Below are 57,671 nucleotides of genomic sequence, written 5' to 3' on the forward strand. Positions count from 1 at the left end.
CAAATTTTTTGGAGCCAAGCCGGAAGTGATGCAGGCCGCGATGGAAGAAAACAAGAGAATTGGTTTGAGATCTGCCATGCACCATGCCCAAATGGATGTGGCCAGGTGGAATGTCTTGCATTCTGCCAGGGCTGGACTGACGACCATGGAGCATTGGTATGGTTTACCGGAAGCCCTATTCGAAGACCGGACCATTCAGGATTATCGATTGGATTACAACTATCAGAATGAGCAGCATCGGTTTGCGGAAGCGGGAAAACTCTGGAAGCAGGCTGCGGCGCCTTATTCAGATCATTGGAACAAAGTGATGCAGGAATTGCTGGACCTGGATTTCACCATTGATCCCACCTTCAACATCTATGAAGCCAATCGGGATTTGATGCGGGCAAGAAGGGCCGAATGGCATGAAGAATATACCTTGCCTTCTTTGTGGAGGTTTTATAAGCCTTCCCGAGAATCCCATGGCTCCTATTGGTTTGATTGGACGACAGAGGAAGAAATCCAGTGGAAAGAAAATTACCGCCTTTGGATGACCTTTGTGAACGAATACAAGAACCGTGGTGGAAGGGTGACGGCAGGATCTGATTCAGGTTTTATTTATCAGTTGTATGGATTTGCCTTTATTCGGGAATTGGAATTGCTGCGTGAAGCGGGTTTTCATCCCTTGGAAGTCATCAGGGCAGCCACCCTTCATGCTTCGGAGGCCTTGGGAATGGACAATGAAATCGGCTCAGTGGAAGTTGGTAAATTGGCGGATTTTGTAATCCTTGAAGAAAATCCGCTTCAAAATATCAAAGTGCTTTATGGCACCGGCGCGATTAGAATCGGGCCGGACAATGAACCGATCAGAGTTGGCGGAGTGAAATATACCGTCAAAGACGGAATTGTATATGATGCCAAACAAATGCTGGAAGATGCCCGCAAGATCGTACAGGAACACAAGGCCCGGGAAAACAGTCGGATCACGCAACCTGGATTGGATTGGTAGGATCTTGATTGGTAAAAGGGATTTTTTCTGAAATTCTCAATTAATTTAAAATGCCTCTTATTGTGTGTTGGTGATGAACCCCCTTAATGAAGTCAATATTTATTGAAAGCGCTCTTAATTATCAAGTAATCCCCACTTTTCAGCCAAAATATGCCCGAAATTCAAGTGAATAATACCAAGTTGTTTTATGTCAAGGAAGGGAATGGGGAGGAGACCGTTTTCTTTTCCCATGGATTACTTTGGAGTCATAAGATGTTTAGAGAACAAATAGACTTCCTTAAAATTAAATATACCGTGATCGCCTATGACCATCGTGGTCAAGGCAAAAGTCAAGTGTCCGAAGGGAATTATGATATGGATCTGCTGACTTTGGACGCACTGGCCTTGATCGATGCGCTGGTAGGCAAGCCCGTTCATTTCGTGGGTTTGTCCATGGGGGGATTTGTGGGGATGAGATTGGCGGCGAGGTATCCGGGAAGAATCAAAAGTTTAATCTTAATGGAAACTTCCGAACAGCCAGAACCAAAAGAAAATCTCCTGAAGTACAAGCTCCTCAATGCTATCGTTCGGTGGTTTGGGGTGATTCCACCCGTTGCCAAATCGGTGATGAAGATTATGTTTGCCAAAAGCTGGCTTGAAAATCCGGAAAACAAAGAATCGTTTGATTATTGGATGCAGGAACTCAAATCCAATCATAAATCCATTGCCAAGTCGGTGGAAGCAGTCATCTACCGAAAGGGTGTGGAAGAAGAAATCAAGAAAATAATCTGCCCGACGCTGATCATCGTAGGTGATGAAGATGTGGCCACCACACCCGAAAAAGCAAGATTCATCCAAAAATCCATTCCCAACTCCAAAATGCACCTGCTTCATGGTGCAGGACACAGCAGCAGCATCGAAAAACCTGATGAAATCAATCGGCTTCTCAGTGACTGGTTGGCGGTCCACTAAGCCCTGTCAATTAATAATTTACAAATAAATCCAATTTTTTTTGGATGCAGGGAAACCTTTCCTTACATTTACATGTATATACAATTAATACAAAAACAATAGATACACGTGAAGTTAGAAGAAGCCATAAAGCAAAAAGAATTCAAAGACCCTTTCAACAAGGCCGTGGTCAATTTGCTTTATAGCCAAAGCTATATTGTATCCAACCAAAGCTGTTTGTTCAAGCCTTTGGGGATATCACCGGAGCAATACAATGTTTTGCGAATATTGAAAGGCCAAAAAGGCCAACCGATAACGGTTTCTTCGATTCAAGAACGGATGTTGAACAGAATGTCCAATGCGTCTCGATTGGTAGAAAAATTGAAACAAAAAGAACTTGTCATCAGAGAGGAATGTCCCACGGATAGAAGGCAAGTGGATATTTTGATCACCGAGAAAGGCTTGAAAATTTTGACAGAATTGGAAGAGGCCGTTTATGCCTTCAATAGGAAAATAATCAATCTGTCAGAGGAAGAAGTGGATCAACTCAATTTTCTTTTGGATAAAATGAGAGGCTGAGTTTTTTTAAGCCTATTGATGTATAGACAAAGAATGTAGAGACATAATAAAAAAAATAAAATATAAACAAAAACCAATAAAATCATGAGCACATCAACAGCAAGTACCACAACCAAATGGGCAATTGACCCAACACATTCTGAGGTTTCATTCAAAGTGAAGCACTTGGTTATCTCTACGGTAACTGGAAATTTCAAAAGTTTTGAAGGTTCGATAGAAACTGAATCTGAAGATTTCGACCAAGCAAAAGTTGCTTTCACCGCGGACATCGACAGTATCGATACCAATCAGAAAGATAGAGATGCACATTTGAAATCAGGAGATTTCTTTGATGCAGAGAAATTCCCTAAATTGATTTTTTCAAATGGTGTTTTGGAAAACAAGAATGGCGAATTCACATTGAACGGTCATCTCACCATCAAAGACATCACCAAGCCAATTGAATTGTCGGTGGAATTCGGTGGAATCGCCGGAGATCCTTACGGAAACACCAAAGCTGGATTTGAACTTGAAGGCAAAATTAGCAGAAAAGAATTTGGACTGACCTGGTCAGCAATCACCGAAGCGGGAAGTGTAGTAGTAGGCGATCAAATCAGGATCATTGCCAGCATCCAATTGGTGAAAAATTAAGCAAGAAAAATTGGCTTGTCCAAGCCATGGAAATAAATGCCCAGGCTTGGACAAGCCCTTTTGAAAAACCAATAGCATACGCAGCCATTAAAAAAACAGCATCATGAAACCACGCATCACAGGGATCCATCACATCACCGCTATCGCCGGCAGTCCACAAAGAAACATCGATTTCTATACCGGGATTCTTGGGCTCAGGCTGGTGAAAAAAACGATCAACTTTGACGCTCCAGGCGTTTACCATTTTTATTTTGGGGATGAGTTGGGAGCACCTGGAACCGTTTTCACCACTTTCCCTTTTGAAGGGGCTAAAAAAGGAGTGAAGGGAACAGGGGAGATGACGTATACGGCATTTTCAATTCCAAAAAACGCACTCCCTTTTTGGGTTGCGCGACTGGAAAACTATAAAATCCCGATTTCTTCAATCCTCAAACGTTTCGATGAAACGTACATCAGGTTTGAGGATCACGATGGAATGGGGATTGAGTTGGTGGCGACGGATGATGATAACCGCCTTGGATGGTCTTATGGGAACATTTCACTTGAAAATTCCATCAAGGGTTTTTTTGGAGCAACGTTGAATCTTAAGGCAAAAGAAGCCACAGAAAGATTAATGACACAATTTATGGATTACCATTTCATTCAGTCCGAAGGGAATAGATTCCGATATGGAACCCAGGGAAAGCCCGGGGATATCGTTGATATTGTGGTGGATGAAAAGGGAAAGCCAGGAGTCCAAAGTGCAGGAACAGTGCACCATATTGCTTTCAGGACAGCCAATGAAGCCTCTCAATTGGAGGTGCAGAAGATTCTGATGGAAAATGGCTATCATGTAACCGAGGTAAAAGACAGGAATTATTTCAAATCGATTTATTTCCGCGAGCCAGGTGGAGTGTTGTTTGAAATCGCGACAGATGAACCCGGTTTTGCCATCGATGAGGATGTGGATCATTTGGGAGAATTGATCAAATTGCCCGATTGGGCTGAGCCAAACCGTGAAAAACTCGTGGCAAGATTGGCAAAGGTAAAATTGAATATTGAAGACTATGGCTGAAATAAAACAGGCTGGGAAAAAGATTGAGGATGCGAATAAGGTTGCAATCCTGATCCACGGCAGAGGAGCAAGTGCAGAAAGCATTCTTTCCCTAAAAGATTATCTACACCTGGAGGATTATGCATTGTTTGCACCGCAGGCAGTTGGAGGCTCATGGTATCCTTACAGTTTTATGGCGCAGGAAAAAAATAACGAGCCAGCCTTTTCCCAGGCTATGAAAACCATAGATGATTTGGTGAAATCGCTTTACAAAAGAGGTTTCAAAAGCGAGCAAATTTACTTCATCGGTTTCTCGCAGGGAGCTTGCCTTTCCTTGGAGTATGCAACCCAAAACGCCGAAAAATACGGTGGGGTAATCGCCTTTACGGGAGGTTTGATCGGAGAACAATTCAATCCCTCCAAATATGCAGGGGACTTTAAAGGCACACCGGTCTTCATAGGATCAAGCAAGCAGGACATGCATGTCCCCTTGACAAGGATCCAGGAATCTTCCCTATTGATAGAGAAAATGGGCGCAAAAGTCAAAACCCTGATCTTTGCAGATTCAGAACACACCATCCGGGAGGAAGAGATTGAATGGGTGAATGCCAATATTTTAAATTGAAATTGAGTAATACATTTCATAAAAAAAGAGAAGCCTATTTTTTGGGCTTCTCTTTTTTCTTTTAAAGTGAATAGATAATCACTTCCTAATCGCTGTAAATCATGACCGGATGCTGGCAAACCTTACATCCTAAACCTATAAAAGGCATCACTCCAGCGGAGCTCATTTTGCAGTTGCCTCAGATTGGTACTTCCATCAATGATGATGTCTTCAATACCCGCTATTTTGGCAAAATCAGACAGGTGTTCCGAACTAAGATTCTGACTGAAGCAGGTGTGGTGTGCACCTCCGGCATAAATCCACGCCGCACAGCCCGTTTTCATATCGGGGAGTGGTTTCCACATCACCCTTGCCACAGGAAGGTTTGGCAAATCAAATGGCGCTTCGACTGCCTCTACCTCGTTTACCACCAATCTAAACCGATTGCCCATATCCACGAGTGAAGCATTCAATCCTTGTCCTCCCGGTGCATTGAAGACAAGTCTGACGGGATCTTCTTTTCCACCGATGCCGAGGGGATGGACTTCGCACCTTGGTTTTCCGGCAGCCAGCACTGGATCCACTTCCAACATGTGGGCACCCAAAACCAGACTGTTATCAGGGTCAAAATGGTAGGTATAATCTTCCATAAAAGCATTTCCACCCTTCAATCCCGCTCCCATTACCTTCATTGATCTTACCAAAGCAGCGGTTTTCCAATCACCTTCTCCAGCATAGCCATACCCTTCGGCCATTAATCGTTGTGTTGCGATTCCGGGAAGTTGTTTCATTCCGTGGAGGTCTTCAAAGGTGTTTGAAAACCCTTTGTATCCTCCATTGGCCAAAAATGCCTTCATGCCCAGTTCGATTTTAGCGGCATCCAACAAGGATTGTCTTCTGGAGCCATTTTTCACTAGATTTTCGGCAATCGTATAGGCATCTTCGTATTCTTGGACAAGTTTGTCTACCTCTAGGTCGGAAATGGAATTGATCACTGCGACAAGGTCTCCGACGGCATGGGTATTTACCGAAAATCCGAATTTCAGTTCCGCCTCGACTTTGTCTCCGTCGGTCACGGCAACATTTCTCATATTGTCCCCAAACCTCACAAATTTGGCCCCTTGCCAATCGTGCCAGGCATTGGCGGCTCTTGCCCAGGTGTCAATTTCCTTTACGGCTTCCGGATCTTGCCAATGTCCCACCACTACTTTGCGGCCAAGGTTCATGCGGCTTGTCAAATAACCGAATTCACGGTCTCCATGGGCACTCTGGTTGAGGTTCATGAAATCCATATCGATCGAATTCCACGGAATATCCCTGTTGAACTGCGTATGGAAATGCAACATCGGTCTTTGCAAAACCTTCAGCCCATTGATCCACATTTTAGCAGGGGAAAAAGTATGCATCCAGGCAATGACCCCGATGCAGTTTTGATCGTTGTTTGCCTGTTGACAGATCGAATAAATCTCCTCAGAGGTTTTCACCACGGGCTTGAACACCACGGTGATGGATAATTCCGCTTGATCGTTAAGTCCGGCTACAATGGACTCCGAGTGTGCGGCAACTTGGAGTAAGGTTTCTTCTCCGTATAAATGCTGACTTCCCGTCAGGAACCAGATTTGCTTGTTTTTAAGGTTATTTATCATCTAAGTTAGGTTTGTTGTGCGCCATTCATTTGTTATCAAAAATGAATTGATGCATCAAGATTGAAGCAAGAGCATGCATTGAATGGAAAATGAGACACCGAAAACTTGGGTTTTCTCATTCAAGCGAATTATTGATTTCTCTGAATTTAATTTGTTGTATCGTTTCCTTAAAAAGGTGAATCCATGGTCGATATTGAAGCCCAAATTGACACCTTGTAAAAGGGTTGCTTTTCTTCGATAAGACTTGGAAACACATTTTTCTTTGGATGCTCAATATACCAATTCAAAATTAAGCGTATTAATTACACCTAAAAAAAAGAAAAAAAATATTTCCCTGACCTTATTCGCTGGAGGAGGGGATTTCGATCCTTGGGATAAAATTTTGTACGTTCTGAAACTCCTCCTCATATTTATCCTTGTCCAGTCGATAAAAGAAGGCTCCTTTTTTTGAATTGGTTTTGTCTTTTTCGTCTTCTTTTATAAGTAAATTGGTCGAAAGCACCTTTCTGGTAAAGTTTCTTTTGTCGATTTTGGTATCGTAAAGGCTTTCATACATGGCCTGTAAATGTGGCAGGGTGAATTTATCAGGCAACAATTCAAAAAGAATGGGATGCATGGCTGCTTTGTATCTGAGTCGTGTCTTGGCCATTTCCACCATTTCTTCATGATCAAAGATCATCTTTGGAAGGTTTTGTATGGTAAACCATTTTGCATGGAAACTGTCATTGAGCTGCTGCATGTATTTCTGGATATCTATGAGCGCAACGTATGCAACCGCAATGGTTCTTTCCACAGGATCCCGATCAGGTTTGCTGAAAACCTGCATTTGTTCCATGTAGACATCATGAAGCCCTGTCAGCTGGTTGAGAATCCTGATGGCGGCTTCGTCCAAGGATTCGTCGGGCGCCAGAAATCCGCCCATAAGACTCCATTTTTCCTTCTCGGGAGCAAATCCCCTTTGGATGAGCAGCAACTTGTAATCTGTTCCGTCAAAACCGAATATGATACAATCTACTGCTACTAAAATCCGGGTCTGATTGGAATATTTCATTGTGCTGGGAAGGATTGGTTGTTTCGAGCAGTTTTTTTTGAAAATTAAATATAGTGCTCCTAAAGTAGAAAATAAGCAGCTTTAAATAATTTTATGAAAGCTTAAACTCAATTTGGTTGATTTTTCCAGTTTTTTTTCAGGGAGAGTACAGAAAATCAATCTGCTTAGATAATTCATTGGAATGTCCGAAAAGTCTATATTTTCCAAAGTAAAATTCTTTTTTCATTCCCAAATATTACGGATTTTGTTTAAAAACAAAATAGGTTGGATTTTAAGATTAAAACTTTTTTTATCAAATAATCTAAGGGAATAAAAGGAATCAGTATGTGTGACGGGACCATTTTTTTAGCAAAAAACAGGTTTGTGGAATCCATCAAGATTTAAGACTTTAACCCAAAAAAACTTTTTGGACTGTTTAGATCATTTAAGATGGATTCCTGGGATTAATAAAATTAGGAATTGAGGTAGACCCCATTTATTTAAATGCCAAAACATATTAGTGTGTAAAATACATTTAAAATTGTTTTCTTGATTTTATTTATTTAATATTCGAATGAAAATTTATTGCCAATTATACATTAGGTTTCCCAATGGGTTTGAAACTGTTTGAAAATCAGCTTATTCGGAGAATAAGACGTAGCGCCGATTTAGTCAATTCAAAAACAGGTAAGAGAGACTGATTATTAAGCAATTTTTGGTCAGTATGGAAGTGGTAATGCATCACTCGGGTCTAAGCCTTGTTCTTAAGAGAAGAGTTTTATGTTTCCTCAAAATATTGAAATTCAAAAAAATGTTTTCTGATAGACATTTCAAATTCTCATCAATGGATAACTCTTGATCAAGGAGCAATTTACTTCCAATGAATCACAGAAAATCACTGACCGTGATTCCGATATTTCCCGATTTAAAACCCAAGAAATAGAAGTAAAATTTGTCAGTATCGATGGACTTGAAACAGAGAGAATCCACTATGTCAGGCTCCTAAAAGCTGATTGAAAACTGCAAAAAAAATTAACCTATTAATATAAACCTATGAAAACAAAAAGCTTAAAAGGGACGATGCTACTGGCTGCGATGCTGGTTTCCTTCATTTCCCTGGCCCAAAACCGCTTGATCATCAATGCTGATCAAGGTGATGTCAGGATCAACAAACACATCTATGGGCACTTTGCGGAGCACCTTGGAAGAAGTATATATGGAGGTATTTGGGTAGGACCGGATTCTGATGTTCCGAACGAAGACGGGTATAGAAAGGATGTAATGCAAGCTTTGATCAACCTGGAGATTCCAAATTTGAGATGGCCTGGTGGTTGTTTTGCGGATGAATACCACTGGACAGATGGAATCGGAGATCCTGCCGAGAGACCCAAAATGGTCAATACACATTGGGGTGGCGTCATAGAGGACAACTCTTTTGGAACGCACGAGTTCATGAACTTTGCCAAGAAAATCGGTACAGAGCCCTATATTACAGGAAATGTTGGAAGTGGTTCTGTGGTGGAAATGTCCAAATGGATCGAATACATCAATTTTGATGGCGTGAGCCCGATGGCCGAATTGAGAAAAAGAAATGGTCAAGCCGAACCATGGGGCATCAAGTATTGGGGTGTTGGCAACGAAAGTTGGGGTTGTGGAGGAAATATGACGCCTGAATACTATGCCAACGAATACAGAAGGTATGCGACTTATGCCAGAGATTATGGCGGCAACACACTTTATAAAATCGCCGGGGGTGCAAACAACTGGGATTACAATTGGACAGAAGTCTTGATGAAAAATATCCCCTTGGAAATGATGGACGGTATTTCATTGCATTATTATACCGTCGCGGGCACTTGGGAAAATAAAGGGAAAGCCACAGAATTCAACAAGGAAGAATTCCTAGAAACGCTTCGAAAGGCCGCTTTAATCGATGAGTTGATCAAGCGTCATGGAACCATTATGGACAAATATGATCCTGAGAAAAGAATCGGGATGATCATTGACGAATGGGGAACGTGGTTCCAAGTGGAGCCCGGAACAAATCCCGGATTCCTGTATCAGCAAAACACCATGCGCGATGCCCACGTAGCAGCTATTTCATTGAATATTTTTAATAAAAATGCGGATCGTGTGCATATGGCGAACCTTGCCCAGACAGTCAATGTCTTGCAAGCTGTGATATTGACGAACGATACGGACATGATTCTGACACCAACTTATCATGTTTTTGATCTGTACAAGCCTCACAAAGATGCTACTTTGCTTTCACACGATTTGAAATCCGAGGAAGTGGGTTTTGGGAAGGAAAAAATGGAAGCATTGAATGTTTCAACATCTAGATCTGCGGATGGAACCGTCAATATCAGTATCGCCAATATCAATCCTGACAAAAAAATCGATTTGGATGTTGTGCTGAGAGGGATTGACGCAAAAACAGTAACGGCTGAATACATCACCGCTCCGGCCATCAACTCCCACAATACTTTTGAAAATAAAGAAGTGGTAAAAAAAGCAGCTTTTAAGGATTTCAAACTGAACAAGGACAATTTAAAAATCTCTGTACCCGCAAATGCGATTTTGATGGTAAGGGTTAAATAATTTGATATGAATGATAAATATGTAATTGGCCTTGATTATGGTTCTGACTCTGTCAGGGCTGTTTTGGTGAATACTTCGGATGGAAACTGTCTGGCCAGTCATGTGTATTGGTATCCTAGATGGAAAGAGGGGAAATATTGCGATCCAATTTCAAACCGATTTAGGCAGCATCCTTTGGACCATCTTGAAGGATTGGAACAAACCATCAAAGGGGTTTTGTCAGCGTCGGGAGTTTCTAAAGATCAAGTAAGGGCAATATGCGTGGATACCACAGGTTCTTCTCCAATGCCTGTCGATGAAAAAGGGCAATCTTTGGCTTTGAAACCGGAATTTGCCGATAATCCGAATGCCATGATGGTGATTTGGAAAGACCATACTGCCATCAAAGAAGCGGATGAAATCAATGAGGCAGCAAGAACTTGGGGAGGTGAGGATTTCACCAAATATGAAGGAGGGATATATTCTTCAGAATGGTTTTGGGCAAAAATCCTGCACGTCATCAGAGAAGATGAAGCGGTCAAAAACGCCGCTTTTTCCTGGATGGAGCATTGTGATTTTATCACGGCCCAGTTGATCGGTTGTGAAGACCCCTTGAGTTTCAAAAGAAGCAGATGTGCTGCAGGTCACAAGGCCCTTTGGCACGCGTCATGGGGAGGTTTGCCGCCAAAAGAGTTTCTTGGAAAATTCGATCCATATTTGACAGATTTGAAAGATAGGCTTTACACAGAAACCTATACTTCTGATGAGGTTGCCGGCCACCTGAGCAAAGAATGGGCTGAAAAGCTGGGGTTGTCAGAAGATACGGTAATTGCCGTAGGTACCTTTGATGCCCATGCGGGAGCTGTCGGTGGAGAAATCACAGAAAACACATTGGTCAAAGTGATGGGTACTTCCACTTGTGATATTATGGTCACCCATAAAGAAATACTTGGAGACAAATTGATTTCCGGGATTTGTGGTCAGGTGGACGGATCGGTAATTCCCGGGACAATTGGCCTGGAAGCGGGTCAATCAGGTTTCGGTGATGTATTGGCTTGGTTCAAAAATCTAATTGTCAAGCCTTCCATAGAGCTTATTCAGAAGAGTACGCTCATCAGCGGAGATCAAAAAGAACAATTGATAGCTGAAATAGAGGATCAAATCATCATCAGACTTTCCGATGATGCCATCAAAATACCGGTTTCTGAGTCTAAAACAATAGCTTTGGACTGGATCAATGGAAGAAGGACACCGGATGCGAACCAAGCTCTGAAAGGAGCGATCCGGAACTTGAACATGGGAACGGATGCGCCTAGGGTTTTCAAAGCTTTGGTGGAATCCATTTGCTTTGGCTCCAGGAAAATTGTGGATCGATTCCGGGAGGAAGGCATTCAGATAGATGCTGTAATTGGATTGGGAGGCGTGGCGAAAAAATCCAATCTGGTCATGCAAACCATGGCGGATATTTTGAACATGCCTATCAAAATTGCTACGTCGGAACAAGCCCCAGCTTTGGGTGCAGCCATGTATGCAGCGGTCGCTGCTGGTATCCATCCATCCACTCAGGCCGCCATCCAAGCGATGAGCAATGGCTTCGACAAAGTCTATGAGCCCATCGAGGACCATGTCGCCATTTACGAATCGCTTTACCAGCAATATATTGTGTTTGGGAGTCAAATTGAAGAAACTACAAAATAGTCTATAAATGAGCCGTCAAAGCCAATACCAGGAATTGAAGAAAGAGTGTTTTGAAGCCAATATGCAATTGCCCAAATTGGATTTGGTCGTGTACACTTTCGGGAACGTGAGTGCCGTAGACAGAAATAAAGGGGTGTTTGCAATCAAACCTAGTGGTGTTCCCTATGAAGAACTGAAGGTGGAGGATATTGTCATCTTGGATTTTGACAATACTGTAATCGAAGGGGAAATGCGTCCTTCATCGGATACCAAAACCCATGCATTTCTCTACAAAAACTGGCCAAAAATCGGAGGGATTGTCCATACCCATTCTACTTATGGAGTAGCATGGGCACAAGCTCAAATGGATATCCCGATTTTGGGGACCACCCATGCAGACCATTTGACTGCAGATATTCCCTGTGCACCCCCGATGTCGGATGACTTGATTTTGGGAGACTATGAGCAGATGACCGGACATCAGATTTTGGATTGTTTCTCCGACAAAGGGCTTTCCTACGAAGAAGTGGAGATGGTCCTGATCGGAAATCATGGTCCTTTTGCCTGGGGGAAAAATGCAGCCAAAGCAGTTTATAACAGCAAAGTGTTGGAGGAAATAGCCAGAATGGCTTATCTTACCCTTCAAATTAACCCCAAGGCCCCAAGGCTAAAAGAAGCATTGATCCGAAAACACTATGAACGGAAACACGGAAAAGATGCCTATTACGGTCAAGGATGCTAACCAACCCATGGACATGAAGAAAAACAACCTGAAAATCATGCGCATTTTCCTTGCCCTTTTTGCAGGAATGCTCTGGAGCTGCAACTCCCAAAAAACCGAAGAAAAAGAAATGGAGAAAGAAGAAATCAATTTCAAAGTCAAAGTACAAGAGGTGGCCATTGGCGATCAAAAAGCCAAAGTATTCCATCTTTCAAATGGGAACGGAATGGAAGTGGAAATCTCCAGCTTCGGTGGAATCATTTCCAAACTGATCGTGCCGGATAGGGACGGAAAACCCGAAAACATCGTACTCGGTTATGAAAATATTGCCCAATACGACACCAATCAGTATTTCTTGGGTGCCTCCGTGGGAAGATATGCAAACAGGATTGCCAAAGGAAAATTTGAATTGGATGGTAAAGTCTACCAACTCGCCAAAAACAACGGAGAAAACCATCTCCACGGTGGACCATTGGGCTTCAACCGTAAATTCTGGGATGCTGAACTCATCGAAGGGAAAGAGTCCATGAAGGTGAAAATGACTTATCTCAGTCCTGATGGTGAAGAAGGTTATCCTGGGAACCTGACCACGGTTTTGACTTTCGAACTTACCAATGACAATAAGCTCTTGTTGGAATTTCAGGCCGAAACAGATCAAGCGACCATCATCAACCTTACCCACCACGGCTATTTCAATCTCAGCGGAATGAAGGAAGACGTTCTCGGTCATGAGTTGGTGATCAATGCCGCCAAATACACCCCGGTTGATGCAGGCTTGATCCCAACGGGTGAATTGGCTCCGGTGGCGGGTACCCCATTTGATTTCAACCAGGTACATTCGATCGGCGAAAGAATTGATCAGATCCCAGGAGGCTACGACCATAACTATGTGGTCAAAGAAAAGAATGATAAGAATTTGGTCAAAATGGCTGAGGTTTACCATGCCGGTTCAGGAAGGACCATGGAACTGTTTGCGGATTCCCCAGCGGTTCAGTTTTATTCAGGCAATTTCTTGGATGGAAAACAAACCACGAATGGCATCACGTACAACAAACACATGGGTTTTTGCTTGGAGCCACAAACATTTCCCAATGCACCAAATGAACCAACCTTTCCAACGGCAAGGTTGAATCCAGGCGAAAAATATACCCACCGGATTGCTTACCATTTTGGGGTGAGATAATTCAGTTGGGCTACGCCAATAAAAACCACCTTCAAAGTCATTACTGCTTTGGAGGTGGTTTTTTTCTGTTCTTTTTTTCTGAATTTTTTAATCAGAAGGGAGTAATTGACTCAATTTTTGAAAAATATATCCAATAAACATCCTTATTTATTTATTGTAATCCATTGATTTAAAATAAAATAGAGCAACTTTTATAATTTACTCAATGTATTGAGTAAATTTACTCAATACATTGAGTAAATAAAAAATGGACTACCAAAGAAAAGAAAAAGACCTGATCCAAAGGCGTCTTCAAGACGAGCCAAGAAGGTTTATTCAGGTGATATATGGTCCCCGACAAGTTGGGAAAACCACAATGGTCCGGCAAATTGTCAAGGCCTTGGACTATCCGCATGCATTGGTGGCGGCGGATGCGGTGCCAGCAGGAGACAGCATCTGGATCGCGCAGCAGTGGGAAAATGCCCGTGTCCGCCATCAGGCCACAAAAGACAAACCCTACCTGCTCATCATCGATGAAGTTCAGAAAATCGACAATTGGAGTGAACAAATAAAGGCAGAATGGGATAAGGATACCACCGAGGAATTGGATATCCGAGTGGTGCTATTGGGTTCATCAAGGTTGATGTTGCAGCAGGGACTTACCGAGTCATTGGCGGGTAGGTTTGAAGCCACCTATATGGGCCATTGGTCCTATGGAGAAATGCATGACGCTTTCGGTTTGACTACAGAGGAATTTATCTGGTTTGGGGGATATCCAGGAGCCATTTCCCTGAAAATGGATGAAGACCGATGGAAAGGTTACATCAGGGATTCCCTTTTGGAAACCAGCATTTCCAAAGATATCCTGATGCTGACAAGGGTTGATAAACCAGCTTTGATGAAGCGCTTGTTTGAGTTGGGGTCGGTGTATTCAGGACAGGTACTGAGCTACACCAAGATCATGGGCCAGCTTGCCGATGCGGGCAATACCACCACTTTGGCCAATTATCTGGAGTTATTGAATGATGCGGGGCTCTTGGGGGGACTTGAAAAATACAGCCCAAACATGGTCCGGAAGCGTTCCTCCAGTCCCAAATTCATGGTGCACAATACGGCAATCATGTCGGGGATTTCCACTGAAACTTTCCAGACCCTGATCGCTGACCCCAAAGTTTGGGGAAGGTGGGTGGAATCTGCCGTGGGCGCTCATTTGATCAATCAATCCTTCAAGGACAAGAAACTGTCTCTCTACTATTGGAGGGAGGGAAATGAAGAAGTTGACTTTGTGGTGGAATACAAAAAAAAGGTGATTGCCTTTGAAGTCAAGTCGGCCAAGACAGGAAATCTTTCAGGCTTGAATGCTTTCAATAAAAAATTCAAACCTGAAAAATCCCTTTTGATTGGCGATGATGGCATCCCTTGGCAAGAGTTTTTACGAATGGATATTGTGGACTTATTTACATAAAAGGGGGTCATTCCGACTGCTTTTTATGTATAATTTCCTTAAAAAATAATTTTGTAAAATATTGTTAATCAGTCAATAGTGTCACTTTTAAATATTTTACTCAGTACATTGAGTAAATTTACTCAATGTACTGAGTAAAATATTATCCCTGCCTTTTTTGGATAGATATAGAGAATACCTTTGCAGCTTACGATCACCGATATCGGATCTCGACTTGGGTCACTCCGGATTTGATCATGTCCAGCTTTTCTGCTGCCGCCCTTGAAAGATCAATGATTCTCCCCTTTCGAAACGGACCACGATCATTGATCCTGACGCGGACGGTTTTGCCATTGCTCAGGTTGGTCACCTCTACTTGAGTGCCAAAAGGAAGCGTCGGGTGTGCGGCGGTCATCTTTTTTGCATTGTAAATCTCTCCATTTGCCGTTTTTTTGCCATCAAGCCGATTCGCATAAAAACTTGCCTTTCCTTGTACCTCCGTCATTTTACTTTTGGTGACAGGGGTGTTTTTGGTGCTTTTGCATGCTCCCGTGATCAGCAATCCTGCGATAAAGAATGAGGCTAGGAAACGTATGTAAGTATTTCTCATATCGGCACAACAGTCAATTTTCAATCCAAACATGTCAAAATGTGGGATTTATGTGAAATCAATTGTGCCTTTCGCCCAGGACAGCCAGACAAGAAACAGGGTTGATCGAGACTTTTCCCAGCCAAGTAAGAACCATTTGGCATTTATTTCCAAGCCCGGACACCCTAAAATGAGTACCCCACTTGACTGCCTTTTTCAGGGTCGAGGACCACTTTTGCATGGACTTCAATTTCCTGCTGGAGCTCTTCCACGTGACTGATGATGCCCACGATCCGATTTTCATGGCGAAGGGATTTAAGGGTTTCGAAGACCACCCGCAAAGCACTTTTATCCAATGCACCAAATCCCTCATCAAGGAAGAAAAAACTCTGGTCCGCTTGGTTGAGGGATTTTACTTTTTCCGCCAAGGCCAAAGCCAGGCAAAGCGAAGCCTGAAAAGTCTGTCCTCCAGATAGGGTTTTGAGCAGTCGTCTTTTTCCGCCATTCAGGTAATCGATGACCCAAAAGGTGTTGTTGTCGTCAATTTCCAAACTCAGGCTGTTTTTCGTCAGTTTCATGAAACGCAGATTGGCGGTGTTACAAAGTTCCTTGAGATAGATCAGGCTGACATATTTTACAAAACCGTTTCCTTTGAACAATCCATCCAGTTCTTTTAAGTTGGACTCCCTGTTTTCCAGCTTTCCATATTTCTTTTGTAGGAGCTGCTTTTCTTCCCATCTCAGCTTGCTTTCCTTGATGTCTTGGTCGAGCAAAGTGAATTCCTTTTTTATGGCATTCAAGGCCAATTTTTTTTCTGACAATTCACTTCGAAATTGCTCAAAAGTTTCTGGGCTGAATTCAGACACACCGGTTTCCCCACGCAATTCCTCCAATTTGGATTTGACCAATAAACTCCGGTCTTCAAATTGCCTGATTTCCGCGTCCACTTTGTCCGCATCCAATGAATGATGGAACAAGGCAATCAATGCTGACTCATCCTGAAAGCCATGGGTTTGTTTCAAGGCTTCAAATTCTTCCTTCAATTCCTGGATTTTGTTTTCGGTCTCAATGACGGACTTCTCGAAGTTTTTCAGGTCTGCCAGGTTGGTGGCTTGTTTGGATCGGGTTTCCCGCAAAACCTTTTGTTTTCCTTCCAACAGAAAAGTGGTTTCCTCAATATCCCTTTGTACTTTTTGGATGGTTTGGGAAATGATATCGGCTTCTTTTTCGAAGAAAGGTTTACAGAACAATGTGTCTTTGATTTCCTCTTTTTTTGCCGAAATGGTAGTAACCAGCCCCATCAGTTTTTGCTCAGCCGTCCGCAGGTCTATTGTTTCCCGCTCCAAAGCAGTTTTTGACTCCTCGGCCTTTTTCCTGGAGGCTTTAACGGTAAGAAGCAAGGCCTCCTTTTTTTGCAAATCCGCATCTGTTTGCTGGATAAATCCAGACAAAGCTTCCTTGGTGTGGAGGTTTTTGGCTTTGAGGCTTTCTTTTAAAATACCCAATTGGGATTGAATCGCTTCCAAATCATTCAGTTTGGTGGATTGGTTATGCAATTGGTTTTCAAACCTGATTTTTTGTTCGGAATGGGTGCGCGCATACTTGGTGATATTTTCCAAAAGAATCTTGGCGGCCTCGATTTCTTGGAGATTTGCTTTTAATTCCGCCTCCTCTTCTTGGTCTTCGATGGGATGTGGATGCGTGGTGGATCCGCAAAGCGGACAGGCTTCGCCCTCGGTCAACAAATGTAAATGGGTGGCAAGACCTGTTTTCTGTTGTAATTTCTCCCTCTCCATTTCCAATTTCCCCAGCAGATGCTTCTGGGAAATGTTCCAGGACTCAAAACTGGTTTCCTGCAAGGGCAATTGTTTTTCCAATTCCTGGATCACCTTTGCCATTTCAAATCCGGAGGCTTCCAAGGCCTTGAATTCTGAGTGCATTTTTGTCAGTTGCGCCTCCCATTGATTCCAATCCCTGATGGCACTTTTCAATTCCGCCATTTGGGCAAGGTCGGGCAATGCGATTTGCTCTGCGCTGCTTTCATTTTTTTTGATGTCACTTTCCAATTCCTTCAGCCAATTGGTTTTTGCTTCGATTTCAGGCTGTAATTTTTCCACTAAGAATTGGGCTTCCTTCACAGCAAGCATCAGGTTTTGGATTTCCATCACCTTTTTGAGGTCCCGGATTTTGGCTTCCCGGTTGGATTTTTGTTCTGCTCGCTCCTTGAGCCTTAGCTCTTCTTCTTCGAGTTTGGCAATTTCCAATTCGTAAGCCTCCTTGAACCTAGAGCAGTCTGTCACACTCACCCTGAATTTCTCCAAATCGGATTGCTTTTCCTTGATCAGGTTCCAAACGGGTTTCAGATAGGTTTTGGCGCGTAGGAAATCTTTCCAGATGTTTTTCTTCTCAACGATCTCCGCTCGTTTTTCTTCCAAGGATGCCCATTCCTTCAAATATCCCTGCAACTGTTGGTTTTTGGTCTGCAATACTTCCTGTTTGGAAAACTGGGTTTCCGCAGCAATAAAAGCCAGCTCAAATTGCTCGGCGCTGAAGGCGATTTCCTTGATTTGGATTTCCTTTTCCTCTAGAATTTCCTTGGAGTAACTTTCCAAAGCCAGCAGTTGGGTTTCCAACCTGATTTTTTCCTCCCTCAGGGCTTTGAGTAGGCTTCCGGTTTTTGCGGAAAGATCGAAACGTTCCAATCCGAACAATTCCTTCATCATTTCTGCCCTTGGCCCGGGGGTGAGGTCGATAAATTCCCGGAATTTGCCCTGAGGGATGATCACCGTTTGTTTGAAATGTTCTTTTTTCATCCCAACCAATTCCTCCGCCTTTTGGGTGAGCGGTTCCAAAATCCCGTCCCGCTTTTCGTAAAAAGTGTGTTCGGCTGGACGGATATCCTCAAAGTTTTTCGGATTTCTTTTTGCCGAATACCTAGCCAAATAGGTTTTACTGTGGTTTGGACCAGCCCGAAATTCAAAAGTGATCAGCAGGGTTTCGCTCTGAAGATTGACCATGCTGGTTTTTTCTCCACGATCGGAAAGTCGTTCCGTGCTTCCATACAAGGCCAAAAGGATGGCTTCCAGAATGGACGATTTTCCACTGCCGACTGCGCCAAAAATACCAAAAAGGCCTGCGGCAGTCAACTGGGAAAAATCGATGGTTTGGGTATCTTTATAGGAGTACAATCCCTGAATATCAAGTTTTATGGGTATCATCCTTCTTCGTTTTGGCTCATGACTTCTTTAAAAATTCCGACAAGGTCTTCGTTGGGTTCCTGTCCTTTTTCACTTTGGTAAAACATCTTGAAGAGGCTGACCATGTCCTTTCCCAGGTCCTCGACTTTTAAGCTTTGGTTTTCCAAACCGAGCGGATTTTTGATCTGTGGGATGAGATTCACGATTCCATCATGGGCTTTCATGATGGCTTTTCGAGTGGATGCATCGATGGAATGTTCGGTGACGTAAGTGATTTCCACAAAAGCATAGGGGTTTTGCTCCAGCCAATTGAGTGTATCGGGAAGGTTGTCAAAAGTCTTGCGGTATAGTATCCTCCCGGAAGTCAGCCCTATTGGGGAATAGCTGACTGCCCTGTTTGGCTCGGCTTGCATGAGAACCACTTGTTTTTGTTGTTCCGCTTCACTGAAGGAGTAGGCGAGCGGGGAACTGCTGTACACCACAGGAAACGGGGATTTGTCCACAGCATGGTAGCGGTGCAAATGGCCCAATGCCGCATATTGAATTTGTGTTGGGAGATTGTGGGTGAAAATCGCCTGGGTGCCACCAACGTGGAGGATGGGTCTTTCACTTTCGGGTTCAGGTTCGGGTTTTTCGCCCTCTTTCATAAAGAAAAAATGACCCAAAAAAAGATTCACCCCATTTTGATCACAGTACTTATCCGCCAAATTTCTCCATTTTTCTTCCAAAACATTCCGGAATTCCCCTTCACGGTCTACTTCTCCCAGATAGGTTTTCAGCAAAACCTCATTGGCGTAGGGAGCAAGTAGGATTCTGATCGGGAAATTGAATTTCGGAAGCTTCATTTCGATAAATCCTGCCTCTGATTGCGTGATTTCGATCCCGGAATCCAGCTTTCCGACAGGGATCACCGTGTCATATCTTCCATAGAAAAAGATGCCGATCTCCCTGGCCAAAGGGTCTGGAGCCTCTACAAACTGGGTGCTGTCATGATTCCCTGAAATGGAGATAATTGGCCTGGTTCCGTTTTTTGAGAGCTTTCGGAGGGATTTATAGAGGAGTTCGACGGCTTCGTGGCTGGGGTTAAAGGTGTCAAAGATATCACCGGCCAAGAGGACCATGTCCACCTCATTTTCATCTGCGATGGAGATGATTTCGTCCAATACCAATTTTTGTTCTTCCAACCGGGAATACTCCTGTAATCTCTTGCCGAGATGCCAATCGGCTGTGTGGAGGATTTTAATCATAGCTGAAAAGTCTTCTGTAGATTTTGGTGAAAATAACTTAACTTTAATCTTTGAGAAACTAAAGTTATCAGCTTGGTGCTTCCCTTCCAAGTGAGATTTTAATAAATGACAGCAATTGGCATGAATTAATTTATCGTGTGGGGATGGAAAAAATGACTGTTTAAAAATCTGTTTTTTTGAGTTATAGTTTATAAGCCAATCTAAATCCTGTCATAATTGCACGCAGATTAACTTGATCGGGGACTATTAATGTTGTTGAGCCACCAGGTACCATTCTTTGATACATGGTGTAGTCAAAATCTGCAAAGCGATATGAAAGGGTAAATCCTAAATCAAACCTATTTGATACCGATATACTTGTTAATAAACCACTCTCAAGGTATAGACTGTTTGATCTTGGTCGATCACCTTCATGAATAAAAGTTATTCCTTCCCATTCAATGCTCTCTAAATTGTAAAATGGAAATGTTAATCGAGAAAATCCTATTTTTTGAAATGGGCGAAATTCAACTGATTTGTTATTTAAAATAAATCTGTAACCAATTAGATAAGCTAATTTTTGTACCTGATATTTTTCGTGAAAATTAACCTCCATAGGGAATTGATTATTACCGAAGTATATATTTGCCAATTCTACATTGATAGCATTAGAAGATTGTCCAAAAGATAAACCATGCACCCAGAACCTTCCCACGAGAAAATTGACCTCTAAATTTATATCACCCCCTCGTTTGGCATGTGCATGGTTTTTTTTTGAAAAATATAGAACATCTAATTGTTCATCACTTCTTTTTTCAAAAACCTTTTGATCAAAACCTTCTGTAGATGTTGAGGCAAACTTCCCAAGAGGTATAAGTGCTCCACCACCTACTGAAATTTCAAATCTTCCGGCATTAGTTTTGTTCTTTTGTGCAAATGCATTATTTGAAAAAGAAACTAAGAATATGAAAATGATTAATCTAGCCATGGTTTGTTTCTTATCAAACTATAGTTTATAAGCCAATCTAAATCCTGTCATAATTGCTCGAAAATTTACTTGATCAGGGACTATTAATGTTGTTGATCCACCAGGTACTATTCTTTGATACATGATGTAGTCAAAATCAGCAAATCGATATGAAAGGTTAAATCCTAAATCAAACTTTTTTGACAATAATATAGTTGATAATATGCCGGTCTCAAAATATAAGCTATTTAATCTAGGTCGATCTCCTTCGTGAATGACAGTCACACCTGGAAAATTAATACTTTCTAATATGTAAAATGGAAAGGTCAATTGAGAAAAACCTACCCTTTGAAACGGACGAAACTCAAATGATCCGTTATTTGGTTTAAATCTATATCCTAGTTGATATGATATATTTTGTAAATTAAAATCTTCATGAAACCTTAACTCTGCGGGTCCTTGGACATTTGAGAAATAATTATTTGCCAATTCTAGACGAACAGCATTTGAAGATTGTCCGATGGATAAACCATGCACCCAGAACCTTCGTGTAAGAAAGTTGATTTCTAAATTCATGTCTCCTCCTCTTTTGGCGTGTCCATGATTTTCTTTTGAAAAAAAACCTATATCATATTGTTGATCACTTCCTTTTTCAAAAACAGTTTGTTCAAAGCCTGTAGTTGATGTAGAAGCAAACTTCCCAACGGGTATAACAGCTCCACCACCTATTGAAATTTCAAATTTTCCTGCATTAATTTTATTGTTTTGTCCTAATAGCTTATGCGAGAAACAAACTAATAATGTGATAATTACCAATCTAACCATAGATTATTTCTTTATGATTATTCTTTGTTCGTTGACTACTTTTCCTTCAAAATAAATTTTTAACCAATATTCACCATTCGGTAGGTGACTGATATCAAAGGTTGATTCTCCTTCAATTCTTATATTTGTTCTTAGTGACGGAGTTTCCAATCTTATGATTTCTGTTTCAAAACCAAGTTTTGGATTGATATCAATGTTTACTAAGCCACTTGTTGGGTTTGGGAATATTTTGAATGATCCAAAGTTGTAAAAGGTTATATTTCTAGTTTTTATCGTTTGCCCATTAGCTGATTTTGCATCCACTTTGAAGCTAATATTCCCTCCGCTAGGCATCTGGATCAAAACATTATTATTGTTCCATATCCAATATGGTGCGCTACCAGATGTATGTGTCCACTGTATATTTGCGGCAGATGGACAAATAATGTTGGTTATGATTTGACCTGATGATACAACATTAACGGTATTGAGCGATACATTACTTTGTGAACTGCTTGTGTATGTCCCATCCAAACAAGCTGGTGCGATGTTAATTGGGAAGTTTTGTATTTTGGTTGATCCCGATCCAGTCACTGTTAACCTAAGAGTGTCTGTTCCTGATAGATTAGGAGAAATAGATACTATATGGGTGCCATTGCCAGAAGTTATATTGAATCTATTATTAACAGAAGTCCAACTATAGGTTACTCCAGAAGCCTCTTGTACAGAATAGGTGAAATTACTTCCAATATTTATATTTTCATTTCCCGAAATCCCACCGACATAAGTCCAATATTCCATGGTATTTGCCACAACCTGATCCTTTAAATGATACACAGAACCCATTAAATCATGTGCTACTAAAGGACCGTCATTACCATACTTTGAAATATATTTGGTTGGTTGAAATAAAGAAGAAGCGGATTTTACGGCAGAATGCTCAGTTAAACCACCACCTGTTGTAACTTGAAAGTTTACAATTTTTGCATCGTCAACTGAAGCTACTTTAACATAACGATTATCATTTTTCCAAGATGATGAAGTTGATTCATAAATCATATTATTTGGACATGTGTATGGCGTATTGACAGCCTGTGTCCAGGAAGGATTTGTACAACAAGATTGGTCGTTGAAGCAGGTGTTTTCCATCATTGCTTTTGTAAATCCATGACAGTTGTAAGTTGCTTGGGAATCACAACCCGAAAGTTTCTTAGAGCCATGCTGCACTCCAATCATCCAAAAATCATCCCCTTGGTTGGGATAGCAATAATTGGATTGGGTGAATCCTTGAAAGGAAAATAGTAAAAGCAAAATATAAATAAGGTATATATATTTCATAAAAAGAAGTTGAAATAATGTGTTGACTATTTAAAAAGTTAATTTTTAAAAAGCAAGTTTACCTAGTGTTAAAGTTAGGGAATAATTGTTAGAGATTTAATAAATATTTTGTTCTTTCATTCTGGATAAAAAATACTGGAATCTTTTACCTAAATGCCAGGTTGCTGTATGGAGGATTTTAATCATTTGGGTTAAAATTGTGATTTCTAAAATAAAATCATTTAAATTGAAATTCAATTAAGTTTCAAGTTAGAGGCTTCATGATTCTCATCCAAATATTTACCATGCGGATGACACAGAATGGCACATTAATTGTTTAAATGCGGAAATGAAATTAACCTTACTCCTATTCTTTATCGTACTCTCCATGAGCCCCTCATTGGCTTCTGGAAATGGCGGGGAAAAAGATGCCGAAGCAAAGCTCAAAATACAGGAAGGAATTGCCAGTTTTTACGGCCGGAAGTTCCACCTGAGAAAAACAGCAAACGGAGAAACCTTCAAAATGGAAGAGATGACCGCCGCACATAAAAACCTCCCTTTTGGAACTATGCTGAAGGTCATCAATACCAAAAACAACAAAGTGGTCTGGGTCCGAGTCAACGATAGATTGCCGCAAAATTCCAAGAGAATCATTGATTTGTCAAGGGGAGCTGCAAAGGAACTGGAGATGATTCAGGACGGAATAGTCAAGGTAAATATTGAAGTGCCGGACCAAGAAACAGTTTTTTCACTGATGGATCATTTTCAGGACGAAGTTCCAGAAGGCATCAGACTAAGGGTCTACGAGGAACCGATTGATTTTGAGAAACCTGATCTTTGCTTTTCGAGTCTTGCCTTGAACTTGAATCCAAAATCAACAGCAAGTATTTAAGCTACTTATTTTAACGTACAACAATACTTTTTCAGCGAATCGCAGAAACCTCCATTTGCATAATTAATAGAATAGGTATGGTTCAAATTTCTAATTCCCATTACCTCCCAAATCTCGCCTTTTCAGAAGTTGATTCCTGGCAAAACCCAAATTTTGGATTTACCAAATAGAGAGGTTCATTTTGAATAAAAACGTCTTTTTGTTGAGATCATTCCACCGGGGGCTCTATTTTATTTGGCAGATAAAGCAATTTGTTGTTTTCAAAATCAAACAGTGTCAATCCCCTCAACTCATAATAAGCCGTCCAATATTCCCGCAAGGATTGGATATAGGACCTGCGGTTGCTGTCCTTTTCCTGTTGTGCGATATTGAGATCTGTAATGCTCACATCGCCGTTTTGGTATCTTCTTAAAGAAATTTCATAGCGTTTGTCGGCGACTTCATCCGAAAGCTTGGTGATTTCCATGCGTTGTTCCAGCATGGTGAAATTCCGCACTTTGGTAAAAATCTCCTGCTCGAAGTTGATGATATCCTGCTCTACGGTGTAGGCGATCAATTTTTTATTGGCTTGAGCCTGTCCCATTCTGGCTTTGTTTCTTCCCCAGTCCAAAACCGGAATTGAAAAGTTGAGGTTGAGAAGGGCCTGGGTATTTGGGTTTGAATAAATATCATTCCAATACAAAGCCGCATTGTTATAGCCATAGCTTGCGCCCAAGTTCATGTAAAACCGCTGTCCTCTTGCTTGTGCCACACTGGCATCGGCCTCCAGCTTTCGCCTGTCAAAACCCAATGCGTCAGCCCTATTTTGAAATGCCCGCTCAATGGCTTCTTCCACCGGGACGTCAAAAGTTGGGATTGTGCTGGGTGGGATGAGCATCAGGTTTGTTGCCTCATTTAAGCCCACATAGGATTTTAGGATCAGGGAATTGGTTTCCATATCCAATCTGGCTTGCGCCAACAATTGCTTTGCCTGCAATACCTGCAATTCAACCTGTAGGAGTTTGTCTTCATAGGTGGTTCCCAAATCGTATCTTCCACGCTCGATGGTAAGGATTTCCTCAGTGTTTTTGAGGTTTTTGTTGGCGATTTCCAGATTTACTTGGGCATCCAAATAGTCAAAAAAGAGGAGCGTGACGATACGGCTGATTTCCTCCATTTCCTCCACATACTCCCTTTTACTTTCCTCAAAAAGCAAGGGTTCGATTTTCTTGTCCCATTTCAGGGGATTGAATGCGAATATAGGTTGATCGATGCGGACGTTGACCGGGACGCCGCTCCATCGGGTTTGCGGGGAGGACCCGGTGGCGAGATAGTTGTCAAATCTGTTGGTGGAAGAATTCACCGAGACCACACCGCCCGTTGCGGCGATCACTTGCTCGAGTCCCAATTCCACATCCATGAAATTCTGCCTTACCTCGCGAAATTCAATGGTTCCATCGGGTTGGACGACGTTGTTGAATGATTGGGAATAACTTGGGATGGTTCCGCCGAGTCGAAGTTGGGGGTTATAGTTGGATCTGAAAAAGCGGTATTGGAAGAACCTGTTTTCTTTTCTGGTTTCGGCACGTAAAGCTGCCGGTGATTGATTTTTGGCTCTGGAGACGATGTCTTCCAAGGTATATTCCAAGGATTGTTGGCCTGCCGCAGAAAAATGGATCATCACTGCCATGCATACTCCAATTTTAAAAAGGATAATTTTTTTGTTCATACCACTTTGGTTTTTATAGAATGCCTACAAACGGCAATCCTTGGGAAAAGTCATAATGTCCTCCACTGGGAGTTGCCAAAACAAAACATTGGGAGGGTGAAATGGTCATAATATGGCCAGAATCCCCCAATGTGATAAATTGATAAGCATGATTAGGAAGCAAATACCCATTGCCCATGCGCCAAAACTATTGATCAGGATGGTTTTGGTCCAGATCAGGTACCCAATATCGAATTTTTTTTTATTTACCGAAAGGCATAGTCTTTTTTCTTTTGAGGAAAAGCTCTTTTTAGCACCTTTTGGTGCATAATATTTAGTCGACTAATTTTATTCAAGAAGTTGTAAATGAAAATGGTGATGTTAAATTGATCGCCAGTAAATCGAATGGTCGAGCTAGTTTTAGGGTCATTTCAAGAGTTACTTTCCGGTAAAATAGGGGCTATTAAAAAATAACTAAAATGAAAAATTGTTTTCAATTTATATGAGTATGAAAAATTTATTTAAAATATATTTCTTTCAAATTGCCCTATTATTTTGTTTTTCGTGTGGTCGGAATAACGCCAAAAGTGTAAAGGAGTTAGGTTTAGTCATCGACATTCAAGCCGAAAAGGAAATATTCCATAGCGACATGTTTGATGACTATGAGATAATTCCGTTGGAGACCACTTATGACGGGCTTGTAGGTGAGATTTCGCAGATTCTTCTTTTTAAGGACCTAATATTTGTACTTGATCGCAATTTGGCGAATGCCTTATTTATTTTCAGTAGAAAAGGAAATTTGCTGCGCAAAATTGAAAGCAAAGGGATGGGACCCGGTGAACTTTTTGCACCTGTCAATATTGCATTCAATGAAGCAGATCAAGAATTGATTGTTTTTGATGGCCGTCAGGCGAAGTTTCTTTTTTATGATGTTGAGGGGAATTTTTTAAGGGAAAACAAGAAACCCGAACTGTTGTCTGTTTTTGACATGTTTTTTCAAAAGGACTATTATTATTTTATTGACGACAGGGTGGAAGACTGGCATAGAAGATTGTTGGTTACAGACAGGGATTTGAAGGAAATTCTAAGGATTGATACTTTTTTTGATGGGGATTTCAGGATTATCAATGGAAAAAAGAACCGATATTTTTATGAATCCCACGATGGGAATGGGTTTTATTACAAAGAGCGGAACCACAACAGATTACTTGCAATTGAGGAAAGTAAGGTCATTCAGCAGTATTTATTTTCATTTTCTTCTCTGGGATTTGAGCCAAATTCGGAAAGGGTGTATCAGGCGCATGAATTCAGTCGGGAGTTTTGGAAAAGTGGAGAATATGCGCTGGGTGATGAAATGATCGATTCGAAAAGATATGCTTTCCTCAGTGTGGACAAAGGACAGGAAGTCAGGTTTGCACTTTGGGATAAAGAAAAAGGCAGTGTAAATATGATTACAAATATGAAAAACGATATGGACGGAATTTCTCCTGACATCTCCGGGATTCCACCTTTGAACGCACAGTCCAATCATTTGATATGGGCCATCCATCCCCGTGATTTGGCCAACTACCACCGGGGAAAAAATTTGGAAGATAATCCATTTCTGGAATTTGCCTCTAAAAATGGAATTGATGGGGATGATAATCCCATTTTGTTTATCTACACAATTAAAAACTGAGTTTTTGGATTAACATAGGACCTATTGAAGGTATTTATATAATAGTTTATAAAATCAAAAGACTTTTCTTTTTGATCTTAAAATAATTAAACTAGTTTCATAAATCATTAATCTTATGTTTTAGTTATTTGTTTTGATTGTTAATTTCGTTGGTAAGTGCTGGTAGTGGTTAAGGTTAATTTAAGATGAAATTTACAAAAAGTATGAAAAAAACATCAATCCATATTTTTATCGTCTGGGCATTTTTCTCATGCGGGCAAGGTCAAAACAAGGAATTTGTCTTAGAAACAGGCAATCTGGAATTCTCCATTCCCATAAATGACTTGGCTTCTTCCAATCCTGGGATGATCAGCATCTATGACTCGGATTCCGGAGAGCATGTCATGATCTATAACCATGTGATCAAGAAACTTCAGATTTCGGAATTCCCCTCGGGTAAATTAAAATTAAATATACCCTTGGAGTTTGAAAATGAAAAGAGGAATAAAAGATTTACCGGAGGGACTTTGATCGCAAGAGATTCGATATTTGTCACGTTTTTTCCTCCTTCAATTGGGATGATCAATTTTGAAGGAGCATTGATGTATGAGGAAAAGCTTCCAGACGCGAATTATAGCGTCTCCCATATTGGGAACGGCAGTATGATACCTTTATTCAAATCGCATGGAAGGATCTACGGTGCGCAGCCTTTCTTGATGGATCACCATCGGATGACTCAGGAAGATATACAGAAGCAACAATTGGTCTATAGCGTCAGTTTGGAAGGGGATAGTTCCGCCTGGCATGATGTATTTTATGACGCCGCTTACTGGGATCAGGGAAAAAAACTATCCTACTTCTCTTGGGCCAAACGAGGAAGTTTGATTTACATATCCCCATTCTACGATCATCAGATTCAGGTTTTCGATACCAAAACCAACAAAATCGTAGAAGTCAAGGAAGTTAAATCCAAGCATGTCGAAAAATTCAATATCGTCAACGAGTTGCCAGGGAATGAAGATGAATCTGTGATGGCCACACTCGAATCCAGTCAGTATGAAACCTTCTTGTATGACAAGTACAGGGATATATTTTACAGAATGATCTTGCCTGCATTTCCCAGCGATCAAAAGTATGATATAGAAAAGTTGAGGTTGATGGAACGCTCCAGGCCCGTGACAGGGATAATGGTGCTTGATCATGAATTAAATGTGCTGACAGAACATATTTTCGGCCCATACGAAATCCACTCCTCTGACAATTTCCTGGTAGGAAAAGATGGTCTTTATGTCTCCACCAACAACATGAACCGACCCGATTTCAGCGATGACCAGATGCGGTACAAGCTCTTGAAATTTACGGCTTCAGACTAAAACACAGAAAATTGTCCATTTCAATTTTAAATGGAAAATCCTTACCTTCATGGGAAACCCTAAATCAGGAAACCATGAAGCTTCTCATTTCAATATTCAGTTTTTTAATTCTTACGGATTTTGCCTTTGCTCAAGAAATCCCATCGAAAGAGATTCAAATCACCTCCGCTGTGCTTGCGGCTCCGGAAGACAAGAGGGCTGGCGCTATGGTCTATGGCTTTGATGAAAAAGGGGATTTTGTGGTGTTAAGAAAGGGGGAAAATGAAATGGTCTGCTTGGCAGATGACCCAAAAAGTCCAGGATTCAATGTTTCCTGCTACCACAACACACTCGAACCTTTTATGGAAAGGGGAAGGAGCTTGAAGAAAGAAGGGAAATCTTTCCAAGAAATATTCGATATCCGGGAGGCGGAGGTGAAATCAGGGAAGTTAAAAATGCCCAAAGACGGGACCACCCTTTTTGCCTTGAGCGCTGAGGATGCGGATTTCAATACCAAAACAGGTGAAGTGAAAAATTCCTATCTGAGGTCTGTGGTGTACATCCCTTGGGCCACTGTGGAAAGCACAGGCCTACCTTTAAAACCATCGGCTCCGGGTATGCCTTGGATCATGGATCCGGGAACACACAGAGCCCATATCATGATCAATCCTCCTAGAAATTGAGGAGGATTGATCACTGATTTTTAGAAAATCTTTATTTTCAGGGTTAGGAAATATCCCGAGAGGCAAGAATTTTTTAAGAGAGATTTAAGAAGGGAAATAAAATTTTATTTCCCTTTTTTCCATTGTCCCATGGTTTTCATCTGATTCCTGTTCCGTTTGGCTTTGGAGTTTTTGTTTCCACGCTTTTTTTCCAACACCTTGGGTTTGGGTTTTGGCTGTGCCTTTTTTTCATGGAAGGATCCTTTAAAATCCGGGTCTTCTTTACGCTTCTGGTAATCTATTTCCCGATCATACCCTTGTTTTTCGATGAAAGGTGTTGGGGCAATTTCCACTTCCTCAGGGATTTCAGATTCAGGAACTTTCATCCGGATGATTTCCTCTATTCTATCGAAATGGTAGATCTCCGCGGGATTGTAAAAGGTGATGGCCTTTCCTTCATTTTCTGCCCTGCCGGTACGGCCGATCCTGTGCACATAATCCTCATAGATCAAGGGGACATCAAAATTGACCACGTGGCTGACCATACTGATGTCCAGTCCCCTGGCAGCCACATCCGTCGCAACCAAAATCCTGACTCCTCCGGCCTTGAAATCTTCCATGGAGTTGATCCTGGTGTTTTGACCCTTGTTGGCGTGGATGACGCGGATGGTTCCCAGGTTTTTCTTATCCAAGTAGGTGAAGACCGTTTCGGCATTTTTCCGGCTTTTGGCAAAGATAATGATCCTGTTCAGGGATTCATCCTTCAGCAAGTACTCCAAAATATTCATTTTGGTCTTGATATTTGGCACCAGGTATTTGACTTGCTGAATGGTGTCGGCAGTGGTGGCTTGTTCTGTAATTTCCACCCTTTCCGGAAACTCGAGGAATTCGAAGGCAAGGTTTTCCACCCTGCTTCCAAAAGTCGCTGAAAACAGGAGGTTTTGGCGTTTGACCGGAATCACTTCCAGAATGGACCGAATCTGAGGCATGAATCCCATGTCCAGCATTTTGTCCGCCTCATCCAAAACCATGGTTTTGATTTCCCTTAGAAAAATATCCCCTCTTTGGTAAAGATCCAAAAATCTGCCCGGGGTAGCGATGACAATGTCCACACCCTGCTTGATTTTCTCGATTTGGGTTTTGGGTCCCAATCCTCCGTAAAGACACACGTATCGGAGGTCTGTGTATTTTCCAAATTCAATGACAGCCTCTTCAATTTGCATCACCAGTTCTCTGGTCGGTGCCAAGACCAATACACGAGGGTGATCGCCTTGCGCAAATTTGACTTTCATCAGAATCGGCAAAACATAGGCGGCGGTTTTACCGGTCCCAGTCTGCGCAATGCCCAAAACGTCGTGTCCGGCAAGGGCCAAAGGAATCGCCTTTTCCTGGATGGGGGTAGGTTTGGTATATCCGGCATCCTTGATTGCCTCTAAAAGTTGCTTGTTAAGTTTAAAATTTTCAAAAGATTGCGTACTATCTGACATGATTTAGTAAATTTGGATGGGATGTTCAGCTAAATTTTCATTGTCGTCCAAAAGGACGATTTCTTGAAAAACGCTTTCATGCCTGAATTTTCAGTATTGAATAAGGTTTTCCTAATTTGGAAAGTGACCACAGCGCATTCAAAAACAACATTTAATGAAAAGCATATTAATCACTGGTGCAAATATAGTGAATGAAGGTAAGATTACCCGTTCTGATATTTTGGTCAAGGAGGGTTTGATCTACAGCATAGGGGCTGACTTGTCGGAATTCCCTGCAGATATCAAAATCGAAGCCGATGGAAAATATATTTTCCCCGGGTTGATCGATGATCAAGTTCACTTCAGAGAGCCTGGTTTGACGCACAAGGCAGACATCTACACGGAAAGCAAAGCAGCTGTGGCAGGCGGAATCACTTCTTATATGGAGATGCCCAATACGGTCCCGCAAAGCACCACCCTGGAATTGCTGGAAGAGAAATACCAAATCGCTGCGGAAAAATCCTTGGCAAACTATTCCTTCTATTTTGGGGCGACAAATGACAATATCGAGGAAATATTGAAGGTGGACCCGGAAAATGTTTGCGGGATCAAGGTTTTTCAGGGTTCTTCGACAGGAAATATGTTGGTGGACAATCCGGAAAGTCTGGAAAGAATCTTTTCGGAATGCAAAATGCTGATTGCCACCCACAGCGAAAATGACGACATCATCAAATCAAACCTGGAAAAGTACCAAGCGGAATTTGGGGAACAAATACATGTCAAATACCATCCCAAAATAAGGACCGAGGAAGCTTGTTACGATGCTTCCAAAAAAGTGGTGGATTTGGCTCGAAAGCATGGCGCAAAGCTACATGTCCTGCACATCAGCACAGCCAAGGAAGTCGAGCTTTTTGACAATACCCTGCCATTGGAAGCAAAGAGAATCACTGCGGAAGCTTGTGTGCACCATTTGTGGTTTTCGGATGAGGACTATGAAGAAAAAGGGAATTTGATCAAATGGAATCCCGCCATCAAAACCTCAGAGGACCGGGATGCCATATTGAAAGGGGTATTGGACGGGCATATCGACGTGATCGCGACGGATCATGCGCCACATACATTGGAGGAAAAGAGCAAATCCTATTTGAATGCTCCTTCCGGTGGGCCGCTTGTGCAACACAGCTTGGTGGCGATGCTCGATCTCTACCATGCCGGAAAAATAAGTTTGGAAGAAATTGCACAAAAAATGTGTCACAATGTGGCCATTTTGTTTGAAATCGAAAAGCGAGGCTACCTCAGGCCGGGATATATGGCAGATCTGACGATTGTGGATTTGGATAATCCATGGACTGTTGAAAAAAACAATGTTCTTTCCAAGTGCGGTTGGTCACCCTTTGAAGGGCACACTTTCAAGTCAAAAATCACCCATACGGTTGTTTCGGGGCATTTGGCATTCGAAAACGGTGTTTTCCATGAGGAGCAAAAAGGGCAGCGTTTAAAATTTTCCAGAAAATAAATTAAAGGAATATTGCTTCGAAAAAATCGAAATACTACATTTGCACTCCGATCTAAAAAGAAGAACGGATTATTCTATTAAATGGTGATTGTAGCTCAGCTGGTTAGAGCGCTGGTTTGTGGATCCAGAGGTCGCCGGTTCGAACCCGGTCTTTCACCCAAAACCCCTTCGGTATGAAGGGGTTTTTTATTTTTAGGACAGTATAGCGAACTTAAATGGAGTCATTTTTGTATATGTGGAAATCGATCAAAAAAAATAAAAAAAAGGAGTGAAATGTTTACATTATTTAAATCTTCGCCAAGGTTTCCTAAAATAAAACCTGTCAATTTGAAGTTCATCCATTTATACATGGTGAAATTCGAGGAATCCCTGAAAAACTTTGAAGAGTTACAAAAAGAAGGAATTTCCTCTTAAAACGAGAAATACAGAAAGGTTATGGAAACATAACCTTTATTTTTTGCCTAATAATTTTTCTTTCGCATTCAAAAAACTATTTTTATGGAAATCTCCAAACTTTTATCCAAATGAGTTATATCCACTTTGACAAAACCCAACTTATAAACCTTAACTATTCCCTAGACCGGGAAACAATCAGAACCAACCGGGGCGGCTGTTACACAAGTACCACCATCATAGGTTGTAATACCAGGAAATATCACGGGCTTTTGGTGGCTCCACAGCCACAAATTGACTCCCAACTCCATGTGATGCTTTCCACTGTCCATGAAACGGTAATACAAAGAGGGGCTAATTTTCATTTGGGCATCAGCAAATTTCCTGGAAACTATTCCCCTAGAGGGCACAAATATTTGGAAGATTTCGATTCAGAACCCATTCCCAAGCTTACCTACCGGGTTGGGGGTGTATTGCTTCAAAAGGAATTGATATTGGACACAAACAGGGACAGGGTGATGATCCGTTATACCCTTCTGGATGCACATAGCCCAACCAAGATCCGAATCAGCCCATTCTTGGCCTTTAGAGGGTATCACAATCTCTCCAAGGCAAATGATGATATAAACAAAGAATTTAAAAAAATACCGAACGGCGCTCAATTTAAGCTGTATGACGCCTATTCCCCGCTTTCGTTACAACTTTCCAAAAAGGTCGAATATGTGTCCACCCCGGAATGGTACCACAATGTGGAATATATCATGGAAAGGGAACGGGGTTATGATTATCAGGAAGATCTTTTTGTGCCTGGATATTTTGAATTTGATATCGAAAAGGGAGAATCTGTCATTTTTTCCGCAGGACTTGAGGAAGCCGATCCAAAAACCCGTGAAAAGGCCTTCGAAAAAGAAATAGCAAGAAGGACTCCACGGAACAATTTCGAAAATTGTTTGATCAATTCAGCGGGCCAATTTATACAAAAAAGAGAAGGCGAAACCAGGGTCATCGCCGGTTATCCATGGTTCGGCTGGTGGGGAAGGGACACTTTCGTGTCTTCTCCAGGCCTCACCCTGACCCAAGGAAAGTATGAAACCTTCATTGAAATCATGGATTCTATGGTGAAGGATCTTGAGGGTCCCTTATTCCCCAACGTCGGGAGCGGAGTAATGGCCAATATGAGTTCTATGGATGCGCCATTGTGGTTTTTTTGGTCTTTGCAGCAATACATTGCCTATACGGGAGACAGCAAAACCATTAAGAAGAAGTATCTTGAAAAAATGAAAGGCATAATTGAAGGGTTCAGAAAAGGGACGGATTTCAATATCCATGCCTTGGAAAACGGATTGGTTTATGGAGGACAGGAAGGATTGGCCCTGACGTGGATGGATGCCGTCAACTCAGATGGCCCAGTGACCCCGAGAGTGGGATGCCCTGTAGAAATCAATGCCTTGTGGTACAATGCGCTTTGTTTCTACCATGAATTGACGGGAGACGAAGAAATCCACGCCTTTTCCGAAATCGTTAAAAAATCATTTGTAGATAATTTTTGGGATGAAAAGAAAGGGTATTTGGCCGATGTGGTCAATGGAGAGGAAAAAGATTGGTCGATAAGACCGAATATGCTTTTTGCCGCCTCACTTCCTTATTCCACGCTTGAGGAAGACCAAATGGATTTGATCCTGGAAAAAGTCAAATCGAAATTGCTGACAAACCGTGGATTGAGATCCCTGTCACCAGATGATCCAAGCTATAAAGGGTATTATTTTGGGACCCAATACACGAGGGACATTGCTTACCATAACGGAACGGTGTGGCCTTGGCTTTTGGGTCATTTTGCGGAAGCTTACCTGAAACTTCATGGAAAATCAGGGAAAAATTTTGTGGAGAAGATCATCAAAAGCTTTGATGAGGTAATGACGCAATATGGGGTAGGAACTGTTGCCGAAATTTACGACGGCGACCCACCGCATCGTCCGAAAGGAGCGATTTCCCAAGCCTGGAGTGTTGGTGAACTCTTGAGAATTATGTATTTGGTAAAAAAGATATAAATAAATTTTTATGAAGGTTTTGATGTTTGGATGGGAATTTCCTCCCCATATTTCCGGGGGATTAGGCACTGCCTGTTATGGTTTGGTAAAAGGCTTGGCTCATCATAATCAGGAGGTGATTTTTGTGGTTCCCAAACTTTGGGGAGATGAAGAGCCTTTGGCAGATTTTGTCAATGCAAGTGATGTGGTCATTGACTATCGTGAAAATCGATTCAAAAAAATCTGGAAAAACCTCACCTACCTAGAGGTCAGTAGTTTTTTGGTCCCCTACCTAGGACCCGAAGAATTCAAAAAATACACGGATTATACCGTCCACGACCGGATGGATGTGGATGAAAGCGTTTTTTCGAACAAATTCGAATTCAGTGGAAAATATGGGAAAGACCTGATGAAGGAAGTTTCCAGATATGCATTGGTGGCCAGCCAGATCGCAAAAGAAAAGAAACACGACGTCATTCATGCGCATGATTGGCTTGCCTTCCCAGCAGGAATTGCTGCCAAAGAAATAAGTGGAGCTCCTTTGGTCGCACACGTGCATGCCACTGAATATGACCGTTCGGGAGAGTCTGTGAACCAGCCGGTTTATGAAATTGAAAGGGCGGGAATGCATGCTGCGGACCACGTAGTAGCGGTGAGTCAATTGACCAAAAACATCATTATCAATAAATACGGAGTTCACCCGGATAAAATATCGGTGCTGCACAATGCAGTGCTGGATGCCAGTATCATCAAATCCGATGCGACCAAAAAAGTCCCGGAAAAAATTGTTACGTTTTTGGGAAGGATCACCTATCAAAAAGGACCTGAATATTTTGTGGAAGCTGCCCGAAAGGTAATCCAATTGGATCCCAACGTCCGGTTTGTAATGGCTGGAAGTGGTGATTTGCTCAACAAAATGGTGGTTAGGGTTGCAGAATTGGGTATTGGGACCAAATTCCATTTTACAGGATTCTTGAAGGGAAATGACGTGGACGAAATGTATGCCATCAGTGATGTGTATGTAATGCCCTCAGTTTCCGAGCCCTTTGGTATCTCCCCCTTGGAAGCAGTCCGACACAATACTCCAGTAATCATTTCAAAACAATCAGGAGTTGCCGAAGTTCTTAGGAATGCCATTAAAGTTGATTTCTGGGACATCGATGCCATGGCGGATGCCATCTTCGCCTTGCTACATTATGATGGAATGTCCAAGATGTTCAAGGAATTGGGTAGTGAAGAACTCAAAAAACTTAAATGGGAGCATGTTGCTGCCAAACTTGTCAAAATTTATCAGGATACAGTTAAGAAATAACCATGAGAACAATTTGTTTTTATTTCCAGGTACACCAGCCATTCAGAATTAAGCCCTATCGATTTTTTGACATCGGAGAGGACCACCATTATTGGGATGATTATAGCAACCGAAGCATCATGAGAAAAGTAGCCCAAAAATGCTACATCCCCATGAATAACCTTTTGTTGGAAATGATTCATAAATACAACGGAGCATTTAAAGTGAGTTTTTCCATTTCGGGGACCTGCCTTGACCAATTGGAAGCTTATGCACCAGAAGTGCTCGAAAGTTTTCAAAGACTCGTTGCAACCGGACATGTGGAGCTCTTGAATGAAACAGATGGCCATGCCCTTTGTTCTTTGAAAAGTAAAAATGAATTCCATAACATGGTGAAAAGCCACCAAGAAAAAATCAAGAGGCTTTTTCATGGCTATCAACCAAAAGTATTTAGAAATACCGAACTGATCTACTCCGATAACATTGGGGAAATGGTGGCAGAATTGGGTTATGATGGGATTTTGACTGAAGGAGCAAAACACGTTTTGGGATGGAAAAGTCCAAATTACGTGTATCAAAACTCCAAAAACCCCAACCTTAAAGTCCTGTTGAAAAATTTTCAATTGAGTGATGATATCGCATTCCGTTTTGGAAATAGAACTTGGGCAGATTATCCGCTTACCACAGACAAGTTTGTGAATTGGATCAACGCCATTCCACAGGAAGAAGAAGTGCTCAACCTGTTTATGGATTATGAAACCTTCGGAGAACATCAGTGGGCTGAAACGGGGATTTTTGAATTTATGCGCAGTCTACCCGATGCGGTTTTCAAACATACCAATTTCAACTTCTCCACGCCTACAGAAATCCTCAAGGGGGCCAGAACGGTTGGTAAAATCAGCGTTCCCACTCCCATTTCCTGGGCAGACGAAGAAAGAGACCTTACCGCATGGTTGGGAAATGATCTCCAGGATGAGGCATTTGCAAAACTCTATGAATTGGAGGATCAGGTGAATGCGATTGACGATGCGGAAATCCAAAGGGATTGGAAATATCTACAAACCTCGGATCATTTCTATTATATGTGTACCAAGTTTTTCTCTGATGGAGATATCCACTCTTATTTTAGCCCATACGAAACCCCTTATGAAGCATTTATAAACTATATGAATGTGTTAAGTGATTTTATTTTGAGGCTGAAAGAAAAAACTGCCGCATTGCCGAAGGCCAAGAAAAAGAAAATTTGAAGCGCTTCAATTTCAGACTAGAAATTTAAAAAGAGAAAAAGAAAAAGGACTTGATAAAATCAAGTCCTTTTTCTTTTTAAATTTATCCCAAACCATTCAATGATGAAAAAGTCCCATCTTCTTTTGTTTATCAGTTTGACTTTCTTGTTTTTTTCCTGCGATGGGGAAAGTGTGATGAAGGGGATGTTTTGGGGATTCAATAAAATGATGGGAGACGGCATTATGCCTTCTCCCGAAATCCTCGAATTGGGCGCATTTGAAAGGGCCGAAGTAAATATTTCCAAGACAACTGCCGATGGTGAAAATGAGAATTTCATTGAAGTTCGGCTTTTCAACGGAAAAAGTGAGGCCTTGGCGTTCAATCAGGAAAATACGGCCAGAAGGTGTGCGGAAATCTACGCAAAGGGCTATTCAAAAATTGAAGATTTTGACACCATCAATATTTTGTTCGTCCAATCTGATCCTTTCAACCAACAAAACGTGGCCATGACTTCATACATTTTTCGTGTACAGGATATTTTGGAATAAACCTTTAACCAAAACACAATATGGACTTCAATCAAGAATTCAAGCATCCCCCAATCAATACAGGTGACTGGTTTCTGACCATCCTGATCAGCAATATTCCTTTGATCGGGTTGATCATGCTGGTGGTTTGGGCAGTGGACAAAGAAAACAATCCAAACAAGTCAAACTGGGCCAAAGCAAAACTGATCTGGTATTTGGTGGGTTTTGGATTTGCAATGATGGTTTTGTTTTTCGTGGGATTTGGCACATTTCTTGGATTTTTCAATAATTTTGGTGCTAACGAATTTTAGAGAATGAACATTAAAGCCATCTGTACAGATATTGACGGGACCTTGTTGAACAAAGATCGGGTCCTTTCCCCTCGACTCCTCAGGGCGATTGCCAAGCTTCCATCGGATTTCCCCATTATCCTTGCTTCTTCCCGAATGCCAGCCGCGATGCGGCATTTATTGGCAGACATGGGGAGATCAGGAAGTCCATTGATTTCCTACAATGGGGGCTATATCATCGATGATCTTGCCGATACTGATAGGGTATTGGACAATGTCGACATAGATTTGGATCTTTGCGAGCAACTGACTTGGCTGGGGAAAAATACTGAGATCCATTTCAGCCTGTATCATGGTGAAGAATGGTACGAGCCCCAGTATGATTTCTGGGCGGAAAGAGAGGCGGTAAATACCAAAGTTCAACCCGTGATCAAGTCGGCTGAAAAAGTTTTTTCCAAATGGAAATCTGAATCTAAAGGTGCACACAAAGTAATGTGCATGGGGTCCGCAGCCGAAATCGATCATTTTTACCACCAAGCACTCGAAAAAATGGGTGACCATCTGCACCTTTACCGCTCCAAAGATACCTACATCGAAATCGCCCCCAAAAGTATCTCCAAGGCAAGTGCGTTGGGATTGCTATTGGAAAAGAAATATGACATCAGAATGGAGGAAGTGATGGCCTTTGGTGACAATTACAACGATATCGAACTCTTGCAACAAGTGGGGTTGGGAGTGGCTGTGGCCAATGCCCGTGAGGAAGTCAAAGCCGTAGCCAATGAGATATCAGCTTCCAATAAGGAGGAAGGCGTGGCGCTGATGATCGAGAAATATTTAACAGGAGAATAAAACCCCTCCTCAAAAGGAAACTGGATTCATTGGCAAACCTTTCAATTCTAAGGCCGATTACAGAATCCCTTCACCACTTTCCACATCCTCCACTGCCTTTGTTAAAAAATCCTGTAAGGGCTTCATGAGTCGAAAGGACTCCACCGCAGTCTTTTTGAATGCACCTGAGGCAATATCTTTATCCGGAATTGGGCTAGAGGCAATAAAGCTTTTGAACCGAAGAAGATCGATGTATTGATGATCGGAATCATAGCCTTTGGGACTGGTTTTCAGCTTTTCGCCTTCGATCCCCCCAAATTTTTTCTGAAAAGCTGGGTTTTGAATGATCTCTTGAAGCTGACCACCTGAGTAATCGATCTCCTGTCTGATTTTCTTGATCACATCCCCTTGTGGCATCCAAATCCCTCCAGCGGCAAAAGTCCCGTTGGGTTGAACATGTAAATAATAACCCGGCCCATCGGATTTTTTTCCGCCCACTGCGAAATATGCCGCGAAATTGGTTTTGTAGGGCTGTTTGTTGGCCGAAAAGCGGATGTCTCTGTTTTGGCGAAAAATGCAATCCTTGGGTTGAAAACCAGTAAGACCCGGTTCCCACTCCGTGATCGCTTTGAGCATTTCCCCGACATCTTCCAAAAACATTCCCCTGACTTCCAAATACCAAGCACGATTGGCATCCATCCATTCTTTGTGATTGTTTTCGGAAAGTGCTTTTAAAAAGGGGAGATAGGATTGGCTCATGATTGTAATGGAATGTGGGTTCTTTTAATTTCTTACAAGTAAAACAAAAATTAAAAAAAAGGTTCTCAACTTTTTGAAAAGTATTGCTCTTTAATTTTTTTCGACTTCTTCTTATGGGGAAGTCAAATGCATGAAAACTTCAAGAATTAACCCTGTGAGCAGGGATGCGCAAGGGAATCACCATCAATAATCATCTTTTTCTTTGTTTTTTTTGGGTTTAGAAGAATTCAAATATCCATCGCACCTAGCATTTTGAAAATCCTGTCTCTTTTTTTGAAATCATTTTTCAATATAAAGCCTTAATTTAGCGATTCAGAAACCTCCACCTGCCCGTGTACAAATCCATCCTCAAACCAATCCTGTTTCTCAAAAATCCAGAAGATGCCCACCATTTTACTTTTGCCTGGATCAAGAGGACATTCAACCTTCCATTGCTAAAATCGATGGTCAAAGGGGTTTTTGCTTATGAGAACCCAGTTTTGGAAAGGGAAGTTTTTGGTCTGAAATTCAAAAACCCAGTAGGATTGGCGGCTGGTTTTGACAAGGATGGGAAGCTGATCGATGAGATGGCCATGTTGGGTTTTGGCTTCATCGAAATCGGCACGCTCACACCAGTAGCCCAAGAGGGAAATCCCCAACCCAGGCTTTTTCGATTGCCAGAGGACGAGGCCTTGATCAATCGCATGGGTTTCAACAATGGTGGGGTCAAAGAAGCTGTGGAACGATTGAAAAAAAGAAAATCCGATGTTTTGATCGGAGGCAACATTGGCAAAAACAAAGTCACACCAAACGAAAGTGCCGTGGACGATTACCTGATTTGCTTGGAGGAATTGCATCCTTATGTGGATTATTTTGTAGTGAACGTGAGCTCACCAAACACACCAAACCTCCGTGATCTGCAGGAAAAAGAACCTTTGAAAAAATTATTGTCTGCGGTGAAGTCTGCAAACGACCAAAAAGGAAAACCGAAACCCATTCTTCTGAAAATCGCACCAGACCTAACAAATGGGCAGTTGGATGATATTGTGGAGATCGTCCTTGAGACCAAAATTGATGGTGTCATCGCCACCAACACCACCATCGACCGCAGTCAGCTGAGAACATCCCCTTCAAAAGTTGCGGCTTTTGGTGCCGGAGGAGTCAGTGGAAAAGTATTGGCCAAAAGAAGTACGGAAGTAATTCGTTATCTATCAGAGAAATCCAATAAGGCGTTCCCCATTATTGGTGTTGGCGGGATTTATTCGGCAGAGGACGCCATAGATAAACTGGAGGCGGGAGCATCGCTGATACAGATTTACTCAGGCATGATTTATGAAGGACCTGGACTGATCAAGCGAATCAAGAAAGGCATCGTCCGACATTTAAAAAACTGATGTTTCAGAAATCTGTATATTTCGCTTATCTTCATTTTAATTTGAGATTGACATAAAATAAATCATGGCGTCAACGACACCCAGAACCAATACTTTTAGGAAAAAAACCGAAACCAAATCCAACCCAAAAGAAAAAGGTCCAAGCCGCTTTTCCATTGGATTTATCAAGGACAAGAGGATTCCGCTAGCTTTTGGAATCTTCTTTATTTCTTTGAGCGTATTTTTGATATTCGCCTTCATCAGTTATCTGTTTTCCGGCAAAGCCGACCAAAGTGTAATCCTTTCCAATGGGGAGGAGGGTATCAGAAGCACTGCAAGTGAGGCCAGAAATTGGCTGGGATATTTTGGTGCCCAAAGTGCCGATTTGTTTATCCGAAGATGGTTTGGTTTGGCTGCCTTTTTATTTCCGCCCTTTCTTTTTTTCCTTGGCGTTAAATTGGCCATCAAAAAATCACTGATTTCCCTTACCCGCTATAGTGTATTTGTTATTTTTTTTACTTTCTGGATCGGTTTGCTCACCGGATATATTGTTCAATTGGTGGAGGGGTCCAGCATGCTGAGCCAGCTCAGTGGTGGATTTGGCTTTGAATTGGGTCTGCTCGCCAGCGAATTCCTTGGGTGGGGAACATTTATCGTCATTGGAGGCTCCCTGTTGATATTTGTGGTATTCTTCTTCAATATCGACCAATTGAGTTGGTCCGGAACGGCGCAAAAAGCTGATGAAAAAGAACCCCAAAAATCAAAACCTGCCATTGCCTCGGCAATTGATTTGGAGGAATCCAATATGGAAGCAGATCTTGAGGACCTGGAAGATTTGGAAGAAGAGGAATTGGCTCTCGACGAAGATGGCAGTTCCTGGACGATCAAGGGCGAGCCAAAGGAAACCAAAAAGCTTACAGTAGAACCAGCCTTTAACATCGAGCGGACCGATCACCTCCAAGAGGAGCCTATGATGGCTTCGGCAGCAGAGGAGAAAAGGTTTACGGTGAACAAAGCTCCCGGTGAAGAGAAAACGGTCACAGAGGTTGAAAACCTTGACCCCTATGATCCCACTCTGGAGCTACCCAAATATCAGTATCCGACTTTGGACCTTTTGAATGACTATGATTTGCAAAAGGTCACTGTCTCACGTCAGGAGCTCGAGGAAAACAAGAACAAGATCGTGGAGACCCTGGTCAATTTCAAAATTGGTATCCAGGAAATCAAAGCCACCATAGGCCCTACTGTAACCCTTTATGAAATTGTCCCGGATCCAGGGGTGAAAATCTCCAAGATTAAAAATCTTGAGGATGACATCGCGCTAAGTCTTGCAGCACTTGGGATTCGAATCATTGCCCCGATACCGGGAAAAGGAACCATCGGTATTGAGGTTCCCAACAAAAACAGGGAATTGGTGCCTGCCAAATCCGTGATCGGGACGGAAAAGTTTTTGCGAAGTGACAAGGATCTGCCCATAGCCCTGGGAAAAACCATCTCGAATGAGGTATTTGTGATGGATCTGGCCAAAATGCCCCACCTTTTGATGGCTGGAGCAACCGGTCAGGGAAAATCCGTGGGACTCAACATGATCTTGGCATCGCTGATCTACAAAAAGCACCCTTCGCAACTGAAGTTTATCTTGGTCGATCCCAAAAAAGTCGAACTGACGCTATTCAACAAAATTGAACGGCATTTTCTAGCAAAGCTTCCCGGAGCCGAAGAGGCCATCATCACAGACACCAAAAAGGTGATTTACACCTTGAACTCCCTCTGTATTGAGATGGACAACCGGTACGACTTGCTTAAAGATGCAGGTTGCCGAAATATAAAAGAATACAATGCCAAATTCGTCGCCCGAAAGCTAAATCCAGAGAAAAACCACAGGTTTATGCCCTATATTGTTTTGGTCATAGATGAGTTGGCTGATTTGATGATGACAGCCGGCAAAGAAATTGAAGCTCCAATTGCGCGGTTGGCCCAATTGGCAAGGGCTATCGGGATCCACCTCGTGGTGGCTACCCAAAGACCTTCGGTGAATGTCATCACGGGTATTATCAAGGCGAATTTCCCGGCACGATTGTCTTTCAGGGTTACCTCTAAGATCGATAGCCGAACCATTTTGGATGCAGGAGGAGCGGAGCAACTCATAGGCATGGGAGACATGTTGCTGTCCCAAGGTTCTGAAGTCATTCGACTGCAGTGCGCATTTTTGGATACCCCAGAGGTGGAGGCCATCTGTGATTGGATCGGAGAACAAAAAGGATACAGTGATGCCTATCTACTTCCAGAGTTTGTGGGAGAAGAAGGAGATGGAGGCTTGTCCAGTGTCGATTTGAGTGATCGCGACCCCTTGTTTGACGATGCGGCGAGGCTGATTGTCCTGCATCAACAAGGGAGTACTTCACTTATTCAAAGGAAATTGAAATTGGGTTACAACCGTGCAGGAAGGATTGTTGATCAGCTGGAGGCAGCGGGAATTGTCGGCTCATTTGAAGGAAGTAAAGCCCGAGAGGTTTTAATTCAAGACGAAGTCAGTTTGGAACGGTTATTGAATAATTTATAATCGTAATTGCTGTATTGCAGCAATCTAAAAAATTAAAATACCATGCTCAAAAAAATAGCGTTCTCCCTACTGTTTGTTACAGGCTTTTTCTTCAACGGATTCTCCCAACAAGACACAAATGCCAAGGCAATTTTAGATGGGGTTAGCGAAAAATACCAGTCCCTCAAGGGCCTGAAGGCAAATTTTGAATTCTCTTATTCCCATTCGGGCGACGGTGTGAATCAAACGCAAACAGGGGAAATCGCGGTGAAAGGGGATAAATACAGACTCAAATTACCAGAGCAGGAAATCTTTAACAATGGCAAAACCATTTGGACCTACATTGTTTCGGGAAATTACAAAGAAGTAACGATCAACTATGCCGGAGAAACGGAAGATGAACTCACCCCGTCCAGTGTTTACAACATTTACAAAAAAGGATACAATTATCGGTTGATCGGAGAAAAAACCGAGAACGGAAATGTCATCCAAGAAGTAGAGCTTACCGCAATTAATTCGGGGACCCCGTTCAAAAAAGTGATCTTATTTGTGGTTAAAGCCAAAAAAGATCTTGCCGGTTGGGAGATTTATGATGATCAAGGTGGTGTTTTCAAATACCGCTTCAAATCGGTCAATACCCAAGAGAATTTAGCCGACGATTATTTCAACTTCAATCCCAAGCAGTATGGCAAAATCGAGATCATCGATCTGCGTTAATTCTCACGATTTGGAAGCAAAGGGAGTCCAATAATCCTTATTATTGTGAAAATTTCCAAAGAATGGACAAGAAAGCCCTTTTTGCTAAAATCTCCCAAAAATCATCCTTTCTCTGTGTTGGATTGGACACGGATTTGACCAAGATCCCAGAACATCTCCTCAAGGAAAAAGATCCAATATTTGCATTCAACAAGCAGATCATTGACAATACCATCGATCAGGCCGTGGCATACAAGCCGAATACTGCTTTTTACGAAGCCTTGGGTCCTAAAGGATGGGAAAGCCTCCACAAGACTTTGGAATATATCCCAAAGGATGTTTTCACCATTGCTGACGCCAAAAGAGGTGATATAGGAAATACCTCCGGACTCTATGCCAAGGCATTTTTTGAAATGATGGATTTTGACTCCGTCACTGTTGCCCCTTACATGGGAATTGATAGCGTAAAACCCTTTTTGGCATTCGAGGACAAGTGGGTGATTTTGTTGGCCCTAACCTCAAATGAGGGCAGTCAGGATTTTCAAATGTTGGAAACCAAAAACGGAAAGCCATTCTTTCAGGAAGTGATCGAAAAAAGCCAAAAATGGGGAACTCCAGACAACATGATGTATGTCGTCGGAGCGACTCGTGGAGAAAAGATCGCGGAAGTTCGCAAGCTTGTTCCTGACCACTTTTTTTTGGTTCCGGGTGTAGGCGCTCAAGGCGGTAGCTTGGAGGAAGTAGCAAAATTTGGGATGAATTCCAATTGTGGCCTTTTGGTAAATTCCTCCCGGGGAATCATTTATGCCGGCAAGGATAAGGATTTCGGGAAAGCTGCCAAAACAGAAGCCCAAAAGCTTCAAACTGAAATGGAAATCCTTTTGGACAAGTATTGCAAATAATTCAAAATGTATAGGAGGGCGATTGAATTCAATTTTTTGGAAACCAAAAGATCACCTTCGCATGATTTAGAAAAATCATTCCAGGGTCAGTTGGTTTTTTTGAAAAGGCCATTTTTCATAAAGGCCAATACTTTTGGGGAGAAATAAATCAAAGACGGACAACTAATTGTGTGGCAGTATTTTATATTTGGGATTTTTATCTTAGATTAAAGTTATCGTTTGTTGTTTTGCTTTTCTCTGATTTTTAAACTGAATTTTTGGATATGGATTTTAATGAAAATTTTCTTCAATTGGTCTGGAAATATCAATATTTCGATAAAAACCAACTGCACACCACCGACAATCAAGCCCTTCAAATCAAGAAAATTGGCTATCATAATTTTTATGAAGGTCCGGATTTTTTGGAAGCCCAAGTTCATTTGCTCGAGGTGGATTATTTTGGGCATGTGGAGGTCCACAGGAAGTCCTCTGATTGGAAAAATCACGATCATGACCTTGACCAAAGGTACAACAGTGTCATCTTACATGTCGTCTGGGAGGATGACAAGCCTATCCAAAGGGCTGATGGAACCTCTATCCCCACCTTTGAGCTCAAGGGAAAGGTATTCCTGGATGTGGTCAGGAATTACGAACTCCTGATTGCGAATCAGGAAGAAATTCTTTGTTCGCAGGGCTTGGAAAAAATAAAACCCATCATTCGATTTTCAATGTTGGAAAAAGCATTGGTGGAGCGTCTCGAAGAAAAATCGGGGAGCATATTGGAAATCTTAAACAAAACCAATCATGATTGGGAGGAAACCGCTTATCGATGGCTTTTTCAGTGTTTTGGTTTCAAAACGAACAGCGGAGCAATGCTGAGACTTGCAGAAAGTGTCCCTTACAAAATTCTTCAAAAACACGGCAACCAACCCTTAGTCCTTCAAGCGATTCTTCTTGGTCAGGCAGATTTGATTCCTGAGGTACCTGCGGATACATATAGCGAGTTTTTGAAAAGCGAATATGGATTTTATCAAAAAAAATATCTGTTCAAAAACAAAATGAGTGAGCAAGAATGGAAAATGATGGGGGTGAGGCCCAGCAATTTCCCAAGCATCCGAATTTCCCAGCTCGCCGAAATCCTTTCCCGAAACCCGAGCTTGTTTTCAAGTATCATTGGCGATAAACAGGATTTTTCAAGTTTCAAAAAATTGTTTTCCATCACCACGCCAGGCTATTGGCAACACCATCATCAATTGGGCAAGACCACGGGTAGGGCATTGCCCAAGCAGCTTAGCCCAACGGTGCTGTCACTCCTGACCATCAACTTTATGGTGCCGCTTTGGTACGCCTATGGGAAATATATTCAGGACAGCTCTTGGCAGGAAAAGTGCTTCGATCTACTGCAGGAGGTGGCTGCGGAGGACAATTTCATTATCCGAAAGTATCAGCGACATAACTGGAAACCCCAGAATGCATTTGATGCTCAAGGAATGATTGGGCTTTACAACCATTATTGCAAACCCAGAAAATGTCTCGATTGCAAAATTGGACAAAACCTGTTGAAACCCGATAAAAAATGATTTTTGCTTAAAACCCCAAGAAACCGTACTTTTGCGGTCCAATAAGGAGTAAAAACATGGAAAAACCAGTAATAATTTTAGGCGCCAAAGGCATCGCACATTCAGCGTTGGAGATATTCAATAGCAATAAAGTGGTTGTTTTCGGATTTCTGGATGAAGATCAAAAATTGCATGGGCATGAAATCAACGTGGTCCCGATATTGGGTCATACTGAGGATGATGGTTTTTTGAAATTGATCGGGAAAAAGTGTGAAGCTTTTATTGCGGTGGACGACAACAAATACAGACAGTTTTTGGTAAAAATGCTGAACGAAAAACGAAAAGTGCAGCCCATCAATGCGATCCATGAAACCGCGTACGTGTCCACGGATGCCGAAATCGGACATGGTAATTTCATCAATGCCAAAGTAAATATCGGAGCAGGGACCAAAGTTGGAAGCCATTGTATCATCAATTCAGGAGCAATCATAGATCACGGCGCAACCTTGGGTGATTTCGTCCAAATCGGAGCGGGGGCTATCGTCAATTCCAACGTCATTGTGGAAGAGGATGCATTTATCGGATCCGGTGTGATTCTGGTTTCAGGTGTTACTATCGGCAAAAATGCAAGAGTAGGTGCAGGCTCTGTAGTCATTTCGAGTGTGAAAGCCAATGAAACCGTGTTCGGTAATCCGGCGGTTGCGATCAAAAAGTAAACCATAAATATCCGCTGCCGCCAACAGGCAGGATCATATTCAACCAAAACACCCTGTCTGAAACAGGGCTCTCGTTATGGAAAATAAAAACTACAACATATTACTCTATTATTGCTATGCCGAGATCATAGATCCCGAGGCATACCGAGAAGAACACCATGTCTTCTGTGTTGAAAACAATATTCGCGGCAGGATTATCATTTCCCCAGAGGGGCTGAATGGCACTGTTTCTGGGCTGATTGAAGACTGTGAAAAATACATGGCCTATATTCATGCCGATCCCAGATTCTCCAAAACGGAATTCAAGATCGATTTTTACGACAAGCATGCATTTGCAAAAATCCATGTCAGGGAGAAACCTGAAATCGTGCACAGCAGCCTCAGGCATCTCGACCCCAATGTCAAAACAGGCAAGCACTTGGAGCCCGCAGACTTTAAGGCGCTCAAAGATGATGATGATGTCGTCATCCTTGATGTACGGTCCAACTATGAGCATGAGCTCGGTAAGTTCAAAAATGCCATCACTTTGGACATGGATAATTTCAGGGAATTCCCCGAAAAAATAAAGGCCCTGGATCACCTCAAAAACAAAAAAATTCTAACGTATTGCACTGGAGGTATAAAATGTGAAAAAGCGTCGGCTTTCTTACTGGAACAGGGATTTCAAGATGTTTATCAACTCCATGGTGGAATTATCAAATACGGTATGGAGGCGGATGGAGAGGATTTTGAAGGCAAATGTTACGTTTTCGATAACCGCTTGGCCGTAGACGTCAATAAAGTCAATCCTACAGTGATTTCCACCTGCCATGTTTGCGGGGATATCTCAGATCGAATGGTCAACTGTGCCAATTCCACCTGCAATATCCACGTCCCCATTTGCGAGAAATGTGGCTGGGAACTCGAAGGCGCATGTTCGCCCGAATGCAAAGAAAATCCAGAAAAACGCCCTTACGACGGCACTGGTTATTATCAAAAAAATACAAACGGCTACAATCCCTACAGTGGAGTCTTCCGAAAAGCCGATACAGGCAAACCCAAAGCGATCCAACATGAGCAATAGAATTCCAGAATCCGAATTGATCATCAATCCCGACGGCAGTATTTACCACCTAAACTTGAAGCCAGAGCATCTGGCTTCAACTATTATCACCGTAGGTGACCCCGATAGGGTAGGGAAAGTTTCCCAATATTTTGATGAAATCGAATTTACGATGTCCAAAAGGGAATTCGTCACCCATACGGGGAGGTTCCAGGGCAAACGAATGACGGTGATGAGTACCGGTATGGGAACGGACAATATCGAGATTTTTATGACCGAACTGGACGCCTTGGTCAATGTTGATTTCGAAACACGATTTCCTAAAACAAAACATACGGCATTGAATATCATTAGGGTAGGGACTTCGGGCAGCATGCGCAGGGAAATCCCCACGGGAAGTCTTTTGGCTTCAGCCTATGGAATTGGTTTGGACACGTTGATGACTTTTTACCAGACGACCTACAGCCAATCGGAGATAAATTTGGGCGAGGCCATCCAAAAGCTTCTCGGTCTACCTTTTCGCCCCTATTGCGTGCAAGGATCCCAAAAACTGCTCAAGGTTTTGGGAGAAGGGTTGTTGATTGGAAATACTGTGACCTGTCCGGGATTCTTTGGCCCCCAGGGAAGGGAAGTCAGGGCAAAACCAGCTATTCCAGATATCATTGAAAAATTGGGAAGTTTGGATGTTGAAGGCTTCAAGTTGACCAATTTTGAAATGGAAACTGCAGGATATTATGCAATGGGAAGATTATTGGGACATGAAGTTCTGAGTTTGAATGCCATTGTGGCCAATAGGATCACCCATGAATTTGCCAAAGATGCTGATGATATCGTAGAACATTTGATTCAACACACCATAAAAAAAATGGCGGATTATTAATCCGCCTTTTAAGTTAAATCACCCTTATGCAATAAAACTTCCCGAAAAATGTCTTGAGTCCGGTTTGAGTTGATCCCAATCCTTGTAGTCAATGTTTTCCATCAAATCAATTATTTTTTGAGCACATTCCTGTTTGCAAAGATAAACGCCAAAGAGGGCTCTCTTCTTATTGATCAAAAATATCCTACTGCTTTCGAACAGGCGATTCAAGCTTCCCCATTCGGACAAAATCAAAAGTTCATCCTTGTTTTTTATAGTTTGGATAATTTTGTAAGCACCAAAAGTACACGTGATATCCATTTCCATTTATGTTTTGTACTCTTCAAATGTACACAGATGAAAATTTATGCGCCATACGTATTTACACCTATTTTATTGATTTTTTATACCAATAATATGTATTTCAAAAAATTATTTTCTTGTTTTTTTGCGCCCATATAAGAAGAGCATTGTGCTTTTTATCCAATTGCAATTTGTTGATAATATTGCTTCTGTGCTTGTCCACTGTTCTTTCCGCAATGAAGAGTTTTTCTGCAATTTCTTTGGTGGAGGATCCCAGTGCAATCAATCTTAAAATCTTGATTTCCGAAGGTGTCAAGTTTCCAGTCAAACTATTCCGATCTTCGGCATCATTCATCAGAAGCTTTTTGCTGAAATAGGATTGTCCCGAGAGGACTTTTTGTATGCAATTCAACAATTCTTCTGTCGCAAATTCCTTTAGCAGATACCCTGAAATATTCAGGTTTTTTGCTTCATGGAAGATATAAACTTCCTTGTGGAGTGTCAAAAGGATAATACTCGTGTCCAATTTTTTGCTTTGACAATGTTTGGCGATTTCCAAGCCGGTCATTCCTGGCATTTCAAGGTCTAGGATGGCCAAGTCTGGTTTTAAGGTTTCGATGAGATGCATCGCTTGGACCCCGTTTGGGGCTTCTCCAATGATATTCATTCCATTTTCATTCAAAAACTCCTTCAAACCTTTCAGCAAAAGAGGATGATCATCGGCGATTATGATGGTTTGATCCATTTCAATTAGAAAATATAAAGGAAAATATGGTTCCGGCACCTTTTTCTGAATCCACTTTCATGGTCCCTTTGAGCGCAGCGGTTCTTTCTTTGAGGGTTTTAAGCCCCAAACTGTTGAAATCATTGTATTTTTCGGAGAAATCAAAACCAATCCCATTGTCTTTGATCGTGATCACAGCCTTTTTCTCCTCTCGCTGGATGGTCACATTGGCAGCGCTAGCCTCTGAATGCTTTAATATGTTGGTAAAGGTTTCCTGCACGATTCTATAAATATGGACTTGATCTTCTTTCGAAAAGAAATCATCAATATTTTCCAGTTCTGAAGCGATAAAAATATCCATTTCACGGTCAATCTTATCAAGGATATTCTGGATGGCGCCGGTGATGCCCAGCTCGTACAGTTGAAAGGGGTGCAGTGATCTGGAAATCCCCCTAAGCTCTTCAATGGCTTGATCCAAAAGGCTCGCGGAGGAAGTATCTGGACTCATGGCAACTCTGTTTTTGATCAATAAAAGACTTTGACCCAAGCCGTCGTGCAAATCCTTGGAAATCCTGCGTCTTTCATTCTCTTGGCTGCTGATCAATTCCCTGGAAAAACGCTCCTGAATGCTTCTTTCTTTTTTTGCCGTTCTGAGGTTTTTCCAAAGAAACAGTAGAATGATAATTGCCAAGAAGGCAGTAGTCGAATAGATGATCAAAGTAATTTTCCTACTGGTATCAGCTTGTATTTTTTCGATTTCCTGATTTTTTTTGAGAATTTCCCTTTCCTTTTTCTCGGTCTCATACAAGGTTTGATAATACGCAAAGGTGTTGGCTTTGTTTATCCCAAAAATTGAATCCTTGTAATTTTGATAATATTTTAAAGCCAAGAGAGAACCTCCATTGTCTCCCACCTTTTCCAAAAGATCAGCTTCCAGTTGATGCGCTTCCAAGATAAGATCCATATTGTTGGATTCCATCGCTTTTGTTTTAAATGACCTCGCGAGGGTGATTGCTTTTTGGAGGTTTCCTTTGGTTTTTTCCAAAAGTGCATGAGATTTTGCGAAACTGGGATTGATGAAATTTTCCTCAACTTGTTTTTCTTTGATCAGCTTTTCTGCCGTAGAAAAAAAGAGCTGCTGTTTTTCCAGATCATTTTCAGTCCCGTAATAGTTGGACATGGAGAGGTTGATCAACACTTCCAAGTAGGGGTCAAATCCCTCTTGGGGCAAGCGTTTCATGATTTTGTTCAATAAATCATGTTGCTCCACGAACCTTCCCTGTTTTCTATAATCGTTCGATTGGTTGTACATCACCACCGCCCATTCATTGAAGTCTCCTGATTTCGCATATAGATCGATCAGATTGAGTCTGATTTTCTCGGCTTCGTCGAATATTTCGTATTTGCTGAATAAAATTGACATGCCGTTTTGGACATGATTCACATAGTCGAGATCTCCAAGATTTTCATAATAAGTGGATGCCAATTGGTAGTCTTTCATGGCATTCAGCATTTTCCCTAGATAGTCCTTGGCTTGTCCCCTAAAGAACAACGCATCAGCGACATAGATCGAATCAGCCTTTGAAAAATGAGATATGGAATTGGTGTAAGCCCAAATGGCTGAATCAAATGCCCCTTTAACATAATGGGCGGCACCAAGTTTCAAAAACACATTCCCTCTTACCCTGGATTCAGTCACCTTTTCCACAAACTGCCTTGCATTTTGCATTACCTGGAGGGCATTGTCTTGGTCGGATGTTTCATCATTATAAAATTGATAGAGCGCTATCGACCAATTTGCAGCGGCATCAAAGTCTTTGGTTTCTTCTGCCAATTTGATTGCCTGCAAATAATAGGATGGCAAAGCATCACTTTGCTTCTCCTTATAGATGAGTGGCAGTATTTGCTTGAGCAACTGCATTTTTTTTGAAGGGATCATTTCACTTTGGAACAACGTCTCCAATGAATCTTTTTGGGGATTGGCTGAAATTTCTTTTGAAAAAACCAAAAAGCACAAGAATACAATCATGCCAAACCTTTTCTTCCAAACAATACAATCGTTCATTTCTTTATTATCAAAACAATATTTTATTACCAACCACTAAGGTATTCAATCTCTCAGGAATTTTGACATGCACTACCGCTTATCTCAGATATTGAAAGACTTAAAGGGTGTCAACTCTATTCATGTATCTACACGCAATTCACGAACTTTATGACTTTCAGTTCGTTATTTAATTGGGTCTTTTTATACTGAAATCATAACAAACGGAACAGGATCACTTTATAAATTGAAAAAAACCCTTTTAAAAGCATTTAAAATCCGAAGTGCTTCTATTTCAACATTATTTAATTGAAAAAGTTAATTCAAGTGCAGTTTTGTTTGGGCCCGACCAACACATATTTTCCTTAAAAATCTTACTATGAAAATCGTTTTGTCTTGTTTATTTTTTGTTTTTCTATATTCGGCAACCTCAGAGGGGTATTCCCAAACGATCACGCTGAAGGGGAAAGTCGTAGATGCAGAAAACTCCCAAGTGATGGAATTTGCCAATATTGCTCTTTTGGTTCCAGGGGATTCTTCCTTGGTGACCGGAGCCATGAGTGATTTGGATGGGACATTCTCCTTCAGTACCGAGCCGGGAGAATACCTGCTCAGGGTTGGCTTTATAGGTTACGAAAGCAGTTTTAAAATTATTTCACTGGCTGGAGATAAAGAATTGGTGAATCTGGGTAACATCAGACTGCGCACAGATGCAACGAACCTACAAGAGGTGGTTGTAGAAGGCGTTTCATCGATTTTCGAAAGCGACGTGGACAAAAGGATCTATAATGTCGAAAACAGCATCGTGGCAGAAGGAGCAACAGCAGCCGAGCTTTTGGGGACCTTGCCCTCCATCCAAATCGATGAGCAGGGCGGGATTTCAATGCGGGGAAGTGGGGAAGTGATGATCTACATCAATGGCCGGCCCTCCAACCTTTCATCAAGTGAATCAGAGAATATCCTTTCCCAATTCCCAGCAAATAGCATCAAATCTGTGGAATTGATCACCAATCCTTCCTCAAGATATGATGCCGCAGGAGTAGGTGGCATTATCAATATCATCCTCAAAAAGAATCAGAACCTTGGATTCAATGGTCAGGTGAATGCCTCGGTTGGAACCAGGGATAAATATCAAGCAGGGCTGAACCTGAACTATGCAACCGAAAAAGTCAATTATTATGCCTCCTATAATTTTCAGGACCGAAGGAGATTTAGACTGGGAGAGAGTTTGAGGGAAAATTTTGTCCCTGGGTTTTCGAGATTCCTGGAGCAGGAAGATGATGAATTGGAGAGAAGAAAAACTTCCCTCATCCGAGGGGGATTGGATTACAACATCAATGACAATTTGGTTTTTGGCTTTTATGCGCAGGCAAATCTCAACCAAGAGACCGAAAATGAATCCACCAATCAAAGAAATTTTAATGTTCGCAATCAAATAGACAGCCTTTTTGTAAGGGATAGATCAGAAAGAAGCAATAGCAACAATTTTGAATCCGGTGTCAATCTGACTTGGAACCTGGATTCACTCGGACAGCGGTTGTATACTTCATTTTCCTACGCCTATGACCAAAGGGATCAAATACAGAACACTTCACAGTCCTTTTTCAATTCCGAGAATGAGTTTGTCCCAGCAAATGGATTGACACAAATGGAAGAGAGTCCAAGGGAAAGTACTTTTTCCCTATTTCAATTGGATTATGAAAAACCATTGGGCGAGAATAGCAAGATTGAGGCGGGATTGAAGGGGACTTTCGGTTCCTGGGACAGGTCACAGGTATTTGCCCAAGGTGATCAAAACACCAATTTCTCTCCTACTCCAATTGACTCCTTGAATGACACCTACTCGTTCCATGAGGATGTGTATGCTTCTTATTTTATCTTTAGAAGCAAAATCAACAAATTTGGCTATCAGGCAGGATTGAGGGCCGAATACACAGAAACTCTGGGGGAATTGGCCAGTAGTGGTGAAAAAATTGTAAACAATTACTTCAATATATTTCCCAGTGTGTACACCACGTATAACTTAGGTCAAGAGGAGGAAATTTCCCTGAATTACAGCAGGAGGATCTCCAGGCCGGGAATCTGGTCCTTGTCACCAATCTACAATCTTCGGGATCAACTTAATTTTTCCATCGGGAATCCTTATCTGCAACCGGAGTACACAGACAGCTACGAAATGGGCTATATGAAAGGCTGGAGCAAATACCTGCTGAACGCCACGGTGTACCACCGGTATTCCACCAATGTCCAAACCAGGATCACTACCTTGCTAGACAATAATATTACCGTGCAGAGTAGGGAAAATGCAAATGTCAGGAAAAGCACTGGTCTTGAATTGGTGAATCAAATCGGGGTGACAGATTGGTTTGATATCGCCTTGACTGGGAATTTCTTTTATTCTGAAATCTTCGGAGACAATCTTGGAGAAGGTTTCAACAATTCCAATTTCAGCTGGACGGTGAATCTTTTGACAAGCATGGCGATACCCAATCTTTTTAGCGTTCAGCTGCAGGGCAATTACCGTGGACCCATTGTGCTTCCACAAGGTGAAATTGAACCGCTGTGGGGGTTGAATATCGGTTTGAGGAAAGATGTCATGGCAAAAAGAGGAACGATAAGCCTAAACGTGAGCGATATTTTCAACACCCAAGTTTTCAAAATCAAAACGCAGGATGCCAGATTTATCTCTGATAGGGCTTTTGACCGTGAAACCAGGATCGGAACGATCGCCTTTACCTATCGCTTTGGTGGATTCAGGGACAAAAGCAAAAAAGAAGGGGATAGGGATGGAATGGGAGAAGATATGGATTTTTAAGAGCAAACGTCCTCTATTCGGGAAAAGCCCATTAAAAGTTTGATGCTTTTTATGGGCTTTTCCTTTTTTGAACAAACCCGAAATATGCATTAAGTTTCCAAATGAGGGGGAATTGCAAGAAAATCCCACTGTTTGGAAAAAAGACGAATACCGGCATGGTGAAGTCTAAAGCCGTAGACAAAGACTGATAATTTCGTAATTTAAGTCTAGAATGGAATTGGCATTGCATAAAACGGGTTAAAAAAATCAGCATCAACCGCCTAACTTAATTTCCATGAATGAAAACCACCTCACGGAACAAATTCTTTTGGATCTTCAAGCATTGGCCGACCCAAAAAAAGCCGAGTTTTTGCCTAAATTCTTCAAAGTGGGCCCTGGCCAATATGGAGAAGGGGATCTTTTTATGGGTGTCACAGTACCCCATCAGCGAAAAATCGCCACCAAATACTGGAAGGAAATCAGCAAGGAAGCCCTGAGCCAACTCCTCCATTCCCCTTACCATGAAGCACGATTGACAGCATTGTTTGTGCTGGTGAAAAAATTCGAAAAAGCAAAAAGCGATACAGAGAAGCAGGACTGGATGGAATTCTACCTGAAACACAGGTCAGGCGTCAACAGTTGGGATCTGGTAGACAGTTCCGCACCAAAAATATTGGGTGAATGGCTTTTTGACAAAAACCGAAGCCTGTTGTTTGATTTTGCGACAACAGGAACCCTCTGGGAAAAACGAATGGCGATGATCAGCACCTTGTATTTCATTAGGAAAATGGATTTTGAGGACACTTTTAAAATTGCCGAAATCCTTCTCCGAGATTCCCATGACCTCATCCACAAAGTTATCGGCTGGATGATCAGGGAAGTCGGGAACAGGGATATGGATATTGCATTCGCATTTCTGAAAAAACATTACAAAATCATGCCGCGCACGATGTTGAGGTATGCAATAGAGAAAAATGACCCCGACGTGAGGGAAGCGTTTTTAAAGGGAGCGATCTAAACGCTCCCTTTTGAAGATTTCAGTTGGTTTTTTTGGAATTCAATTCAAGAAATTCAACACTCAATCAATCCCTTCCATCTCACTCAACTCTAACCAGCGCAATTCCAATTCTCCTGTGGTAGAATCTATTTCTTTGATTCGGGAAGACCATTCCTGAATTTTTTGGTGGTCATCGATCCCCGAATTCATTTTTTCTACCAAAGTCTCTTTTTCAGCGCCAAGTTTTTCAATTTGCTGACCGATTTCCTCAAATTCCTTCTTTTGCTTAAAAGTGGCTTTGGTTTTACTCGGCGCCTGTTCTGCAACCACTGTTGGCTTGGATTCTTTCTCAGGTTTTTTGTCCTTATCCAAGGCCTTCTGTTCTTTTTCCCATTCCCTGAAATCGGTATAGTTGCCAGGGAAATCCTTGATTACTCCTTCTCCTTCAAAAACGAAAAGGTGCTCCACCAAGCGATCCATGAAATACCGATCATGCGATACGATGATCAGACATCCCGGGAAATCATCCAAAAACTCCTCCAGTGTATTGAGTGTCATGATGTCCAGATCATTGGTTGGCTCATCGAGAATAAGGAAGTTGGGGCTTTTGATCAGCACCATCAGCAACTGAAGCCTTCTTCGCTCACCACCGCTTAATTTGGAAACAGGGGTATGTTGTTGTTTGGGTGGGAAACCGAATTTGTTCAGGAATTGTGCGATCGTGATCGTGCTTCCGCCCGCAACGGTGACCACTTCCGCGACTTCCTTGACCACATCGATAATCCTTTTGCTTTCGTCGAAGGAATCTTCTTCCTGTCGGTAATAGCCAAAAGCAGTGGTCTGCCCAATGGCCACTGTCCCCGAATCAGGTTTCAGTTGGCCTGTGATCATGTTCAAAAACGTTGTTTTTCCGGCACCATTTGGGCCTACAATCCCGATTTTATCTCCCTTTTTGAACGTATAGGAAAAATCCTTAAGGATGGGCTTGTCGTCAAAAGACTTGTTGAGTTTTTCTATTTCGATGATCTTGTTTCCCAAGCGCTGTGAAGTGACGGTCAGCTGAATGTCGCGTTCCTCTCTTTTGGAAAATGCTTTCTCCTTTGTGTCTTCAAAGGCATCCACCCTGTACTTGGCTTTGGTGCTACGGGCTTTTGGTTGCCTTCTGATCCAGTCAAGTTCTTTTTTATAAAGGCTCTTGGCTCTGTCCAATTCTGTCAATTCATTGCCTCTTCTCTCTTCTTTTTTCTCCAAGAAATAGCCGTAGTTTCCTTGATACCTAAAAATCTGTCCATTGTCCAGTTCCAGGATTTCATTGGTGACTTTCTCCAGAAAATACCTATCGTGGGTAACCATGAAAAGGGAAAGGTTCGCTTTGGAAAGATACTCTTCCAGCCATTCGATGGTTTCAAGATCCAGATGATTGGTGGGTTCATCCAGCAAAAGCAAATCGGGTTTTTCCAGGAT

At 42.0% G+C, this 57,671-nt stretch carries 47 protein-coding genes and 1 tRNA gene (2 of these 48 cut by a window edge); 33 read left to right on the forward strand and 15 right to left on the reverse strand.

The genetic code is table 11. The features are described from left to right. The 6 genes from F824_RS0102460 to F824_RS0102485 all read left to right on the forward strand — a co-directional run. A protein-coding gene (locus F824_RS0102460) for an amidohydrolase family protein (RefSeq protein ID WP_026333452.1) crosses the window boundary here: on the forward strand, positions 1 to 988 show its 3' portion. 602 nt of this gene lie to the left of the window's left edge; the window shows 988 of its 1,590 coding nt (coding positions 603–1,590); the start codon falls outside the window, past its left edge; its stop codon occupies positions 986 to 988. Between the two features lie 150 nt (positions 989 to 1,138). Continuing rightward, complete coding sequence (locus tag F824_RS0102465) at positions 1,139 to 1,939, forward strand: alpha/beta fold hydrolase (RefSeq protein WP_019596262.1); 801 nt, start codon at positions 1,139 to 1,141, stop codon at positions 1,937 to 1,939. Positions 1,940 to 2,047: 108 nt separating this feature from the next. After that, positions 2,048 to 2,497 (forward strand): MarR family winged helix-turn-helix transcriptional regulator, encoded by a 450-nt coding sequence (locus F824_RS0102470; protein WP_019596263.1) that lies wholly within the window; start codon positions 2,048 to 2,050, stop codon positions 2,495 to 2,497. 84 nt (positions 2,498 to 2,581) lie between these two features. Further along, entirely contained in the window at positions 2,582 to 3,127 is a 546-nt protein-coding gene (locus F824_RS0102475; protein ID WP_026333453.1) for a YceI family protein, read from the forward strand. 103 nt (positions 3,128 to 3,230) lie between these two features. Next, positions 3,231 to 4,181 carry a ring-cleaving dioxygenase gene (locus F824_RS0102480; protein ID WP_019596265.1) on the forward strand — a complete coding sequence of 317 codons (951 nt, stop codon included), beginning with the start codon at positions 3,231 to 3,233 and terminating at the stop codon, positions 4,179 to 4,181. Continuing rightward, positions 4,174 to 4,785 (forward strand): alpha/beta hydrolase, encoded by a 612-nt coding sequence (locus F824_RS0102485; protein ID WP_019596266.1) that lies wholly within the window; start codon positions 4,174 to 4,176, stop codon positions 4,783 to 4,785. The genes F824_RS0102480 and F824_RS0102485 overlap by 8 nt, the downstream gene beginning before the upstream one ends. Positions 4,786 to 4,907: 122 nt before the next feature. Here F824_RS0102485 and araA read toward each other — a convergent pair whose 3' ends face one another. Together araA and F824_RS0102495 are read right to left on the reverse strand one after the other, a co-directional pair. Beyond that, a complete protein-coding gene (araA, locus tag F824_RS0102490) occupies positions 4,908 to 6,407 on the reverse strand; it encodes an L-arabinose isomerase (RefSeq protein ID WP_026333454.1) in 1,500 nt (499 codons plus the stop codon). A 343-nt stretch (positions 6,408 to 6,750) separates the two neighbouring features. Continuing rightward, positions 6,751 to 7,461 (reverse strand): NUDIX hydrolase, encoded by a 711-nt coding sequence (locus F824_RS0102495; protein WP_019596268.1) that lies wholly within the window; start codon positions 7,459 to 7,461, stop codon positions 6,751 to 6,753. 1,032 nt (positions 7,462 to 8,493) lie between these two features. Here F824_RS0102495 and F824_RS0102505 point away from each other — a divergent pair. From F824_RS0102505 to F824_RS0102530, 5 genes are all read left to right on the forward strand, one after another. Next, a complete protein-coding gene (locus tag F824_RS0102505; protein WP_019596270.1) occupies positions 8,494 to 10,041 on the forward strand; it encodes an alpha-N-arabinofuranosidase in 1,548 nt (515 codons plus the stop codon). A 6-nt stretch (positions 10,042 to 10,047) separates the two neighbouring features. Then, the gene (locus F824_RS0102510) at positions 10,048 to 11,718 is read left to right on the forward strand and encodes a ribulokinase (protein WP_019596271.1); all 1,671 of its coding nucleotides are present in this window, start codon (positions 10,048 to 10,050) and stop codon (positions 11,716 to 11,718) included. Between the two features lie 7 nt (positions 11,719 to 11,725). Further along, positions 11,726 to 12,439, forward strand: coding sequence for an L-ribulose-5-phosphate 4-epimerase (locus F824_RS0102515; protein WP_019596272.1), 714 nt, complete (start codon positions 11,726 to 11,728; stop codon positions 12,437 to 12,439). Continuing rightward, a complete protein-coding gene (locus F824_RS0102520; protein WP_236613179.1) occupies positions 12,393 to 13,601 on the forward strand; it encodes an aldose epimerase family protein in 1,209 nt (402 codons plus the stop codon). Before F824_RS0102515 ends, F824_RS0102520 begins: the two co-directional genes overlap by 47 nt. 247 nt (positions 13,602 to 13,848) lie before the next feature. Then, positions 13,849 to 15,045 (forward strand): ATP-binding protein, encoded by a 1,197-nt coding sequence (locus tag F824_RS0102530; protein WP_019596275.1) that lies wholly within the window; start codon positions 13,849 to 13,851, stop codon positions 15,043 to 15,045. Positions 15,046 to 15,238: 193 nt separating this feature from the next. On the opposite strand, the gene F824_RS0102535 is transcribed toward F824_RS0102530, so the two are convergent. From F824_RS0102535 to F824_RS0102560, 6 genes are all read right to left on the reverse strand, one after another. Beyond that, entirely contained in the window at positions 15,239 to 15,667 is a 429-nt protein-coding gene (locus F824_RS0102535) for a septal ring lytic transglycosylase RlpA family protein (RefSeq protein ID WP_019596276.1), read from the reverse strand. A 131-nt stretch (positions 15,668 to 15,798) separates the two neighbouring features. Then, complete coding sequence (locus F824_RS0102540) at positions 15,799 to 18,831, reverse strand: AAA family ATPase (protein WP_019596277.1); 3,033 nt, start codon at positions 18,829 to 18,831, stop codon at positions 15,799 to 15,801. Continuing rightward, the gene (locus F824_RS0102545) at positions 18,828 to 20,057 is read right to left on the reverse strand and encodes a metallophosphoesterase family protein (RefSeq protein ID WP_019596278.1); all 1,230 of its coding nucleotides are present in this window, start codon (positions 20,055 to 20,057) and stop codon (positions 18,828 to 18,830) included. The genes F824_RS0102540 and F824_RS0102545 overlap by 4 nt, the downstream gene beginning before the upstream one ends. Before the next feature lie 181 nt (positions 20,058 to 20,238). Beyond that, positions 20,239 to 21,024 (reverse strand): hypothetical protein, encoded by a 786-nt coding sequence (locus tag F824_RS0102550; RefSeq protein ID WP_019596279.1) that lies wholly within the window; start codon positions 21,022 to 21,024, stop codon positions 20,239 to 20,241. Positions 21,025 to 21,042: 18 nt separating this feature from the next. Beyond that, complete coding sequence (locus F824_RS0102555; protein WP_019596280.1) at positions 21,043 to 21,828, reverse strand: hypothetical protein; 786 nt, start codon at positions 21,826 to 21,828, stop codon at positions 21,043 to 21,045. Between the two features lie 3 nt (positions 21,829 to 21,831). Beyond that, positions 21,832 to 23,145 carry a T9SS type A sorting domain-containing protein gene (locus F824_RS0102560; protein WP_019596281.1) on the reverse strand — a complete coding sequence of 438 codons (1,314 nt, stop codon included), beginning with the start codon at positions 23,143 to 23,145 and terminating at the stop codon, positions 21,832 to 21,834. 328 nt (positions 23,146 to 23,473) lie between these two features. On the opposite strand from F824_RS0102560, the gene F824_RS25495 reads away from it, so the two are divergent. Further along, positions 23,474 to 24,016 carry a septal ring lytic transglycosylase RlpA family protein gene (locus tag F824_RS25495; RefSeq protein ID WP_201769071.1) on the forward strand — a complete coding sequence of 181 codons (543 nt, stop codon included), beginning with the start codon at positions 23,474 to 23,476 and terminating at the stop codon, positions 24,014 to 24,016. 208 nt (positions 24,017 to 24,224) lie between these two features. Here the strand turns inward: F824_RS25495 and F824_RS0102575 are convergent, their stop codons facing one another. Next, positions 24,225 to 25,724 (reverse strand): TolC family protein, encoded by a 1,500-nt coding sequence (locus tag F824_RS0102575; RefSeq protein ID WP_019596284.1) that lies wholly within the window; start codon positions 25,722 to 25,724, stop codon positions 24,225 to 24,227. Positions 25,725 to 26,211: 487 nt separating this feature from the next. Here F824_RS0102575 and F824_RS0102585 point away from each other — a divergent pair, with 487 nt between their 5' ends. The 3 genes from F824_RS0102585 (at position 26,212) to F824_RS0102595 (ending at position 29,395) form a co-directional block, all read left to right on the forward strand. Further along, positions 26,212 to 27,381: a 6-bladed beta-propeller gene (locus tag F824_RS0102585; RefSeq protein WP_019596286.1), complete on the forward strand. Its 1,170-nt coding sequence runs from the start codon at positions 26,212 to 26,214 to the stop codon at positions 27,379 to 27,381. Between the two features lie 203 nt (positions 27,382 to 27,584). Beyond that, positions 27,585 to 28,733 carry a DUF4221 family protein gene (locus tag F824_RS0102590; protein WP_236613199.1) on the forward strand — a complete coding sequence of 383 codons (1,149 nt, stop codon included), beginning with the start codon at positions 27,585 to 27,587 and terminating at the stop codon, positions 28,731 to 28,733. A 74-nt stretch (positions 28,734 to 28,807) separates the two neighbouring features. Then, complete coding sequence (locus F824_RS0102595) at positions 28,808 to 29,395, forward strand: hypothetical protein (RefSeq protein ID WP_026333457.1); 588 nt, start codon at positions 28,808 to 28,810, stop codon at positions 29,393 to 29,395. Positions 29,396 to 29,499: 104 nt separating this feature from the next. On the opposite strand, the gene F824_RS0102600 is transcribed toward F824_RS0102595, so the two are convergent. After that, entirely contained in the window at positions 29,500 to 30,861 is a 1,362-nt protein-coding gene (locus tag F824_RS0102600) for a DEAD/DEAH box helicase (RefSeq protein WP_019596289.1), read from the reverse strand. A gap of 154 nt (positions 30,862 to 31,015) precedes the next feature. Here F824_RS0102600 and F824_RS0102605 point away from each other — a divergent pair, with 154 nt between their 5' ends. The 8 genes from F824_RS0102605 (at position 31,016) to F824_RS0102645 (ending at position 38,960) form a co-directional block, all read left to right on the forward strand. Then, positions 31,016 to 32,356, forward strand: coding sequence for a dihydroorotase (locus F824_RS0102605; protein ID WP_019596290.1), 1,341 nt, complete (start codon positions 31,016 to 31,018; stop codon positions 32,354 to 32,356). Between the two features lie 83 nt (positions 32,357 to 32,439). Further along, positions 32,440 to 32,515: transfer RNA gene (locus F824_RS0102610), tRNA-His, on the forward strand. A 365-nt stretch (positions 32,516 to 32,880) separates the two neighbouring features. After that, positions 32,881 to 34,797, forward strand: a complete 1,917-nt coding sequence (locus tag F824_RS0102620) for an amylo-alpha-1,6-glucosidase (RefSeq protein WP_019596292.1) — start codon at positions 32,881 to 32,883, stop codon at positions 34,795 to 34,797. 10 nt (positions 34,798 to 34,807) lie between these two features. After that, complete coding sequence (locus F824_RS0102625; protein WP_019596293.1) at positions 34,808 to 36,088, forward strand: glycosyltransferase family 4 protein; 1,281 nt, start codon at positions 34,808 to 34,810, stop codon at positions 36,086 to 36,088. A 2-nt stretch (positions 36,089 to 36,090) separates the two neighbouring features. Further along, complete coding sequence (locus tag F824_RS0102630) at positions 36,091 to 37,314, forward strand: glycoside hydrolase family 57 protein (RefSeq protein ID WP_019596294.1); 1,224 nt, start codon at positions 36,091 to 36,093, stop codon at positions 37,312 to 37,314. Positions 37,315 to 37,413: 99 nt separating this feature from the next. Then, positions 37,414 to 37,842: a hypothetical protein gene (locus F824_RS0102635; protein WP_019596295.1), complete on the forward strand. Its 429-nt coding sequence runs from the start codon at positions 37,414 to 37,416 to the stop codon at positions 37,840 to 37,842. A gap of 20 nt (positions 37,843 to 37,862) precedes the next feature. Next, positions 37,863 to 38,132, forward strand: a complete 270-nt coding sequence (locus F824_RS0102640; protein ID WP_019596296.1) for a hypothetical protein — start codon at positions 37,863 to 37,865, stop codon at positions 38,130 to 38,132. A 3-nt stretch (positions 38,133 to 38,135) separates the two neighbouring features. Next, complete coding sequence (locus F824_RS0102645; RefSeq protein ID WP_019596297.1) at positions 38,136 to 38,960, forward strand: Cof-type HAD-IIB family hydrolase; 825 nt, start codon at positions 38,136 to 38,138, stop codon at positions 38,958 to 38,960. A 57-nt stretch (positions 38,961 to 39,017) separates the two neighbouring features. Here F824_RS0102645 and F824_RS0102650 read toward each other — a convergent pair whose 3' ends face one another. Beyond that, positions 39,018 to 39,698, reverse strand: coding sequence for a DUF2461 domain-containing protein (locus F824_RS0102650; RefSeq protein ID WP_019596298.1), 681 nt, complete (start codon positions 39,696 to 39,698; stop codon positions 39,018 to 39,020). A 332-nt stretch (positions 39,699 to 40,030) separates the two neighbouring features. Here F824_RS0102650 and F824_RS0102655 point away from each other — a divergent pair, with 332 nt between their 5' ends. The 8 genes from F824_RS0102655 to F824_RS0102695 all read left to right on the forward strand — a co-directional run bounded on the left by F824_RS0102655 (position 40,031) and on the right by F824_RS0102695 (position 49,366). Beyond that, a complete protein-coding gene (locus F824_RS0102655) occupies positions 40,031 to 41,071 on the forward strand; it encodes a quinone-dependent dihydroorotate dehydrogenase (RefSeq protein WP_019596299.1) in 1,041 nt (346 codons plus the stop codon). A gap of 64 nt (positions 41,072 to 41,135) precedes the next feature. Then, complete coding sequence (locus F824_RS0102660) at positions 41,136 to 43,613, forward strand: FtsK/SpoIIIE family DNA translocase (RefSeq protein ID WP_019596300.1); 2,478 nt, start codon at positions 41,136 to 41,138, stop codon at positions 43,611 to 43,613. 42 nt (positions 43,614 to 43,655) lie between these two features. Continuing rightward, positions 43,656 to 44,309, forward strand: a complete 654-nt coding sequence (locus F824_RS0102665) for a LolA family protein (protein ID WP_019596301.1) — start codon at positions 43,656 to 43,658, stop codon at positions 44,307 to 44,309. 62 nt (positions 44,310 to 44,371) lie between these two features. Continuing rightward, positions 44,372 to 45,190 carry an orotidine-5'-phosphate decarboxylase gene (gene pyrF / locus F824_RS0102670; protein ID WP_019596302.1) on the forward strand — a complete coding sequence of 273 codons (819 nt, stop codon included), beginning with the start codon at positions 44,372 to 44,374 and terminating at the stop codon, positions 45,188 to 45,190. A 263-nt stretch (positions 45,191 to 45,453) separates the two neighbouring features. Beyond that, positions 45,454 to 46,749, forward strand: a complete 1,296-nt coding sequence (locus tag F824_RS0102680) for a DUF2851 family protein (protein ID WP_019596304.1) — start codon at positions 45,454 to 45,456, stop codon at positions 46,747 to 46,749. A gap of 56 nt (positions 46,750 to 46,805) precedes the next feature. After that, positions 46,806 to 47,444 carry an acetyltransferase gene (locus F824_RS0102685; protein WP_019596305.1) on the forward strand — a complete coding sequence of 213 codons (639 nt, stop codon included), beginning with the start codon at positions 46,806 to 46,808 and terminating at the stop codon, positions 47,442 to 47,444. A gap of 76 nt (positions 47,445 to 47,520) precedes the next feature. Then, complete coding sequence (gene trhO, locus F824_RS0102690; RefSeq protein ID WP_019596306.1) at positions 47,521 to 48,507, forward strand: oxygen-dependent tRNA uridine(34) hydroxylase TrhO; 987 nt, start codon at positions 47,521 to 47,523, stop codon at positions 48,505 to 48,507. Then, positions 48,497 to 49,366, forward strand: coding sequence for a nucleoside phosphorylase (locus F824_RS0102695; RefSeq protein WP_019596307.1), 870 nt, complete (start codon positions 48,497 to 48,499; stop codon positions 49,364 to 49,366). The genes trhO and F824_RS0102695 overlap by 11 nt, the downstream gene beginning before the upstream one ends. 24 nt (positions 49,367 to 49,390) lie before the next feature. Here the strand turns inward: F824_RS0102695 and F824_RS0102700 are convergent, their stop codons facing one another. From F824_RS0102700 to F824_RS0102710, 3 genes are all read right to left on the reverse strand, one after another. Continuing rightward, the gene (locus F824_RS0102700; RefSeq protein WP_033405051.1) at positions 49,391 to 49,666 is read right to left on the reverse strand and encodes a hypothetical protein; all 276 of its coding nucleotides are present in this window, start codon (positions 49,664 to 49,666) and stop codon (positions 49,391 to 49,393) included. A 103-nt stretch (positions 49,667 to 49,769) separates the two neighbouring features. Then, positions 49,770 to 50,393, reverse strand: a complete 624-nt coding sequence (locus tag F824_RS0102705) for a response regulator (protein ID WP_019596309.1) — start codon at positions 50,391 to 50,393, stop codon at positions 49,770 to 49,772. 1 nt (position 50,394) lies between these two features. Next, complete coding sequence (locus F824_RS0102710) at positions 50,395 to 52,293, reverse strand: sensor histidine kinase (protein ID WP_236613198.1); 1,899 nt, start codon at positions 52,291 to 52,293, stop codon at positions 50,395 to 50,397. Positions 52,294 to 52,795: 502 nt separating this feature from the next. Between F824_RS0102710 and F824_RS0102715 the strand changes: the two genes are divergently transcribed. Beyond that, a complete protein-coding gene (locus F824_RS0102715; RefSeq protein ID WP_019596311.1) occupies positions 52,796 to 55,231 on the forward strand; it encodes an outer membrane beta-barrel family protein in 2,436 nt (811 codons plus the stop codon). Positions 55,232 to 55,505: 274 nt separating this feature from the next. After that, complete coding sequence (locus tag F824_RS0102725; RefSeq protein ID WP_019596313.1) at positions 55,506 to 56,228, forward strand: DNA alkylation repair protein; 723 nt, start codon at positions 55,506 to 55,508, stop codon at positions 56,226 to 56,228. 60 nt (positions 56,229 to 56,288) lie between these two features. Here the strand turns inward: F824_RS0102725 and F824_RS0102730 are convergent, their stop codons facing one another. Continuing rightward, a protein-coding gene (locus F824_RS0102730) for an ABC-F family ATP-binding cassette domain-containing protein (RefSeq protein ID WP_019596314.1) crosses the window boundary here: on the reverse strand, positions 56,289 to 57,671 show its 3' portion. The gene runs 510 nt beyond the window's last position; the window shows 1,383 of its 1,893 coding nt (coding positions 511–1,893); its start codon lies off the right edge, out of view; its stop codon occupies positions 56,289 to 56,291.

It is taken from the genome of Rhodonellum psychrophilum GCM71 = DSM 17998 (assembly GCF_000381545.1).
GTDB classification, from domain to species: domain Bacteria; phylum Bacteroidota; class Bacteroidia; order Cytophagales; family Cyclobacteriaceae; genus Rhodonellum; species Rhodonellum psychrophilum.

Bases quoted from the DNA above. Each gene is read 5' to 3' on its own strand.
- F824_RS0102635 (WP_019596295.1), top strand. From the start codon at position 37,414: ATGATGAAAAAGTCCCATCTTCTTTTGTTTATCAGTTTGACTTTCTTG.
- F824_RS25495 (WP_201769071.1), top strand. From the start codon at position 23,474: ATGAAATTAACCTTACTCCTATTCTTTATCGTACTCTCCATGAGCCCC.
- F824_RS0102520 (WP_236613179.1), top strand. From the start codon at position 12,393: ATGAACGGAAACACGGAAAAGATGCCTATTACGGTCAAGGATGCTAAC.
- F824_RS0102680 (WP_019596304.1), top strand. From the start codon at position 45,454: ATGGATTTTAATGAAAATTTTCTTCAATTGGTCTGGAAATATCAATAT.
- F824_RS0102705 (WP_019596309.1), bottom strand. From the start codon at position 50,393: ATGGATCAAACCATCATAATCGCCGATGATCATCCTCTTTTGCTGAAA.
- F824_RS0102640 (WP_019596296.1), top strand. From the start codon at position 37,863: ATGGACTTCAATCAAGAATTCAAGCATCCCCCAATCAATACAGGTGAC.
- F824_RS0102710 (WP_236613198.1), bottom strand. From the start codon at position 52,293: ATGCAGTTGCTCAAGCAAATACTGCCACTCATCTATAAGGAGAAGCAA.
- trhO (WP_019596306.1), top strand. From the start codon at position 47,521: ATGGAAAATAAAAACTACAACATATTACTCTATTATTGCTATGCCGAG.
- F824_RS0102545 (WP_019596278.1), bottom strand. From the start codon at position 20,057: ATGATTAAAATCCTCCACACAGCCGATTGGCATCTCGGCAAGAGATTA.
- F824_RS0102585 (WP_019596286.1), top strand. From the start codon at position 26,212: ATGAAAAATTTATTTAAAATATATTTCTTTCAAATTGCCCTATTATTT.
- F824_RS0102645 (WP_019596297.1), top strand. From the start codon at position 38,136: ATGAACATTAAAGCCATCTGTACAGATATTGACGGGACCTTGTTGAAC.
- F824_RS0102695 (WP_019596307.1), top strand. From the start codon at position 48,497: ATGAGCAATAGAATTCCAGAATCCGAATTGATCATCAATCCCGACGGC.
- F824_RS0102475 (WP_026333453.1), top strand. From the start codon at position 2,582: ATGAGCACATCAACAGCAAGTACCACAACCAAATGGGCAATTGACCCA.
- F824_RS0102660 (WP_019596300.1), top strand. From the start codon at position 41,136: ATGGCGTCAACGACACCCAGAACCAATACTTTTAGGAAAAAAACCGAA.
- F824_RS0102560 (WP_019596281.1), bottom strand. From the start codon at position 23,145: ATGAAATATATATACCTTATTTATATTTTGCTTTTACTATTTTCCTTT.
- F824_RS0102620 (WP_019596292.1), top strand. From the start codon at position 32,881: ATGAGTTATATCCACTTTGACAAAACCCAACTTATAAACCTTAACTAT.
- F824_RS0102540 (WP_019596277.1), bottom strand. From the start codon at position 18,831: ATGATACCCATAAAACTTGATATTCAGGGATTGTACTCCTATAAAGAT.
- F824_RS0102575 (WP_019596284.1), bottom strand. From the start codon at position 25,724: ATGAACAAAAAAATTATCCTTTTTAAAATTGGAGTATGCATGGCAGTG.
- F824_RS0102700 (WP_033405051.1), bottom strand. From the start codon at position 49,666: ATGGATATCACGTGTACTTTTGGTGCTTACAAAATTATCCAAACTATA.
- F824_RS0102510 (WP_019596271.1), top strand. From the start codon at position 10,048: ATGAATGATAAATATGTAATTGGCCTTGATTATGGTTCTGACTCTGTC.
- F824_RS0102530 (WP_019596275.1), top strand. From the start codon at position 13,849: ATGGACTACCAAAGAAAAGAAAAAGACCTGATCCAAAGGCGTCTTCAA.
- F824_RS0102535 (WP_019596276.1), bottom strand. From the start codon at position 15,667: ATGTTTGGATTGAAAATTGACTGTTGTGCCGATATGAGAAATACTTAC.
- F824_RS0102600 (WP_019596289.1), bottom strand. From the start codon at position 30,861: ATGTCAGATAGTACGCAATCTTTTGAAAATTTTAAACTTAACAAGCAA.
- F824_RS0102650 (WP_019596298.1), bottom strand. From the start codon at position 39,698: ATGAGCCAATCCTATCTCCCCTTTTTAAAAGCACTTTCCGAAAACAAT.
- F824_RS0102555 (WP_019596280.1), bottom strand. From the start codon at position 21,828: ATGGTTAGATTGGTAATTATCACATTATTAGTTTGTTTCTCGCATAAG.
- F824_RS0102590 (WP_236613199.1), top strand. From the start codon at position 27,585: ATGAAAAAAACATCAATCCATATTTTTATCGTCTGGGCATTTTTCTCA.
- F824_RS0102685 (WP_019596305.1), top strand. From the start codon at position 46,806: ATGGAAAAACCAGTAATAATTTTAGGCGCCAAAGGCATCGCACATTCA.
- F824_RS0102495 (WP_019596268.1), bottom strand. From the start codon at position 7,461: ATGAAATATTCCAATCAGACCCGGATTTTAGTAGCAGTAGATTGTATC.
- F824_RS0102550 (WP_019596279.1), bottom strand. From the start codon at position 21,024: ATGGCTAGATTAATCATTTTCATATTCTTAGTTTCTTTTTCAAATAAT.
- F824_RS0102595 (WP_026333457.1), top strand. From the start codon at position 28,808: ATGAAGCTTCTCATTTCAATATTCAGTTTTTTAATTCTTACGGATTTT.
- F824_RS0102715 (WP_019596311.1), top strand. From the start codon at position 52,796: ATGAAAATCGTTTTGTCTTGTTTATTTTTTGTTTTTCTATATTCGGCA.
- F824_RS0102605 (WP_019596290.1), top strand. From the start codon at position 31,016: ATGAAAAGCATATTAATCACTGGTGCAAATATAGTGAATGAAGGTAAG.
- F824_RS0102515 (WP_019596272.1), top strand. From the start codon at position 11,726: ATGAGCCGTCAAAGCCAATACCAGGAATTGAAGAAAGAGTGTTTTGAA.
- F824_RS0102485 (WP_019596266.1), top strand. From the start codon at position 4,174: ATGGCTGAAATAAAACAGGCTGGGAAAAAGATTGAGGATGCGAATAAG.
- F824_RS0102630 (WP_019596294.1), top strand. From the start codon at position 36,091: ATGAGAACAATTTGTTTTTATTTCCAGGTACACCAGCCATTCAGAATT.
- F824_RS0102725 (WP_019596313.1), top strand. From the start codon at position 55,506: ATGAATGAAAACCACCTCACGGAACAAATTCTTTTGGATCTTCAAGCA.
- F824_RS0102665 (WP_019596301.1), top strand. From the start codon at position 43,656: ATGCTCAAAAAAATAGCGTTCTCCCTACTGTTTGTTACAGGCTTTTTC.
- F824_RS0102505 (WP_019596270.1), top strand. From the start codon at position 8,494: ATGAAAACAAAAAGCTTAAAAGGGACGATGCTACTGGCTGCGATGCTG.
- F824_RS0102465 (WP_019596262.1), top strand. From the start codon at position 1,139: ATGCCCGAAATTCAAGTGAATAATACCAAGTTGTTTTATGTCAAGGAA.
- pyrF (WP_019596302.1), top strand. From the start codon at position 44,372: ATGGACAAGAAAGCCCTTTTTGCTAAAATCTCCCAAAAATCATCCTTT.
- F824_RS0102480 (WP_019596265.1), top strand. From the start codon at position 3,231: ATGAAACCACGCATCACAGGGATCCATCACATCACCGCTATCGCCGGC.
- F824_RS0102625 (WP_019596293.1), top strand. From the start codon at position 34,808: ATGAAGGTTTTGATGTTTGGATGGGAATTTCCTCCCCATATTTCCGGG.